Origin of the sequence: Streptomyces sp. NPDC052682, assembly GCF_040678435.1 — a bacterium.
Lineage (GTDB): Bacteria > Actinomycetota > Actinomycetes > Streptomycetales > Streptomycetaceae > Streptomyces.
Genome location: NZ_JBFATS010000013.1, coordinates 57,672 through 115,342 on the forward strand (window position 1 = coordinate 57,672; position 57,671 = coordinate 115,342).

44 protein-coding genes (2 of these 44 cut by a window edge) are annotated in these 57,671 nt (G+C 72.9%); 16 read left to right on the forward strand and 28 right to left on the reverse strand.

What is annotated here, in order from left to right; genetic code table 11:
• On the forward strand, positions 1-1,348 hold the 3' portion of the coding sequence (locus AB0K80_RS21460) for a PspC domain-containing protein (RefSeq protein WP_365671946.1). 140 nt of this gene lie to the left of the window's left edge; only the last 1,348 of its 1,488 coding nucleotides appear in the window; the start codon falls outside the window, past its left edge; the stop codon is at positions 1,346-1,348.
• On the forward strand, positions 1,335-1,559 hold the full coding sequence (locus AB0K80_RS21465; protein ID WP_365671949.1) for a hypothetical protein: 225 nt from the start codon (positions 1,335-1,337) through the stop codon (positions 1,557-1,559). The genes AB0K80_RS21460 and AB0K80_RS21465 overlap by 14 nt, the downstream gene beginning before the upstream one ends.
• Before the next feature lie 179 nt (positions 1,560-1,738).
• Here the strand turns inward: AB0K80_RS21465 and AB0K80_RS21470 are convergent, their stop codons facing one another.
• From AB0K80_RS21470 to AB0K80_RS21480, 3 genes are all read right to left on the reverse strand, one after another.
• Positions 1,739-2,269, reverse strand: a complete 531-nt coding sequence (locus tag AB0K80_RS21470) for a DoxX family protein (RefSeq protein WP_365671951.1) — start codon at positions 2,267-2,269, stop codon at positions 1,739-1,741.
• Positions 2,270-2,383: 114 nt separating this feature from the next.
• Positions 2,384-3,616: a hypothetical protein gene (locus tag AB0K80_RS21475; protein WP_365672227.1), complete on the reverse strand. Its 1,233-nt coding sequence runs from the start codon at positions 3,614-3,616 to the stop codon at positions 2,384-2,386.
• A gap of 381 nt (positions 3,617-3,997) precedes the next feature.
• A complete protein-coding gene (locus AB0K80_RS21480; protein ID WP_365671953.1) occupies positions 3,998-4,792 on the reverse strand; it encodes a class II aldolase/adducin family protein in 795 nt (264 codons plus the stop codon).
• 189 nt (positions 4,793-4,981) lie between these two features.
• Here AB0K80_RS21480 and AB0K80_RS21485 point away from each other — a divergent pair, with 189 nt between their 5' ends.
• On the forward strand, positions 4,982-5,605 hold the full coding sequence (locus tag AB0K80_RS21485) for a hypothetical protein (RefSeq protein ID WP_365671955.1): 624 nt from the start codon (positions 4,982-4,984) through the stop codon (positions 5,603-5,605).
• A 70-nt stretch (positions 5,606-5,675) separates the two neighbouring features.
• Positions 5,676-6,149 (forward strand): pyridoxamine 5'-phosphate oxidase family protein, encoded by a 474-nt coding sequence (locus AB0K80_RS21490; protein WP_365671957.1) that lies wholly within the window; start codon positions 5,676-5,678, stop codon positions 6,147-6,149.
• Positions 6,150-6,172: 23 nt separating this feature from the next.
• Here AB0K80_RS21490 and guaA read toward each other — a convergent pair whose 3' ends face one another.
• Positions 6,173-7,744 (reverse strand): glutamine-hydrolyzing GMP synthase, encoded by a 1,572-nt coding sequence (gene guaA, locus AB0K80_RS21495; RefSeq protein WP_365671959.1) that lies wholly within the window; start codon positions 7,742-7,744, stop codon positions 6,173-6,175.
• Positions 7,745-8,824: 1,080 nt separating this feature from the next.
• Here guaA and AB0K80_RS21500 point away from each other — a divergent pair.
• Positions 8,825-9,121 carry a chorismate mutase gene (locus tag AB0K80_RS21500; protein WP_365671961.1) on the forward strand — a complete coding sequence of 99 codons (297 nt, stop codon included), beginning with the start codon at positions 8,825-8,827 and terminating at the stop codon, positions 9,119-9,121.
• 573 nt (positions 9,122-9,694) lie between these two features.
• Entirely contained in the window at positions 9,695-10,768 is a 1,074-nt protein-coding gene (locus tag AB0K80_RS21505; RefSeq protein ID WP_365671964.1) for an LAETG motif-containing sortase-dependent surface protein, read from the forward strand.
• 107 nt (positions 10,769-10,875) lie between these two features.
• Here AB0K80_RS21505 and AB0K80_RS21510 read toward each other — a convergent pair whose 3' ends face one another.
• The 8 genes from AB0K80_RS21510 to AB0K80_RS21545 form a co-directional block, all read right to left on the reverse strand.
• Entirely contained in the window at positions 10,876-12,663 is a 1,788-nt protein-coding gene (locus AB0K80_RS21510; protein ID WP_365671966.1) for a GMC family oxidoreductase, read from the reverse strand.
• A 71-nt stretch (positions 12,664-12,734) separates the two neighbouring features.
• Positions 12,735-14,363 carry a succinic semialdehyde dehydrogenase gene (locus AB0K80_RS21515; protein WP_365671968.1) on the reverse strand — a complete coding sequence of 543 codons (1,629 nt, stop codon included), beginning with the start codon at positions 14,361-14,363 and terminating at the stop codon, positions 12,735-12,737.
• A 135-nt stretch (positions 14,364-14,498) separates the two neighbouring features.
• On the reverse strand, positions 14,499-16,295 hold the full coding sequence (locus AB0K80_RS21520; protein WP_365671970.1) for a serine/threonine-protein kinase: 1,797 nt from the start codon (positions 16,293-16,295) through the stop codon (positions 14,499-14,501).
• A 56-nt stretch (positions 16,296-16,351) separates the two neighbouring features.
• Positions 16,352-18,118 carry a serine/threonine-protein kinase gene (locus AB0K80_RS21525; RefSeq protein WP_365671973.1) on the reverse strand — a complete coding sequence of 589 codons (1,767 nt, stop codon included), beginning with the start codon at positions 18,116-18,118 and terminating at the stop codon, positions 16,352-16,354.
• 158 nt (positions 18,119-18,276) lie between these two features.
• Positions 18,277-20,220 carry a protein kinase gene (locus tag AB0K80_RS21530; protein WP_365671976.1) on the reverse strand — a complete coding sequence of 648 codons (1,944 nt, stop codon included), beginning with the start codon at positions 20,218-20,220 and terminating at the stop codon, positions 18,277-18,279.
• A 110-nt stretch (positions 20,221-20,330) separates the two neighbouring features.
• A complete protein-coding gene (locus AB0K80_RS21535; RefSeq protein WP_365671978.1) occupies positions 20,331-22,211 on the reverse strand; it encodes a protein kinase in 1,881 nt (626 codons plus the stop codon).
• A 146-nt stretch (positions 22,212-22,357) separates the two neighbouring features.
• Entirely contained in the window at positions 22,358-24,955 is a 2,598-nt protein-coding gene (locus AB0K80_RS21540; protein ID WP_365671980.1) for a protein kinase, read from the reverse strand.
• A gap of 153 nt (positions 24,956-25,108) precedes the next feature.
• The gene (locus AB0K80_RS21545) at positions 25,109-27,142 is read right to left on the reverse strand and encodes a serine/threonine-protein kinase (RefSeq protein WP_365671981.1); all 2,034 of its coding nucleotides are present in this window, start codon (positions 27,140-27,142) and stop codon (positions 25,109-25,111) included.
• A 172-nt stretch (positions 27,143-27,314) separates the two neighbouring features.
• On the opposite strand from AB0K80_RS21545, the gene AB0K80_RS21550 reads away from it, so the two are divergent.
• A complete protein-coding gene (locus AB0K80_RS21550) occupies positions 27,315-28,358 on the forward strand; it encodes a serine hydrolase domain-containing protein (RefSeq protein ID WP_365671983.1) in 1,044 nt (347 codons plus the stop codon).
• A 1,021-nt stretch (positions 28,359-29,379) separates the two neighbouring features.
• On the opposite strand, the gene AB0K80_RS21555 is transcribed toward AB0K80_RS21550, so the two are convergent.
• A complete protein-coding gene (locus tag AB0K80_RS21555; RefSeq protein WP_365671985.1) occupies positions 29,380-31,086 on the reverse strand; it encodes a glycerol-3-phosphate dehydrogenase/oxidase in 1,707 nt (568 codons plus the stop codon).
• Between the two features lie 285 nt (positions 31,087-31,371).
• Here AB0K80_RS21555 and AB0K80_RS21560 point away from each other — a divergent pair, with 285 nt between their 5' ends.
• Positions 31,372-32,580 carry a nucleotide sugar dehydrogenase gene (locus AB0K80_RS21560; RefSeq protein WP_365671987.1) on the forward strand — a complete coding sequence of 403 codons (1,209 nt, stop codon included), beginning with the start codon at positions 31,372-31,374 and terminating at the stop codon, positions 32,578-32,580.
• Positions 32,581-32,671: 91 nt separating this feature from the next.
• Here AB0K80_RS21560 and AB0K80_RS21565 read toward each other — a convergent pair whose 3' ends face one another.
• The 4 genes from AB0K80_RS21565 to AB0K80_RS21580 form a co-directional block, all read right to left on the reverse strand.
• Positions 32,672-33,796 carry a GuaB3 family IMP dehydrogenase-related protein gene (locus AB0K80_RS21565; RefSeq protein ID WP_365671989.1) on the reverse strand — a complete coding sequence of 375 codons (1,125 nt, stop codon included), beginning with the start codon at positions 33,794-33,796 and terminating at the stop codon, positions 32,672-32,674.
• A 147-nt stretch (positions 33,797-33,943) separates the two neighbouring features.
• Positions 33,944-35,449, reverse strand: coding sequence for an IMP dehydrogenase (gene guaB, locus AB0K80_RS21570; RefSeq protein WP_365671991.1), 1,506 nt, complete (start codon positions 35,447-35,449; stop codon positions 33,944-33,946).
• A gap of 149 nt (positions 35,450-35,598) precedes the next feature.
• Complete coding sequence (locus tag AB0K80_RS21575; RefSeq protein ID WP_365671993.1) at positions 35,599-36,186, reverse strand: sigma-70 family RNA polymerase sigma factor; 588 nt, start codon at positions 36,184-36,186, stop codon at positions 35,599-35,601.
• A gap of 658 nt (positions 36,187-36,844) precedes the next feature.
• A complete protein-coding gene (locus tag AB0K80_RS21580) occupies positions 36,845-37,456 on the reverse strand; it encodes a response regulator transcription factor (protein WP_003948568.1) in 612 nt (203 codons plus the stop codon).
• Between the two features lie 381 nt (positions 37,457-37,837).
• Between AB0K80_RS21580 and AB0K80_RS21585 the strand changes: the two genes are divergently transcribed.
• Positions 37,838-38,167: a WhiB family transcriptional regulator gene (locus AB0K80_RS21585; protein ID WP_365671995.1), complete on the forward strand. Its 330-nt coding sequence runs from the start codon at positions 37,838-37,840 to the stop codon at positions 38,165-38,167.
• Between the two features lie 82 nt (positions 38,168-38,249).
• On the opposite strand, the gene AB0K80_RS21590 is transcribed toward AB0K80_RS21585, so the two are convergent.
• Positions 38,250-39,146 (reverse strand): LysR family transcriptional regulator, encoded by an 897-nt coding sequence (locus AB0K80_RS21590; RefSeq protein WP_365671996.1) that lies wholly within the window; start codon positions 39,144-39,146, stop codon positions 38,250-38,252.
• 80 nt (positions 39,147-39,226) lie between these two features.
• Between AB0K80_RS21590 and AB0K80_RS21595 the strand changes: the two genes are divergently transcribed.
• The 4 genes from AB0K80_RS21595 (at position 39,227) to AB0K80_RS21610 (ending at position 43,413) form a co-directional block, all read left to right on the forward strand.
• Complete coding sequence (locus AB0K80_RS21595) at positions 39,227-39,895, forward strand: MOSC domain-containing protein (RefSeq protein WP_365671998.1); 669 nt, start codon at positions 39,227-39,229, stop codon at positions 39,893-39,895.
• Between the two features lie 255 nt (positions 39,896-40,150).
• Positions 40,151-41,761 (forward strand): multicopper oxidase domain-containing protein, encoded by a 1,611-nt coding sequence (locus AB0K80_RS21600; protein ID WP_365672001.1) that lies wholly within the window; start codon positions 40,151-40,153, stop codon positions 41,759-41,761.
• A gap of 76 nt (positions 41,762-41,837) precedes the next feature.
• Positions 41,838-42,611, forward strand: a complete 774-nt coding sequence (locus tag AB0K80_RS21605; RefSeq protein ID WP_365672003.1) for an SDR family oxidoreductase — start codon at positions 41,838-41,840, stop codon at positions 42,609-42,611.
• 109 nt (positions 42,612-42,720) lie between these two features.
• On the forward strand, positions 42,721-43,413 hold the full coding sequence (locus AB0K80_RS21610) for an ester cyclase (protein WP_365672004.1): 693 nt from the start codon (positions 42,721-42,723) through the stop codon (positions 43,411-43,413).
• Between the two features lie 165 nt (positions 43,414-43,578).
• On the opposite strand, the gene AB0K80_RS21615 is transcribed toward AB0K80_RS21610, so the two are convergent.
• Both AB0K80_RS21615 and AB0K80_RS21620 read right to left on the reverse strand, forming a co-directional pair.
• On the reverse strand, positions 43,579-44,361 hold the full coding sequence (locus AB0K80_RS21615) for a hypothetical protein (RefSeq protein ID WP_365672007.1): 783 nt from the start codon (positions 44,359-44,361) through the stop codon (positions 43,579-43,581).
• Between the two features lie 19 nt (positions 44,362-44,380).
• Positions 44,381-44,761, reverse strand: coding sequence for a hypothetical protein (locus AB0K80_RS21620; protein ID WP_365672008.1), 381 nt, complete (start codon positions 44,759-44,761; stop codon positions 44,381-44,383).
• 1,131 nt (positions 44,762-45,892) lie between these two features.
• On the opposite strand from AB0K80_RS21620, the gene AB0K80_RS21625 reads away from it, so the two are divergent.
• Positions 45,893-46,321, forward strand: a complete 429-nt coding sequence (locus AB0K80_RS21625; protein WP_365672010.1) for a hypothetical protein — start codon at positions 45,893-45,895, stop codon at positions 46,319-46,321.
• An 828-nt stretch (positions 46,322-47,149) separates the two neighbouring features.
• Here AB0K80_RS21625 and groL read toward each other — a convergent pair.
• The 4 genes from groL to AB0K80_RS21645 all read right to left on the reverse strand — a co-directional run bounded on the left by groL (position 47,150) and on the right by AB0K80_RS21645 (position 51,454).
• Positions 47,150-48,775, reverse strand: a complete 1,626-nt coding sequence (gene groL / locus AB0K80_RS21630; protein WP_365672012.1) for a chaperonin GroEL — start codon at positions 48,773-48,775, stop codon at positions 47,150-47,152.
• Between the two features lie 108 nt (positions 48,776-48,883).
• Positions 48,884-49,192, reverse strand: a complete 309-nt coding sequence (gene groES, locus AB0K80_RS21635) for a co-chaperone GroES (protein WP_029382138.1) — start codon at positions 49,190-49,192, stop codon at positions 48,884-48,886.
• A gap of 202 nt (positions 49,193-49,394) precedes the next feature.
• On the reverse strand, positions 49,395-50,066 hold the full coding sequence (locus tag AB0K80_RS21640) for a polysaccharide deacetylase family protein (RefSeq protein WP_365672229.1): 672 nt from the start codon (positions 50,064-50,066) through the stop codon (positions 49,395-49,397).
• Between the two features lie 443 nt (positions 50,067-50,509).
• On the reverse strand, positions 50,510-51,454 hold the full coding sequence (locus AB0K80_RS21645; protein WP_365672015.1) for a polysaccharide deacetylase family protein: 945 nt from the start codon (positions 51,452-51,454) through the stop codon (positions 50,510-50,512).
• Between the two features lie 147 nt (positions 51,455-51,601).
• On the opposite strand from AB0K80_RS21645, the gene AB0K80_RS21650 reads away from it, so the two are divergent.
• On the forward strand, positions 51,602-52,765 hold the full coding sequence (locus tag AB0K80_RS21650) for a class I SAM-dependent methyltransferase (protein ID WP_365672017.1): 1,164 nt from the start codon (positions 51,602-51,604) through the stop codon (positions 52,763-52,765).
• A gap of 16 nt (positions 52,766-52,781) precedes the next feature.
• Here AB0K80_RS21650 and AB0K80_RS21655 read toward each other — a convergent pair whose 3' ends face one another.
• The 4 genes from AB0K80_RS21655 to AB0K80_RS21670 all read right to left on the reverse strand — a co-directional run bounded on the left by AB0K80_RS21655 (position 52,782) and on the right by AB0K80_RS21670 (position 57,323).
• Positions 52,782-54,041: an RNA polymerase sigma factor gene (locus AB0K80_RS21655; RefSeq protein ID WP_365672019.1), complete on the reverse strand. Its 1,260-nt coding sequence runs from the start codon at positions 54,039-54,041 to the stop codon at positions 52,782-52,784.
• A gap of 49 nt (positions 54,042-54,090) precedes the next feature.
• Positions 54,091-54,447 (reverse strand): YciI family protein, encoded by a 357-nt coding sequence (locus AB0K80_RS21660; protein WP_365672022.1) that lies wholly within the window; start codon positions 54,445-54,447, stop codon positions 54,091-54,093.
• Between the two features lie 140 nt (positions 54,448-54,587).
• Positions 54,588-55,973, reverse strand: coding sequence for an FG-GAP-like repeat-containing protein (locus AB0K80_RS21665; RefSeq protein WP_365672231.1), 1,386 nt, complete (start codon positions 55,971-55,973; stop codon positions 54,588-54,590).
• 273 nt (positions 55,974-56,246) lie between these two features.
• Entirely contained in the window at positions 56,247-57,323 is a 1,077-nt protein-coding gene (locus AB0K80_RS21670; protein WP_365672024.1) for a LacI family DNA-binding transcriptional regulator, read from the reverse strand.
• Positions 57,324-57,486: 163 nt separating this feature from the next.
• Between AB0K80_RS21670 and AB0K80_RS21675 the strand changes: the two genes are divergently transcribed.
• A protein-coding gene (locus tag AB0K80_RS21675; protein WP_365672026.1) for a glycoside hydrolase family 3 N-terminal domain-containing protein crosses the window boundary here: on the forward strand, positions 57,487-57,671 show its start. 2,125 nt of this gene lie beyond the right edge of the window; only the first 185 of its 2,310 coding nucleotides appear in the window; its start codon is at positions 57,487-57,489; its stop codon lies beyond the right edge, outside the window.

A 57,671-nucleotide genomic window follows, 5' to 3' on the forward strand; every position in this document is an offset into this window, starting at 1 on the left:
CGGAGAAGAGGAGGCCCCGGGCAGGAAGGCCGGTGCGGGCGGAGGTTCGGTCGCGGCCGGTGAGGACGGTGCGCAGGCGCCTCCGCCCAGGTTCCGGCGGAACCGGCGGTACAAGATGCTGGCCGGGGTCTGTGCCGGACTCGGGCGGCAGTGCGACATGGACCCGGTGATCTTCCGGATCACCCTCGCGGTGCTCTCCGCGACCGGCGGCATCGGCCTGATCTTCTACGGCTTCGCCTGGCTGTTCGTCCCGCTCGACGACGAGGACGAGAACGAGGTGCGCAAGCTGCTGACCGGCCGGGTCGACGGCCAGGCGCTGGCGGCCGTGCTGTTCGCGCTGGTCGGCTGCGGGGCGTTCCTGACCATGCTGAGAAACGGCGGGGTGCTGACCTTCGCCGTGGTGCTGTCCCTGCTGCTCGCGGGTGCCGGGTACTGGTCGCGCCACCGCGGTACCCCCAGCCCCGACCCGCTGGCCGCGCAGGCCGTGGCCGACGCCCCGCCCGAGGCCCAGGCGCCGCCCGTCCCCGCCGCCTTCCCCTCCTGGTGGCGCGACCCCATCGTCAAGGACGGCACGCACATCGGCGGCACGGGCTACCTGTGGGGCCCGCAGAACGCCCACGAGCGGGATGTCGCGGCGGCCGTCGCCATCAGCCTCGGCACCTACGGCGACGCGCGGGAGGCGATACGCGCCGGGCAGTCCCGGCCGAAACCGCGCGGACCTCGCTGGATCGGCGGCTGGGTCTTCCTGCTCGCGCTGCTCGCCGGCGGCCTGGGCACCGGCACGACGTGGGAGCACCATCCGCTCGGCACCAGCCTCCAGACCGGCCTGGCCTGTGCCCTGGCCGTCCTGGGCCTCGGCATCGCGATCAGCGCGTTCCTGGGGCGTACGGGGGCGGGCTCGATCCTCCTGGCAGTCGTCACGGCGGGCCTCCTCGCCGGTGCGGCGGCGCTGCCTCAGGACATCACCACCCGCTGGACGCACACCACATGGCAGCCCACCGCGGTGGCGGAGATACGGCAGCACTACAACGTCGGCACCGGCGTCGGCACGCTGGATCTGTCCCGGCTCGACGTGGGGCGGGGGCAGACGGTGAGCACACGGGCCGACGTGGGAGTGGGGCGGCTCAAGGTGATCGTTCCGCAGGACGTGACCGTACGGCTGACCGTCGATGTCGGAGTGGGAGACATCCAGTTGCCGGGAGACCGGAAGAAGGACGTGGACGTGGCACCGGGCAAGCACAGGGAAGTGACGCTGTCACCGGCCAAGGGCGTCGAGAAGGCCGGCACGCTCGACCTGGAGCTCCAGGTGGGCGCGGGGCAGGCGGAGGTGAGCCGTGCTGCGTCATGAGTTCCAGCCCGGGAAACTGGTCGCCGGCCTCTTCCTGGCCCTCGCGGGCGTCGTCTACGCAGGTGACGCGGGCGGCGCCTGGCAGACGCCGTGGTTCGCGGTGATCCCCCTGGTGGTGGGCGGGCTGTGCCTGGCGGGGGCGGTGGCGTTCGTCACCGGACGCGTCCGCCGGCACCGGGGAGCGGGCCGTGCGGAAGCCGACTCTCGATAACCGACCACTCCACCCCGGCGCCCACCCGGCCCGACGCCCGCCCGCCGACCGGCAGCCACCCAACCCAGCCGCCCGACCACCGGCGTCCGCCGCCGCCTATGTCCGCGCCCGGCCCGCCCTACGACCAGCAGCCGTCCAACCCACCCGGCCACTCGGCCACGCCACCGCCAGCCGTTCGTCTACCGGTAGTCGCCCGACCGCTGTCGTCGTCGTTCGCGCAGGGTGGCGTCCAGGGAGAGCAGGGGGGCTCCCGCCAGGACGAGGGGGGTCCAGGCCATGAGGTAGGCGAGGTCGTTGCCGTAGTAGTACGGGTCGGAGGCCCAGCTGACCGTCAGCCAGAGGCTGAGGGAGATCAGCGCGCCGCCGAGCGCCGCCAGGCGGGTGAACAGGCCCAGCAGGGTGCCGATACCGACGGCCACTTCTCCGAGGGCGATGGCGGTGCCGAAGCCGACCGGGCTCTTCAGGGCGAGGTCGACGAGTGCGGGGATGGCGGAGGAGTCGCGGACGGCGCGCATCGTGTCGCCGATCGACCCGGCGCCGGCGTCCTTCAGGAAGGCGCCGTCGGTGAGTTTGTCCAGGCCGGCGTAGAGGAAGGTGACGCCGAGGAAGAGGCGCAGGGGCAGCAGGGCGTAGCGCGTGGCGCTGTCCCGCCAGTCCCGGCCGCCGTCGAACCGGGGGGTGCGCGTGTCCGTCCGCATACTGTGAGTCATCGCTGTCAGCCACCTCTCACCGCGCCGATGCCGACCCCCTCGACAGACCATACGTACGACGAACGGCCCCGGCTCAATCCCCGCGACGGCGTTTTTCCCGGTGGGGCGCGGCGGCTACTCCGTCACGTCGATCACGTACCGGTTCGTCTCCACCCCGGCCGCCGTCACCACCTGCACCTCCACCCGCCCCGGCTCGACCTCCGCCGGCACCGGCACCGTCAGGACCGTGTCCGTCGGGTTGCTGAAGCCGCCGGGTACCGGGACCAGGGGGACGTGGGCGTTCACCGTGCCGATGCGGACGACCATGCGGGAGAGCCGGTCGGCGCCCTGCGCCCCGGGCGGCACGAATCCGGCGCCGCGGATCTCGATGTCGTCGCCGGTGCGGATGGGGGCGTCCAGGTCACCGATCTCCCGGGCCCGTACGACCGACAGGATCACCGGACGGCCGCCCTCGGCGTACTTCCCGGCGAGGTAGGTCGCCGCCGACACCAGCACCACCACCGCCAGGCCCCAGGGCAGGTCCGGCAGTTGATCGGGCCGCCGGGCCAGCCGCACCGCCGCGAACAGCAGGGCGACCGCGCTGATCACCACGTACTGGATGTCGGCGAACGCGCCCCGCCCCGAGTCGTCGGTCAGCAGGTCGGCCGCCCGGGGCCGGTCCGCCCGGACCTTCTGCAGCCGCTGTCCCAGCACCCGCAGCCCGACCACCCGCCGCACCAGCACGGCGATCCCGCACACGACGGCGAGCACGGTCACGACGCCGGCGCCCCGGGCCAGTTCCAGCCCGGTGATGAGGGTGTCGCGCTGCCCGGGCCGGGAGGCCGCCGCGAGCTGCCCCGCCAGCACCAGCACCGCGTAGGCGACGAAGAGCACCCACCCGGCCGCCACCGCCCGGGACGTGGACAGCCGGTTGTCCTCGCCGATCACCGGCGCCAGCGCACCGCCGCGCGCCCGGTGGAACCAGGACGCCGCGGTGAGCACGGCGGCGAGCAGGACCGCCGCGAGCAGCCCGGCGGTGCGCGCGGCCGTCCAGCCGGCGCCGATCGCGGTGAGCGACTGCACGACCAGCAGCACGACGACCAGCGCCCACACCCCGCACGCGGTGCGGCGCCACAGGCCGGCCAGCCATGCCTTGCCCTCGGCCCGCCCGCGTTCGGCGACGAGGGCCGCGGACTGGGTCAACTCCTCGGAGACCCACTGCCGGGAGGCGGAGGCGGAGTGGGCCACCGCGGCCGGCAGCCCCTGCCCGGCCGCGAACTCCTCGCGCCTGCGCAGGAACGCGGCGACTGCCTGCCGGTGCCCCTCCCGCGCACCGTGCGGGCAGTTTCCGCAGGTGCAGCCCCCCAGATGCGTCCCGTCGTCCGCCCCGGGGTGCGCGCCACCGGGTGCCCCGCGCTGCCCGCTGCCGAAGCCACTCCCGTAGGTGCCCCGCCGGCCACCCGCGTGCGCGCTCCCGCTCGCCCCCGCGTCCGCACCGCCCTGTCTCGCCTCGTGCACCGCCACGCCCGACGCCCGCCCTTCCCCGCGACCGAACCACCGGCGTCCCTCCGGAGAACCGGGGCCGCCGCCGTACACCGACACCTACGACAACACCCGCACGACGACAGCGCATTGTGCCCTACATCACCCGGCCCCCGTGTCCCGGGTCTGGTCAGCGCGGGTGAAGCCCGGTGCGTCGTGTTGACCCGGCGGCGAGTGTTCCCGTACTGCACGCCAAGCGCGCACCCGTCAGTCCAGCAGGTCCGGCTCGCCGCGGCTGACCTCCTGCCACAGGGGCTGGTAGTTGATCCACGCCACCAGGTCCCCGCCGAGCTGTTCACGGGTCGCCACCGCCAGCCGGTGCTCGATCAGGACCGGCCGGCCCGCCGCCTTCGCGGTCAGCTGCACCTGGCAGGACCGTTCCATGGAGAGGAACCACCAGGCCGCCGCGTCCACCGAGTCGCCGACCGTGAGCAGCCCGTGGTTGCGCAGCACCAGCGCCTTGCGGGAGCCGAGCGCGGCCGCGATGCGCCGCCCCTCCTCGGCGTCGACGGCGACTGCGGTGTAGCCGTCGTACAGGGCGTGGTCCTCGTAGAAGGCGCAGCTCTCCTGGGTGATCGGCTCCAGGAGCTCGCCCAGGGCCGCGAGGGCGCGGCCGTGCACGGAGTGGCAGTGGGCGACGGCGACGACGTCCGGGCGGGCGGCGTGCACCTGGGCGTGCACGGTGAACGCGGCCTGGTTGACGTGGTAGCGGCCGTCGACCACCTGCCCGGCGGAGTTGGCGAGCACCAGGTCGCTCACGGTGACGTGCCGGAACGGCATCCCGAAGGGGTTGACCCAGAAGCAGTCGCCGAACTCGGGGTCGCGCGCGGTGATGTGTCCCGAGACACCGTCCTCGAAGCCGAGCCTGCCGAAGATCCGCAGTGCGCCCGCGAGCCGCTCCTTGCGGTACCGGCGCTCGTCCTCGACCGACTCGTGCATCGGGGGCATCGCGAACTGGAGCCGGTCGGTGGGCAGCGGCGGGGGCGGGGTGGGCCCGTGCATAGGTCCTCCAGCACTGGTTGCGGTACGGGGCGGGAAGGTACCGGTGGCCGGCTGCGGAGGACAGGTCCGTGCGGTGAAGAGGCCGGGCGGAGGAGCGTACAACCCTGTGGGTGATTGACGGGTCTGATGTGCGGAACCATCCGGAACCACAAGCCCCGCTTTACCGCACGACCCGCCAGGAGCGTCCTCATGAGCCTCGTCGACCGCCACCTCAAGCCCCTCATGCGGCAGATCGCGACCCAGGACGTGATCGAGGTGGTCCAGCCCGGCGACTGGGCCACCGCCGGCGCGCTGGCGTACGTCGCCGAGTGCTACGGCTTCCGCTACGCGGGCGCGCGCCTGGTCGGCCGGTACAAGATCCTGCACGTCCGGCTGGTCCGCGACACGAGCCCGGCGGCGCAGCAGCGCGCGGCGGCCAACCTGGCGGCGTTCCCGGACCCGGGCAAGGGCCGCCCGGTGCCGGGCATGTACCTGGGCTCGCTGACCCCGGTCCCGGAGACCGAGCAGGAGGTCGCCACGCTGGCGACGCTCATCCAGTACGACGCCACGCTCGCGGCGGCCAACCGCAAGCAGCTCCTGGCTATGGCCTGCGGCTTCCCGGTGCTCTTCGTGCTGCTGGCCGTGGTGACCGGCAAGTACGCCGTCGTCCTCCCGCTCGCCGTGCTGATGCCGCTCTTCCTGCTGGGCAGCCTGCGGATCAATGCGGCCCGGCGCGCGAAGCTCGCCGAGCGCCTGCGGGCGGCCGGCTGCACCCCGGTGCGGGACGCCGACGGCCGGGAGCGCTACGTACGCCCCGAGGCGCACGCCGTGTGAGCCCCGGTCGCAACCGTGTGACCCCGAATAGCCGACAGAAGATGTCGGGTTTCGGCGTCAGACTCGCCGTATGACTGTGAACTGGGCAGCCTTCGCCGCCGCCGAACCGGATCTGGCCAAGACGGTCGAGGAGCGCTTCCGCGCGTACCGCCACCACGTCCTCGCCACCCTCCGCAGGGACGGCTCACCCCGCACCAGCGGCCTGGAGGCCGACTTCCGCGGCGGCGAGCTGTGGCTGGGCATGATGGGCGGCTCCCTCAAGGCCCTCGACCTGCGCCGCGACCCGCGCTTCGCGCTCCAGGCGAACCCCGGGGAGGGCACCGGCATGGGCGGCGGCGACGTACGGATCAGCGGGCGGGCGTACGAGGTGGAGGAGGGCGCCACCAAGGCCGGATACGTGAAAGAGGTGGAACCGCCGCAGCCGTTCCACCTCTTCCGCACCGAGCTGACCGAGGTCGTCAGGACCTTCGTCGAGGACGACACGTATCTGGTCGTCCAGGTCTGGAAGCCCGGCGAGCCCCTGCGCACGGTCAAACGCAGGTAGGGATCAGACGGGGAGCACGGGGATCACTCCCACTCGATCGTCCCCGGCGGCTTCGAGGTCACGTCGAGGACGACCCGGTTGACGTCCTTGACCTCGTTGGTGATGCGGGTGGAGATCCGGGCGAGGACGTCGTACGGCAGGCGCGACCAGTCGGCCGTCATGGCGTCCTCGGAGGAGACCGGGCGCAGCACGATCGGGTGGCCGTAGGTACGGCCGTCGCCCTGGACTCCGACGGAGCGGACGTCGGCGAGCAGCACCACCGGGCACTGCCAGATGTCGCGGTCGAGGCCGGCCGCCGTCAGCTCCTCGCGGGCGATGGCGTCGGCCTCGCGGAGCAGGTCGAGCCGCTCCTTGGTGACCTCGCCGACAATCCGGATGCCCAGGCCCGGGCCCGGGAACGGCTGGCGCTGGACGATCTCCTCCGGCAGGCCGAGCTCCTGGCCGACCATGCGGACCTCGTCCTTGAACAGCTTGCGCAGCGGCTCGATGAGCTGGAACTCCAGGTCCTCGGGCAGGCCGCCGACGTTGTGGTGGGACTTGATGTTGGCGGTGCCGGTGCCGCCGCCGGACTCGACCACGTCCGGGTAGAGCGTGCCCTGGACGAGGAACTCCACCGCCGGGCCCTCGTCCGCGATGATCTCGGCCTGGGCCTGCTCGAAGACCCGGATGAACTCGCGGCCGATGATCTTCCGCTTCTCCTCGGGGTCGGTGACCCCGGCCAGCGCCTTGAGGAACCGCTCCTCGGCGTCGACGACCTTCAGCTGGACGCCGGTCGCCGCGACGAAGTCCTTCTCGACCTGCTCGGTCTCGCCCTTGCGCATCAGGCCGTGGTCGACGTACACGCAGGTCAGCTGGGAGCCGATGGCCCGCTGCACCAGGGCCGCGGCGACGGCGGAGTCCACGCCGCCGGACAGGCCGCAGATGGCGCGCTTGTCGCCGACCTGCTTGCGGATCGCCTCGACCTGCTCCTCGATGACGTTGCCCGTCGTCCAGGTCGGCTGCAGGCCCGCGCCCCGGTACAGGAAGTGCTCCAGCACCTGCTGCCCGTGCGTGGAGTGCATCACCTCGGGGTGGTACTGGACGCCGTACAGCTTCTTGTCGTCGTTCTCGAAGGCGGCCACCGGGACGACGTCCGTGGAGGCCGTCACCGTGAAGCCCTCGGGGGCGGCGGAGCAGGCGTCGCCGTGCGACATCCACACGATCTGCTCGGCCGGGGTGCCCTCGAAGAGGGTGGAGGACGACTTGGAGACGTGCAGGTCGGTACGGCCGTACTCGCGCGCTCCGGTGTTGTCGACGGTGCCGCCCAGGGTCTGGGCCATCAGCTGGAAGCCGTAGCACATGCCGAAGACGGGGACGCCGGCCTCGAACAGGGCGCGGTCGACGGTGGGTGCGCCCTCCTCGTACACCGACGAGGGGCCGCCGGAGAGGATGATCGCCGCCGGGTTCTTCGCGAGCATCTCCTCGACCGGCATGGTGCTCGGCACGATCTCGCTGTAGACCCGGGCCTCGCGGACGCGGCGGGCGATGAGCTGGGCGTACTGCGCGCCGAAGTCGACGACCAGGACGGTGTCGGTGGCGTGGGTCGCTGATGACACGGGGTGCCTTCCGGCGGTGGGGCGGGGGTCTTGTGGTGCCGATTCTACCGAGGCGACCACGGAGGAGGTCCCGCGCCCGTGCGCACGGCTACGTGTGACATGGTCCCGCCCTCGCGCACCCGGTGGCCGCGGTGCCCGCCGGGCCGTGCGCACCCGGTGCCCACGGCCCGGTCCCAAGCCCGCGTCCGCGATGCCCGCAGAGCGCTCCCGCGCTCGTGTGCGCGGTGGCCGTGACGTGGTCCCGCCCGCGCGCGGTGCGCGTGGCCGCTGCTCACGGACCCATCCCGTCCTAGCGCGTGGTGACCTGGCGCACTCCCGTCCGTGCGCACGCGGTGCCCACGGCCCGGTCCCGAGCCCGCGTCCGCGATGCCCGCAGTGCGCTCCCGCGCTCGTGTGCACGGTGGCCGTGACGTGGTCCCGCCCGCGCGCGCGGTGCTCGTGGCCGCTGCTCACGGACCCATCCCGTCCTAGCGCGTGGTGACCTGGCGCACTCCCGTCCGTGCGCACGCGGTGCCCCCGCGCCGGGCCCGGGCTGCGCGCTCCCAAGCCCGCGTCCACGATGCGCGCAGCGCGTTCCCGCGCTCGTATGCGCGGTGGCCGCCGTCATGTGGCTCCGGGCCCGCCCACGCGGTGCCAACGGTGCGGTCCCCGAACCCACGCACGCGGTGCCCGTGGGGCGCCCCCTGGCCCGTGCGCGCCCGAGCCCGCCTAATCGGGTGACCACAGTCCAGCCCCGCACCCCTGCGCGGGCCACGGTCCGGCCCCGAGCGCCCGCACGCGATGTCCACGGTGCGGTCCCGCACCGCCTGTGCGGTGGCCGCGATGGTGGCCCGCGTCCGTGCGGGCCGTCTCAGTATCCGAGCCGGCTTGGAGCTCGTCGGGCGCCCCGGCATACTGGCCCCATGCTCACGCACCAGACCTTCGTCTTTACCTATGGCATCCGGCCCGCCGGCTGCCATGGTCGTGCTGCTTGAGCATCTGACAAGCACTTCCCAGGCGCCCCGGGCCGACAAGGCCCGGGGCGCCTGGCGTTCTGCGGGTCCTGTCGTTCCGGGGCACCGTCCACCGAGGAGACCCGAGATGACCGCCACCACCGCGGAGACCACCGAGCAGACCGGCGCCCGCACCCCCGAGGCCGCCGACGTGATCACCGGTGCCCGGGAGCGCATCGACGCGCTCGACGACCGGATCATCGGACTGATCCAGGAACGGATGGCGGTCTCCGCCGTCATCCAGGACGCCCGGATCGCCTCCGGCGGCCGGCGCGTGAACCTCTCCCGCGAGATGGACATCCTCGGCCGCTACCGGGACGCGCTGGGCAAGCCGGGCACGTCGCTCGCCATGACGCTGCTGGAGCTGTGCCGGGGCCGTATCTGAGTTCGGGCACCTCTCACCCGTCCGGCGCGTGACCGCTCCCGGGTCAGGATCGTTGGTCCCGGTGTCCGTGCCAGCCAGGGGCGGGCCCGAAAGAACCACGCGTGGCTCGCTGGAGCGATGAGACGTACGGATCGTGCCGCACGTCGTGGGACCTCGCTCCAGGGAAGTGACCGGACGGCAGGGGACAGCAGCCCGGTCACCAAGAGAACGGCCGGCTCCGGGGACGCCCGGGGCCGGCCGGCGGAATCACACGGTGCGGGCAGCTGCGTTGCCCGCCAGAGGCCGAGGCCAGCGGCGCAGCCCCCCGGCGCCGCTTCCCAGGCACCGGCGCTGCCCTGACGTCGGTGCTGACGAGAGGAAGGGCCCCGCGGCTCCGCCCCGCGGGGCCCTTCGTCATGCCCGGAGCCGGACGCCACCCCGGGAGCCCGTAAGCGCGCGTGATCCAGGACACATAAGGATTCTGTGAATGCGGCACAACCGTTCACAGGTTTCACGGATCAAACACCGCGAACCAAGGGCCACTCCCGCGCCCCACACGCGGAGCCCTCCACACTTGGACTCCTTGAGGTTTTCATGAAGCTTCGCCACGTCATGGCCGCCGCAGCGGCGACGGCCGCTGTGGCTCCGCTGGCGCTGCTCTCGGCCCCGGCCGCGTTCGCCGAGGTCGACCCCTCCGCGACGCCGTCCGCCTCCGTGACGCAGTCAGCGGCGCAGGAGAGCTCCTCCCCGTCCGCACCGGAATCGGCGTCGCAGTCGGCGTCGGCCGGCGAGTCGGCCTCCGCGTCCGCCTCCGCCTCCGCCTCGGCTTCCGCATCCGCCTCCGCCTCGCAGAGCGCGAGCGCCGCTGCCGCCACCGCGTCGCCGACCGGTTCGTCATCCGCGTCGGCCACGCCGACCGGGCCGGCCGGAGCCGACGACAAGCCGTGGGACCCGTACACGGACTGCACGTCGTTCGACCTGGACGACAAGCTCACCGCCCGCATCACCGGGCTCCCGAACAAGATCGTCGCCGGGTCGGGCTGGCACCCCTTCTCCTTCGTGGTCGACAACGACTCCGACAAGGACCTGAAGGACGTCTGGATCAACGCGCTCGCCGAGTACTCGGAGAGCAAGGACCCCGACGCCTCGCTCTTCGCCGACCTCGCCGTGATCCAGGTGAAGGAGGACGGCGAGTGGACCAGCAAGTACCAGGACTCCTTCGAGGCGGACGGCGACAGCGTCAACTTCTCCGGCTCCTTCGTGGCGTTCCTCGACTCGCTGGAGGCGCACACCACGGCCACCCTCGACCTGCGGGTGAAGATCAAGGCCTCGGCTCCGGCCGGTACGGCGTTCACGCTGAGCCAGGCCGTGTACGCGGGCGAGGACTCCCAGTGCTACGGCAACGGTGACGTGTACGAGTTCACCGTGCTCGCCTCCGGCAGCAAGCCGGGCGACGTGGGTGAGGCCAAGCCGAACGGCGACAAGCCGCAGGGCCTCGGCGACGGCACCAAGCCGCAGGGCGGCGTGAAGGAGATCGACGGCAACCTCGCCGAGACCGGCTCCAGTTCCGCGCTTCCGGTGATCGGCCTCGTCGGCGGGATCGCCGTCGTCGCCGGTGCCGGTGCGGTGTTCGTGGTGCGCCGGCGCAAGGGCGGGGCGGACGCGTAAGGCCTAGCGCGCCACCAGACCAAGAGAGGGACCTGAGCTCGGAGGGGGGCACAGGTCCCTTTCTTATGGGCCGCTCTCACGGGCCGCTCCCACGGGCCGCCGGGCGGTCACTGCTTGGGCGGCACCGCCGGGATCCCCAGGAACGGCAGCCGCAGCGCGCCGAACGCCTCCGCCGGGACCGCCGGGGACTTCGGCTCCACCGGCTGCAGGCGTACGTACGCCGCGCCCTGCACCGGACGCGGGTCGGGCTCGCCCTTGTTGGGCCAGTACGCCATCGCCCGCTCGGCCTGGGCGGTGATCGTCAGGGACGGGTTGACGCCCAGGTTGGCGGAGACGGCGGCGCCGTCGACGACCGAGATGCCGGGGTGGCCGTACAGGCGGTGGTACGGGTCGATGACGCCGGTCTCGCGGGAGGCGCCGATGGGGCAGCCGCCGAGGAAGTGAGCCGTGAGCGGAGTGCCCATCAGCTCGCCGATGTTGGAGCCGGCGAAGCCGTTGATCTCGGCGGCCAGCGCGGAGGCGCCCTCCGTCGCGGCCTTGATCTGCTTGGGGTTGGGGGCGCCGTGCCCCTGGCGGGCCGTGAGCAGACCGCGGCCGACGCCCTTCGGCTTGAGGTACGTCGTCAGCGAGTTGTCCAGCGACTGCATCACCAGGCCGATGATGGTCCGCTCCGACCAGCGGCGGTTGGACAGCGACCGCGCCACCAGCCAGGGGTGCCTCACCGCGTGGGCGAGGAAGCCGAGCACGCGCGCCGTGCCCGTGCCGCTCCTGGCGTACGGCACCTGGAGGATCGACAGGCTGCCCATCGCGTTGGAGCCGCGGCCGTAGCGGACCGGCTCGATGTGGGTGTACTCGTCCGGGTGGATGGAGGACGTGATGGCGACCCCGCGTGTGAAGTCGGCCTTCGGCGCGCCGGTGGCCTTGCGGTAGCGGCGGTCGTCGGTCTGGGCGCCGACCAGCGCCTCGGAGTTGGTGCGGGTGAGTTCGCCGAGCCGGTCGGACAGGTGCGGGAGCTGCCCGTTGGCCTTCATGCGGTGCAGCAGGGTCTGCGTGCCGTACGTGCCGGCGGCCAGCACGACCCGGCGGGCCCGGTAGGTGCGGCCCTTCCCTCTGCGGCGGTCGTCGGTCGGCAGGGTGGCGATCGCGTAGCCGCCCCGGGAGTCCTCCGTGACCGAGACGACCGTCGTCATGGGGTGGACGACCGCGCCGGCCTTCTCCGCGAGGTACAGGTAGTTCTCGTTGAGGGTGTTCTTCGCGCCGTGCCGGCAGCCCGTCATGCACTCGCCGCACTCGGCGCAGGCCCGCCGCGCCGGTCCCGCCCCGCCGAAGTAGGGGTCCGGAACCTCCTGGCCCGGCTTGGCCTTCACCGACCCGTCGGCGTCCTTGCCGTCGCCGAAGAACACCCCGACCGGTGCCAGGTGGAAGGTGTCCCCGCAGCCCATCCGCTCCGCCGCCGCCTTAAGGTGCACGTCGGACGGGGTCATGGTCGGGTTGAGCCGGACGCCGAGCATGCGCCGGGCCTGGTCGTAGTACGGCGCCAGCTCCTGCTGCCAGTCGGTGATGTCCCGCCACTGCGGGTCCTCGAAGAACGGCTTCGGCGGAACGTACAGGGTGTTGGCGTAGTTGAGGGAGCCGCCGCCGACGCCCGCGCCCGCCAGGACCATGACGTTGCCCAGCAGGTGGATGCGCTGGATGCCGTACATGCCGAGTTTCGGGGCCCACAGGTAGTTCTTCAGGTCCCAGGAGTTCTTCGGGAGGGTGTCGCGGGTGAAGCGGCGGCCGGCTTCCAGGACGCCTACCGTGTACCCCTTCTCGGTCAGGCGCAGGGCGGCCACCGAGCCGCCGAAGCCGGAGCCGACCACGACGACGTCGTAGTCGTAGGCGTCCTGTGGCACGTGTTCTCCTCGTCGGTGTCCGTGCGGGCCGAGTTCCTCTACCGGCTCGTCTGCTGCTCGTCCGCTGCCGGCTACTTGAGCCTGAGGGCCTTCATCAGGCGCAGGCTGCGGGTCATGAACCGGGCGTACTGCTCGTCGTCCATGCCCAGGGAGGGGGCCATCGGCAGCAGCCGCTGGTGGGCGACGGTCTGGGCCTCGGTGTACTTGAGGATGCCCTCGGAGCCGTGCCGGCGGCCGAGTCCGGAGTCCTTCATGCCGCCCATCGGCGACTGGACGCTGCCGTACGCGGGGGCGTAGCCCTCGTTGATGTTCACGGTGCCGGTGCGCAGCCGGGCGGCGACCTCGTGACCGCGGCGGGCGTTGCGGGTCCAGACGGACGCGTTGAGGCCGTACGGCGTGGCGTTGGCGCGCTCGACCGCCTCGTCCTCGCTCTTGACGCGGTAGACGGACACGACCGGGCCGAAGGTCTCCTCCGTGCACACGGACATGTCCGCGTCGACGCCGTTGAGGATGGTGGGCTCGAAGAAGTAGGGGCCGACGTCCGGGCGCGCGACGCCGCCCGCGATGACCTTCGCGCCCTTGGCCACGGCCTCCTCCACGTGCCGCGTCACGGTCTCCAGCTGGCGTTCGCCGACCAGGGAGCCCATGTCGGCGCCGTACGCCAGGGCCGTACCGAGCCGCAGGGCCCTGGTGCGGGCGGCGAAGCGCTCCAGGAAGGCGTCCGCGACCGACTCGTGGACGAAGAGCCGCTCGATGGAGATGCACAGCTGGCCGGCGGAGGAGAAGCACGCCCGTACGGCGCCCGCGGCGGCCTTCTCGAGGTCGGCGTCCTCCAGCACCAGCATGGGGTTCTTGCCGCCGAGTTCGAGGGAGACGCCGACCAGGCGGGCGGCGGCGCCCTGGGCGACCTCGCGGCCGGTGCGGGTGGAGCCGGTGAAGGAGACGTAGTCGGCGTGCCTGACGACCTCCGGGCCGACGACCGGTCCGTCCCCGAGGACGACCTGGAAGACACCGTCGGGCAGCCCTGCCTCGACGAGCAGGTCCCGCGCCCACAGGGCGGTCAGGCAGGTCTCGGTGTCCGGCTTCATGACCACGGCGTTGCCCGCGACGAAGGCGGGCAGCGCGTCGCCGACGGACAGCTCCAGCGGGTAGTTCCAGGGGGCGATCTGGCCGACGACCCCGCGCGGGTGGCGCAGTTCGGTGGCCTTGGTGAGGACCGGTACGGCCCCGGTGTGGTGCTTGGGCCTGAGGTAGGCGGCGGCCTTGCGGCCGTAGTGGCGGGCCGCGACCGCGACGGCCTGGACCTCCTCGTGGGCGTGCAGGCGGGCCTTGCCGGTCTCCAGCTGGATCAGGTCCAGCACCTCGGCCTGGCGTTCCAGCAGCAGGTCGTGGAAGCGGAGCAGGACCGCGGCGCGCTGCCGTACGGGGGTCCGGGCCCACACCTGCTGGGCGACGCGGGCGGCCTCGAAGGCGCGGGCCACGTCCTCGGGCGTCGACTCGGGGAGGTCGGCCAGCTTCTCGCCGGTGAACGGCGTGTGGTTGGCCGTCCGGCCCGAACCGACGACGCCCTTGGTGAGCTGGGCGACCAGCTCGGGGGTGACCACGTCGGCGGCGGTACGGGCGCCCGCCGGTGCGGGGGCGATGGGGTTCGTGCCGGTCTGTGCCGTGCCGGGCTTCTCAGGGGCCTGCGCGTCCGTCATGAGCGGCAGGGTATGCGGCGGCGGAGGCTTTGGGTACCCGTCGGTAACGGGCTTCACCGACCACACACACGGCGCCAGCGTCCACTGGCAACGAACGCCCTGATCAGGGCGTCGGGCCCCGATCCCCGGGAATTTTCAGCGTGTTCCGATCCGCAGCCGGTCACGGGCTCCCTGGAACACCGCCGTCCCCTTCTTCTCCTCCGGGGTGCCCTTGGGCATGTCGACCCGCAGCTGGTACATGCGGCTGTCGTCGGTGCGGATCATCAGCTCCATGACCCGGGCGGGGGCCCGCCGCAGGTCGTACGTCGTGTCGGCGAGGACCGCCTCGTACCCCTGGACGCTGGTGCGGGTGTACCGGGTGCGCGCGTCGCCCTGGTGTCCGTCCCTGATCCGGTGCGCCTGCTCGGCCTGGGCCAGCGGGGAGCGCGGCGCCCGGTCCCACTGGGTGAGGCGGACGTGGATGGCGTCCTTCGCGTAGATCACCACGCGGGGCTGGTGGCGCGCGCTGCCCTGCCGGGCGGTCTCCTGGTAGCCGTCGGGGACGGAGAGGACGGCGTCCATGTCCTTCTCGCGGTGGGCGGTCCAGGAGGACGGGGAGGGGGCGGAGGCCGGGGCGGAGGCCGCGGCGGGGGCACGGCGGGGCTCGGGGGTGCCCGTGGCGCCGCCGGGGGCCTGGCTGTGAGTGGCGGTCTGTTCGGTACGGCCGGAACGGCTGCCGGGCTCCAGGAGGAAGGAGCTGGTGGTGAGCCATACCCCGCCGGTGAGCAGCACGCCGAGCAGGGCCATGGAGGCGGGGTGGCGCAGGATGCGGTGGGGGGAGGCGGGTTCGGGGGTCGGGGGTACGGCGGGTTCGGGTGGCGAGGCGGGCGCCGGCGCGGTGGGGGGTGCCGGCGCCGGCGCGGTGGGGAGTGCCGGTGGCTGCGCCTGTGCCGGTGGTGCCAGGGTGGTGTCGGGTCCCTGGGTGCCTGGTTCCCGTGCGGTGTCCGGCTGCCGTGTGGTGCCGGATCCGGCCGCGTGCGGTCGTGGCGCGCTGTGCTCGGCGGGCCCGGGGACGGGCCTGCCCTCCGCGACCGCGTCCAGGACCGCGTCGGCCTCCTCCGCGCCCGGCCGCCGCTCGGGGTCCTTCGCCAGCAGCCGTACGAGGAGCGGCCCGAGGGGGCCGGCCTGCCGCGGCTCGGGCGGGTCGGCGGCGAGGATCGCGTCGAGGGTGGCCTCGGGTGTCGTACGGCGGAACGGGGAGAAGCCTTCGACGGCGGCGTACAGCACCACACCGAGCGACCACAGGTCGGAGGCGGGGCCGGCGATGCGCCCCGACATCCGCTCGGGGGCGACGAACTCCAGCTCGCCGGTGAACTCGCCGTCGGCGCCGGGGGATTCCTCGCCCGGGACGTGGGCGGTGCCGAAGTCGGTGAGGACGACCCGGCCGTCCGGCCCGAGCAGGACGTTGGCGGGTTTGACGTCGCGGTGGACGATGCCGACGGCATGCGCGGCGCGCAGGGCGCCGAGGACGGCGCGGCCGATCCGGGCCGTCTCGCGCACCGGCAGCGGGCCGCGCCGAAGCGTCTCGCGCAGGGACTCGCCGCGCACCAACTCCATGACCGCCCAGGGGAGTTCGTCCAGCACGTCTTCCGGTCCGACCACCCCGCCGGGGCCCTCGGGCTCGACGACGACGTCGTGGATGGCTACGGCGGACGGGTGGTCGACCCGGGCGGCGGCGCGGGCCTCGCGGCGGAACCGGTGGGCGGCCCGGCGGTGGCTCTCGTCGCCCGGGTCGCCGGGCAGTCTCGGCTGTTTGACAGCGACTTCACGGTCCGCGCGTTCGTCGAGGGCCCGCCACACCGTGCCTGTCCCGCCGGAGCCGATGCGCTCGATCAGCCGGTACCGCCCACCGACCAGCCGGCCGTCGCGCTGGTGTTCACCGCCCTCACTCATGCGTCATGAGTACCCTGCGGTGCCCGGCCTTGTCGACGCGGGCCGGGGGGCGTTCCTCACAGTGTGTCGAGGTCCAGGTTGGCGATCGCCGTCCGCGCCACCTCACGTCCGCGTTCCGTGAAGTCGCCCTTGCCCGGGTAGCTGACGGTGAGTTTGTACATGTCGCCGCCGGAGGTGCGGTAGTAGAGGATTCTCAGCTCGCGGGGCCGGGGGTTCTGGCGGTCGGTGGTGGTGTAGACGATGGTGGTCTGGGCGGCCTTCCTGCCCTGGTAGGTGGTGGTGTCGGGCTGCGTCTTCGGGTTCGCGGGCATGCCGAGCTGGTAGTTGCCGTTCTGCTTGAAGGCGCTGTCGTCCTCGTACATCTCGGCGGCGGCGGAGCCCGCGATGCCGTTGCCGGTGTTCTCGGCCTTCTTCTCGAGCGTCAGGCCGATCCAGATGCTGCCGCTCCAGTCGGTGTAGGTGACCCAGTGCCCCTTGTCCGTCGTGCGGTCGGGCAGGGCCCGCTGGTACTCCTGCGGGACGGCGAGCGTGGCGGCGACGTCCTTGACGTGGTGCGTCGTCCAGCCGTCCGGCAACGGCCCGGCGAACGGTTCGGCGATCACCAGGTACGCCGTCACCGCCGCCGCGACGACGGCCGCGCCGAGGCTGAGCCAGGCCTTGCGGCCGAACCGGACGGCGCGGTTGCCGGTGCCGTCGCCGGTACGGCCGTCGGTGCCGTCGCCGGTACGGTCGCCGGTGGCGTCGCCGGTACGGTCGCCGGTGGCGTCGGCCGTCATGGCCTGGGTGGGCTGCGGGGCCGGCGGGTTCGCGGCCGCCTCGAGGAGGGCGCGTACCCGGGCGGCGTCCGGGCGGCGCGCCGGATCCTTCTGGAGCAGGCCGTGGATGACCTCGGCGAGCGGGCCCGGAGCGGAGGCGGGCGGCGCGGGCGTGGCGTTGAGGACGGACTGGAGCGTGGCGGGGGTGTTGCTGCGGCGGAACGGCGAGACGCCCTCCGTCGCCGCGTACAGCACCACGCCCAGGGACCACAGGTCGCTGGGCGGGCCTGGGCGCTGGCCCAGCACCCGTTCCGGCGCGATGTACTCGGGCGATCCGACGAAGCCGCCGGTGTCGGTCAGGTTGGTCTCGCCCTCGATCTGGGCGATGCCGAAGTCGGTGAGGACCACCCGGTCGTACCGGCCGAGCAGCACGTTGTCGGGTTTGACGTCCCGGTGCAGGATGCCCGCGGCGTGCGCGGCCTCCAGCGCGCCGAGCACCTCAAGGCCGACGCGGGCGGCCTCGCGCGCGCTCAGTGTGCCCTCCTGGAGGGCGTCGCCGAGGGAGCGTCCCCACACCAGCTCCATCACGATCCACGGCTGACCGTCTACGACCGCCACGTCGTGAACGCTGACCACCGCCGGATGGTCGAGCCGGGCCGCGGCGCGCGCCTCACGGCGCATCCGTTCGAAGGCGTTGGCCCGTTCCCGTTCCGGGAGGTGGTCCGGGACGCGGGGCTCCTTGACGGCGACCTCACGGTCCACCATCTCGTCCTTGGCCCGCCACACCGTGCCCATGCCGCCGTGTCCCAGCTTGGCGATCAGCCGGTAGCGGCCCGCGATCAGCCGGCCGGCGCCGGGGTCCTGCGGCGGTGCGGGAGCGGGGGCAGGTGCGGGGGCGGGGGCCGGAGCGGGGTGCGCGGCCTGGGTGGGCGCCGCGTAGGGGTTCTGCGGATGCGGCACGTGTATGGGCGGACCCGGTGAATTCTGTGGGTGCGGTGGATTCGGTGGCCGCAGAACGAAACTCGTCGGCTCGTCGGATCTGGGTGGGACTCCCCCGTTACTGCTCATGGGTTCATCCATATCGCGCCAAGCGCTTGTGCATCCACTGCCCGGGGTCCGTGGTCACGAAGCCGTGACGTGGGCCGGCTGACGCGCCGCGAGGCGCCGCGGCCCGGGTCCTTGGCGGGGTGACGGCCCGAGCGTGCGGCGGAGCGGCGCGCCGCCGGCTAGGGAGTCGCCGCGGACGAGGTGGCGGACGGGACGGCTGAGGGGGTGCGGGTGACGGTCACGGTCGGGGCGGGGGCGGTGGCTGTCCTGCCGGGGGTTCTCGTCCCGCTGTTCGGCGGCGTCCCCGGGGCCGAACTCGTAGGCGTACGACCCCCGTCACCGTCCCGGTCCACGAGCAGCGCGGCGGCCGACACGCCCGCCCCCGCCATGGCGGCGACCAGTACGGCCGCCAGGAACACGCCGCGAACGGAGGGACGGGTGGGGTGCTGGTCGGCGGCGTACTGCCCGGGCGTCCTGCCCGGCTCCGACGGTGGCCGGCCGGCAGCCCTGCCGAATCCCCTCGGCGGCTCCCCCGCAGCCGTCCCGGGCCCCCTCGCCCACCGCCTGCCACCGGAGCCCTGCCGTGCCGCAGGCCATCCGCCGGCGTCCTGCGGCATCGGAGGCCGTACGCCCGTGCCGTCCGGGACGGGTCCCATGTCGTCCGGGTCCGGGTGGGGAGGCCAGCCCTCCGCATCCTGCGGGTGGGGAGGCCAGTCTTGGGCGCCGTGGGGATGGTCACCCCAGTCCCCCGAGCTCTGCGGGTCGGGCCCCCAGCCCTCGGCGCCCTGCGGGTGGGCTCCCCAGTCCCCCGAGCTCTGCGGGTGGTCACCCCAGTCCCCGGAGCTCTGCGGGTGGGGAGGCCGGCCCCCGGCGTCCGTCGGACTGGGGGGCCCGCTGTGGGTGTCCTGCGGCCACGAGGGCCGCTGGTCGTCGGGGTGCTGTCCCCTGTGGGACCGCCCGTCCCCCGCGTCCCGCCCGCCGGGAGACCGGTCACTGCCGTCCTGCCCGGTGAAAGGACCGTCACCGCTGTCCCGCCCTATGGAAGGCCGATCGCCGCCCTCCCGGCTGCCGCCCTCCCGGCTGACGGCCTCCCGGCTGCCGCCCCCGTCCCGCCGCACGGACGGCTGGCCGGCGTCGGCACCGGGGGGCGGCGCGGACCGCCCGGGGCCGTCCCACCGCAGTGACGGCCGCCAGGCCGCCGCGTCCCGCAGGATCGACACGCCCCGGCGGTGCGCACCCCGTTCCGTCGGTGAGGAGCCGGTCGGCGCCACCGGCGGGGTACGGCCGGTGTCCCGGAAGGCCCGCAGCATCCGCTCCGCCGCGTCCGCGTCCAGCCGACGGTCCGGGTCGCGTTCCAGCAGTCCGCGCACGACGGGCAGCAGCGGCTCGGCCTGCGCGGGGGGCCGGATCTCGTCGACCACCACCGCGTGCAGAACGCCGCTCAAGGAGTCCCGGTGGAACGGCGTCTCCCCACTGAGGGCCGCGCACAGCAGCGCGCCCAGCGACCACAGGTCGGACGCGGGACCGGTCCGCGCGCCGGACATCCGCTCGGGCGCGGTGTACTCGGGCGAGCCGACGAAGGAGCCGCTCTCGGTCAGCGTCGTCGCGCCCGACACCTGGGCGATGCCGAAGTCGGTGAGGACGACCCGGTCGCTGCCGGCCTCGAGCAGGACGTTGGCGGGCTTGAGGTCGCGGTGCAGCACACCGGCGGCGTGCGCGGCCCGCAGCGCGCCGAGCAGCGCCAGCCCGATGCGGGCGGCCTCGTCGGCACCGACCGGCCCACGCGTGGCGATACGGTCCGCGAGCGTGCCCCCATCGATCAACTCCATGACGATGTAAGGGCGTTCACCCTCCGCCTCGTCCACGACGACGTCATGGACGACGACGATGTGCGGGTGACGCAGCTGGGCGACCGCCCGGGCCTCGCGCAACGTACGGTCCCGCTGCCGCCACGCCTCCTCCGCCGAGAGCGTCTCGTCGACGGGGAGTTCCTTGACCGCCACCTGCCGGCCGAGCAACTGGTCGGTCGCCCGCCACACCACGCCCATGCCGCCGCGCCCGAGTCTCGCCTCCAGCCGGTAACGGCCCGCGATGACGCGGACGTTGTCCCCCTGGGTCGCCATGCGGCCATGATGCCGCACCGGACGGACCGGCTCCGGGCGGCCGGTGGACGGCTGGCCGAAACCGGCGGCCCGCCGTCCGGGTCACGGCGTGTCGCGCGGGAGCCTGCCGGTCAGAGCCTCTGCCCGTCCGGTGTCTTCTCCAGCCAGCCCTGGAGGACCGAGGTGAACTGCTTGCGGGCGGTCGCCCAGTCCTTCGCGGGCGACGACAGGTAGAGGGCGTACTCGACACCGCTCCGCGCGATGTACGTCTCCTCGACGGCGCGGCGCGGACCGGGGAACTCCGTGTCCTTCTTCTGCGCGGTCCAGGTGTACTCCCAGCGGGCGCCGTGGCAGTCACGGTAGATGTTCCGCTTGAGGGTGACCCGCTGGTAGTCGACCAACCTGGTCAGCTGCTGCTCCAGGTCCAGCTGGTGGTTGTACGGGTCGGCGAAGTCGGGCGAGGTGTCGACGGCGATCCGGACGAAGTGCCGCCCGCCGTCGGGCGAGTAGTCGATCTGGCGGAGGGCGCCCTCGTCCTCGTAGACCGTCCGCTTCCAGCCCCGGGGCAGGTAGAGGCTGAAACCGTCGGGGTCGTCGTACCGGACCCAGCCGGCCGGGATGGCCCCCTCCGCGCTCTGCTTCCCGGGTGTGGGGCTCGGCACGGTGGTGGCGCGGTCGTCCTGCCGCCGCCCCTCGTCCCACTTCTGGAACAGCGCCGCGGTGCCCCCTCCCACGAGCGCGGCGAGCACGACGACGAGAGCCAGCGTACGCAGCCGCCGGCGCCTGGGCGGGGCGGTGGGGCCCATGTGCTCGGTGTGCTGCCTGGGCAGGGTGTGCTGGGCGGACCGGGCGTGTCCGGCGGTGGCCTGGCCGGCCGGCGGCAGCGGGCCGGCCGCCTGCAGCGGGCCGGTGGCCCGGGAGCCCGTCCCCGCCGAGCCGGTGACCCCGGCCCCGGCCGACGCCCCTCCGGTCGTCACAGAGCCCGTGCCCCCGAGGCGGGCCGCCCGGGTCCCGGTCACCGGTGCCCCTGACACGGTCCGTCCGGACATCGACGTACCAGACATCGACGTACCGGACATCGGCGTACCGGCGGCGGTCGTACCGGACGCCGGCGCCCCAGTCGCGGCCGTACCGGAGAAGCCCGACGGGTGGGTCCCGCCCGGCCCCGTCGGCGCGTACGCCTGTGCCGCGCTCGGGCGGCGTCCCTCCGCCGCCTCGGCGAGCATCCGCTCGGCCTCCGCCGCGCTCGGCCGCCCGGCCGGTTCCTTGCGCAGCAGCGCGGTGATGACGGGCCCGAGCGGACCGGCGTACCGCGGCTCGGCCGCCTCCTCCTCGACCACCGCCTGCATGGTGGTCAGCGGCGTGGTGCGGCGGAACGGGGACCTGCCCTCCACCGCCGTGTACAGGGTCGCGCCGAGCGCCCACAGGTCGGAGGCGGGCCCCGGGTCGTGGCCGCGGACCCGCTCGGGGGCCAGGTAGTCGACCGAGCCGACGACCTCCCCCGTGCGCGTGATGGTCGTGTCGCCCTCGATCTGGGCGATGCCGAAGTCGGTGAGCAGCACCCGGCCGTCGCGGCCGAGGAGGACGTTGCCGGGTTTGACGTCACGGTGTAGCACACCGGCGGTGTGCGCGGCGCGCAGGGCGCGCAGCACCCACAGGCCGATACGCGCCGCCTCCTGGGGCTCGACGCGCCCCTGCTCCTTGACGGCGTCGGCGAGCGAGCGGCCTTCGACCAGCTCCATCACGATCCACGGGCGGCCGTCGTGGTCGAGCACGTCGTGCACGGTGACGACGGCGGAGTGGTTGATCCGCGCCGCCGCGCGCGCCTCCGCCCGGGTGCGCGCCAGCAGGACGGCCTGCTCACTGTCCGACACGTAGAGCGCGGCGGTCAGCTCCTTGATCGCGACGGACCGGTGCAGCACCTCGTCATGCGCACGCCACACACGGCCCATGCCGCCGCTGCCGATCGGATCGCCGAGCCGGTAGCGGCCCGCGACGAGCAGGCCCTGCATCTGATTCACGTTGCCCCGCAATGGTCTTGACAGGGTCAGAGTAAGGACCCGCCCCCGCACAGGGAACAAGCGGGGTGCCAAGGAGACCGCACTGTGACGGTTGTCGCGGTTCGGTACGGAAGGGAACCAGGAGGAACGACCGGAAGTCAGCCCGTGAACCGGTAGGTGGCCGCCGCCTGTTCGTACAGCCGCGTCACCTCGTCCCGTTCGGCCTCGGGGCCGCGCACCTGGACCACGTGGTAGCGCCCGCCGATGAGGATCGCGAGGTTGCGCACGTACAGTTCGCCGTTGTCGCCGGTCCAGGTGAACTGCCCCTCGGCCATGCTCCGCCCGCCCACCTGGATCGTCTTCAGTCCGGTGGAGGTGGCCCAGCTGGAGTCGCGGTACGGCTGCAACTCGCGCTCCTTCTCCCGCTGGTAGGTCATGGGGTCGCTGCCGTACTCGGCCGCACTGTCCCGGCCGGGTACGACGATGAGCTCGAAGGCGCCCTTGCCGTACACGACCTGGCCGCTGCCGTTCTTGGGCGTACGGTCCCAGCCCCGGGCGACGGCGACCTGGAACCCTTCGGCGTCCTTGCGCAGGGTGAAACCGTCGGCGACGCCGGGCCCGGTGGTCTGCGTCTCGGTGGAACCGGCCGACTCCTTGCGGCTCTCCTTGCCGCCGTCCGGCTCGGCGGAACTGCTGTCGGTGCGGGGTTCGCTGCGGGAGTCCGGGTCGGGCGCGGGGCTCACCTCACCGGCGGCGCCGGTCCGGTCCTGGTCGCCCGCCCCGCCGGTGTCGCTGCCGGCCTTCGGCATGAAGAGCATGGCGTACGCGATCGCCGCGGCCAGCGCGAGCAGCACCAGCAGGAGCAGGTTGCGGCCGAGGCGCCCCGGCGGCTTCGTCTCCTGCCGGGCCCGCTTGTGCCGCCCGTGGTGCGCGGGCAGCCCGGCGCGCCGCCTGCGCACCAGCTCGCCCCGGCGCCGTACCACGGGCAGCCGGCCGGCGTCGACGGGCGGCGCCGGGACGACGTGCAGCCCGGCGTCCGGCTCGGGAGCCGAGCGCACCAGCGACCGCAGCCAGCCGCGCAGCTCCTCGAAGTCGATGCGCTCGGTCGGGTCCTGACGCAGCAGCGACTCCACCACCGGCCGCAGCGGCCCGCACTCCTCGGCGAAGGCCGGCGGCTCGGCGCACACCATCTGCACCAGCTCCGCCGTCGACTCCTCCGGGTACGGCGCATGCCCCTGTACCGCGCGGAAGAGCAGCGCGCCCAGCGCCCACAGGTCGGTGGCGGGGCCGATCGGCGCGGCCAGCTGCCAGTTCTCGTGCACCGGCCCGGCCTGCTCCGGCGCCCACCGTTCGGTCACGGGCCCGACCACGGCCATCCGCGCCTGCCGGGCCCGCTCGGCGGCCAGGGCGGTGGCGGGCCCGCGCCGGCCGGCGGCGGGGGCGACCGGGTCGTCCCAGCGGGCGGGGGGTGCGCCCTCGGGGTCCGGGCCCGCGGGGGTCCCGGACGGCAGCGCCGTACGGCCCGGTCCGCGGGGGGCGGTGCCGTGCCAGGCCGTACCGCCCGCTCCGTAGGGGTCGGCGATCTGCCCGGGAGCGGCGGCATCCGGCGCGGTGCCCTGCCCCGGGAGGTACGGCGGCTGTGCCGCGCCGTCGCCGTGCGGTCCGGGACGGCGGTCGGGGGCGGTGCGGGCACCCGGCAGGGCCGTGAGCCCGTTCTGCGTCTCGTGCACGCGGGCGGCGGCCCGGGCGCCCGCCCGATACGCGGCGATGGCGCCGGCGCGCGCCGCGCGGACGTCCCCGCCGGCGTCCATGGCCCGGCGGGCCGGCTCGGCCGCGGACCCGTGGGCCGTGTCCGCCCCGGCACCCGGCAGCGCGCCGGCCGCCCGGGCCTCGATCGCGGCCCGCCGCGCGGCCTCCGGATCGGCGAACCCGCCCGGCCCGTGCGCACCGTAGGGGCCGGCCGCGCTGGAGCCGCCGGGGCCCAAGGAACCGCCGGCACCGCCGAAGGTGCCCGAGCCGCCGAGGGTGCCCGGGCCGCCGCCGGGACCGGCACGACCGGCGCTCCCGGCCACGGCGACTCCGGGGGGCGCACCGCCCCCTGGGGCACCCGCCGGTCCCTCCTCCTCCGCCACCGGGACCGGGTCGTACCCGCACAGCGCCTCCTCCGCCGCCCCGACCGCCAGACCGGTCAGCATCACCCGGCCGTCGTCGCAGACGAGCACCGTACGGGCGGTGATGTTGCGGTGCACCCAGCCGTGGGCGTGCAGCACCCGCAGCGCCATGAGCACGTCGGAGGCCACCTCGGCCGCCCGGTACGGCGTGAGCGGCTTCTCGGCGAGCAGCGCCGCCAGCGGCCGCGCGGCCACCAGCTCACTGACGATCCACAGCGAACCGCCCTCGGCGAACACGTCGAAGACCTGGTCCAGCCGCGGGTGGTCGGGGATCCGGGCCGCGGCCTGCGCGGCTTCCACGGCACGCCGCACGACCGGGTCGGTGGGCCGCCGGGTGGCCGGGCGCGCCGCCGTACGTCCGCCACCGCGCCGTGCACCGCCGTCCCGGGCCGTGAAACCGTCGGGCAGCCCCTCCGCGTCGAGTACCTCCGCCTCGACGACCTCCGGCAACGGCACCTGCCTGACGAGGACTTCCTGCCCGCTGTAGGTGTCGAAGGCCCGGGTCTCGGTGAGTTCGTACTCGTCGGACGGCGGCAGCGGCAGGCGGTAGCGGTCGGCGAGCACCCGGCCCGCATAGTCGTCCACGTTGCCTCCCCCGGCAGCCCGCTCGGTCAATTCCGTTCGCCCTGCGTCCCGTTCCGGCTGCGTACGGTCCGCAAGCTTTCACGATACGTGCCGGAGGCAACCCGCAGAGCGGGGACGCGACATCTCACTCCCCAAACCCGGGACGGCTCATGCTCAGGACTTCGGTTCGAAGGTCTCCGTCAGGGTCCGCCAGGTCTCCTTGCGCGGCTCGCTGTCCCAGTCGGCCGCCCGCGCCGTGTACATCAGCGCGTACCCGAGACGGTCGTCGACGACGAACCCGCGGTCGATGGTCCGGTACCTGGTCCCGCCGTCGACGTAGGTGAACTCCCAGTCGGCCGTCTTCCAGCCCCGGTAGTCCACCGCCGCTATGCGGATCTTCCGGTACTGCGAGCGGACCATGAAGCGCTCCTGCGCCTTCCAGTCCGCCACCGGGTCGTCCTTCGGGGTGGAGGTCCAGGCGACGAGCAGCTTCTGCCCGTCGGGCCCGGTGAAACGATCCCCCGCCGCGTCCGTCGACCGGTACTTCCACCCCTCGGGCAGCCCGATCGCGTACCCCTGGCTCCCCTTGTACGTCGACGCCACCGCGGTGTCCTTCTCGCCGGACCCCTGCGACCCCGCGCCACCGGTGCCGCCGTCCGCGGTCGGCGAACTGCCCGGCGTGGTGCGGGACTCGGCGGACCGGGACGCCGCGCCGTCCGGCCGGGTACGGGCGTCGTCGTCCTTCTTGGTGTCACCGCTGGCCGAAGCGCTGGCGACCGGCTTGCCGCCGCCGCGGGCACCGTTCGTGTCCTCGCCGCCACCGCCGAACGCGATGGCGAGCACGGTCCCGATCACGGCCAGCGCCACGGCCACCGCGATGATGACCAGCGTCCGCCGTGGCACGACGTCGGTGATCGGCGCCCGGGGAACCGGCCGCGGCGGCAGGTCGGGCAGGTCCGGCGGCGGCATGACGGGCCACCCCGAACTCCGGCCGCCCGGCGCCGTCGTCCCCTGCGCACCGGTCCCTGCGGCACCGCCCTGGGCTGACGACGTTGTCGGCGACGCGGGCCTGGTCGCCCGGGTCTCGGCCGCCTCACCGCCCTCTGCCGAAGCGGCCGTGCCGCTCCCGGACCTGCCACGGGCGGTGGCCGCCGAACCGGTCGTCCCCGCCCCGACGGCGGCCTTGCGCACCGAGCGCAGCGCCCCGCGCAACCGGTCGGCCGCCTCCTCGCCGCGCTTGCTCCCGGCGCCCGCCGCACCGCCGCCGTCCCGCCGGTCGGGCTGCGACACCACGGGCACGACCCTGGTCGCGTCCATCGGCTCCGGCTCGTCGGCCTTCGGGTCGGGGCCGTGGATGACGGCGTTGAGCATCGCCCGCGCACCGGCGTCGTCGAGCCGCTTGGCCGGATCCTTCTGCAGCAGCCCGTAGATGACGTCCTTGAGCGGACCCGCGTTCTTCGGTTCCTCGAGCGGCTCGGTCATCACGGCCGTCAGGGTCGCGATGGCGGAGCCCTTGTCGTACGGCGGAACGCCCTCCACCGCCGCGTACAGCAGCCCGCCGAGCGACCACAGGTCGGCCGCCGGCCCCGGCTTGTGCCCGCGTGCCCGCTCCGGGGAGATGTAGGAGGGCGCGCCGACCAGCATGCCGGTCGAGGTGATGGACGGGTCGCCCTCGACCTGGGCGATCCCGAAGTCGGTGAGCACGACCCGGCCGTCCTCGGCGATCAGCACGTTCGACGGCTTCACGTCCCGGTGCAGGATGCCCTCACGGTGCGCGGACCGCAGCACGTCGAGGATCGCCAGGCCCACCTCCGCCGCGCGCCGGGGCTTCAGCACGCCGTCCTCCCGGATGACCTCGGCGAGCGACTTGCCCTCGACGAGTTCCATCACGATCCAGGGCCGGTCGTCCTCCTGGACCACGTCGAACACCGTGACGGCGCTGTTGTTGCGGATCCGCGCGATCGCCTTGGCCTCGCGCAGCGTCCGCGTGATCAGCCGCCGCTTCTCCTCCTCGTCGATGTTCGACGGGAACCGCAGCTCCTTGACGGCGACCGTCCGGCCCAGGGTCTCGTCCTCGGCACGCCACACCGTGCCCATGCCGCCCCGGCCGAGCACGTCCCCCAGCCGGTACCGCCCCGCGAGGAGGCGCTCGCGGTTGTCCTGCCGAGTGTCCTGACGAGATGTCCCCGCCCGCTCCGCCTCCGACATGCGTCCCCTCATACAACCCGCCCTGACAGAGCCTCCATTGTCTCTCACCCGACAAGTGCCCGATGCCCCGGGTGCCCCTGGCCGGGCCCTTGACGCCCACGCAGCGGGGGACCGGGTGGAATGACCCGTTCCGCTGCCGTGCATGATGGCCCCCCACACGGGAGGAGCCAGGATGCCGCGACTTCGGACACTGCTGGTCCCTCTCGTGTGCCTGGTGCTGCTCGCGCTGGCACCGACCGCCTCCTCGGCACCGCCGGAACGGCCCCCGGACACGGTCCTCCCGCTGCTGGTCACCCGGGGGCACGCGCCGGCCGCGGCCCTGCTGGCCCGGGAGGGAAGCACGACCCACTATGCCCAGGCGGGGGCGGGAATCTCCCGGTGGGACCATTTCCGCGCCGGCAGCATCACGAAGACGTTCCTCGCGACGGTCGTGCTGCAACTGGCGGCCGAGCACCGGCTGTCGCTGTCCGACACGGTGGAGCAGCACCTGCCGGGCCTGGTGCGGGGGCAGGGCAACGACGGCCGCGCGCTGACCCTGCGCGCCCTGCTCACCCACACCAGCGGCCTGTACGACTTCACCGCGGACACCGACGGCACCGTCCCCGTGACGGCTCTTCAGGCCGTACGCCTCGCACTCACCCACCCTCCGGCCGACCGCGGCCGCTTCTCCTACTCGAACACCAACTACGTCCTGCTCGGCCTGATCATCCGTCAGGTCACCGGCCACTCCTACGCGACCGAGGCCGAGCGCCGCATCATCGCTCCGCTGCGCCTGACCGGTACCTCCTTTCCTGGCTCCCGCACCTCGCTGCCCCTCCCGCACGGCCACGCCTACACCGCCGGCGGAAGAGACGTCACCGACCTCGACCCGCGGGTGGCCGGTGCCGCGGGCGAGTTGGTGACCACCCTCGCCGACCTGGACCGCTTCTACGCGGCCCTGCTGGGCGGTGCGCTGCTGCCCCCGCGCTGGCTGCGCGAGATGCTCGACACCCGTGCCACGCACGGCGCGTACGGCATGGGCGTGTTTCCCGAGAAGCTGCCGTGCGGCACCGTCGTATGGGGGCACAACGGGCACATCTCCGGCAGCTACGTGCGCACCGCAGCCACCGTGGACGGCCGGCGTGTCCTCACCTTCCGGGTCAACACGGACGAGATCGCAGACCCCGGTCTGGAACCCGCGGTGCTCGCCGCCGAGTTCTGCCCTCGCATCTCGTAAAACGGACGGGCGCCGAACGGATATCCCGACTCGCCACACCCGTTCGAGTGAATCGGGGTGGCTGCGGTGGGGAGGGGTGGCAGGGGCCATCCGGTGAGGCGTGGTGATGCCTCCCAGGCGGGGTGGCGGGCGCCCGCCCGGCGGGGTGGGGCGGGCCGCCCGGTGCGGGTGTCGCCCGGCGGGGGTGTGCCGCCCGGCGGAGCCCACCAGGCACAGGGCCGGAATTCCACCCGGCAGGGTGCGTGGCCACGCGACGGGTGTGTGGCCACCGGCTGGGTGTGTGACCCACTGGGTGTGGCCACCCGACGGGTGTGTGGCCACCCGCCGGGTCGTGACCCACTCGTCGGCGCGGGGGCCCCGGAGCGTGCGTGCCCCCGACGCGGTGGCGGAACTGCACGCGGCAGAGTGCGTGGCCGCCCGGCGCGGAGAGTGTGGCCACCCTGGCGGATGCATGGCGCCCGGTGGGGGCGTCCCCACCCCGGCCTGCCCCGCCCGGACGTGTGCGGGACCCACCGACGCGGGTGCCGGACACCCCACCCGCCACGGTGAGCGGCCACCCCGGCAGATGCATGGCGCCCGGTGGATGCGTTCCCACCCGGCCTCCCCCGCCCGGACATGTGCGGGACCCACCGACCCGGGTACCGGACACCCACCCGCCACGGTGACAAGCCCCCGCCCGGCAGGGTGCGTGGACGCCCGACCGGGGGTGTGCCGCCCGGCGGGAGCCTGCGGCCAGGCGCGCACGGCGGACCCCGGCAGGCGTGGCCCCCGGCTGGGGGGACCTGGCCGCCCAGCGTGGTGGGCCGTCCCCCGGCGGATGCGTGCCCCGCCCTGAGACGTGCGGGACCCACCTGGCGTGGCGGGACCCACCTCGCGTGGCGGGACCCACTTGGCGTGGCGGGACCCACCTGGCATGGCGGGACCTCACCCCGGCAGCATCTGATCCCCGGGCCCCCAGAGGGGTGACGGACCCCACCCCCCAGCGCCCAAAAGCTCCCCTGCCCAGGCGCCCCCGGCCGCCCTACAGCGGCACAATGTCCGGCGCCCCCAGCCGTGCCGCGTCGGCCGTCAGGTCGTCCGGCTGGCGCTGGGACTCGCGCTCGGCCTCCACCCGCTTCTCGTAGTGCTCGACCTCACGCTCGATCTGGTCCTTGTCCCAGCCGAGCACGGGCGCCATCAGTTCCGCGGCCTCGCGGGCGCAGCGCGTCCCCCGGTCGAAGGTCTCGATGGATATGCGGGTGCGCCGGGTCAGCACGTCGTCCAGGTGGCGCGCACCCTCGTGCGAAGCCGCGTAGACGACCTCGGCGCGCAGGTAGTCGTCGGCGCCCTGGAGGGGCCTGCCGAGGGAGGCGTCCGAGGCGACGAGCTCCAGCAGTTCCTCGGCCATCGACCCGTACCGGTTGAGCAGGTGTTCCACGCGCACCACGTGCAGCCCGGTCCGGGCGGCGATCCGTGCCCGGGCGTTCCACAGGGCACGGTAGCCCTCGGCGCCGAGCAGCGGGATCTCCTCGGTGACGCAGTCGGCGACGCGCATGTCGAGGCCGTGCACCGCCTCGTCCACCGCGTCCTTGGCCATCACCCGGTACGTGGTGTACTTGCCGCCCGCCACGACGACCAGCCCGGGCACGGGATGCGCCACGGTGTGCTCGCGCGACAGCTTGCTGGTGGCGTCCGACTCGCCGGCCAGCAGCGGCCTGAGCCCCGCGTACACGCCCTCGACGTCGTCCCTGCTCAGCGGTACCGCGAGCACCGAGTTCACGTGGTCCAGCAGGTAGTCGATGTCCGCGCTGGACGCGGCCGGGTGCGCCTTGTCGAGGTCCCAGTCGGTGTCGGTGGTGCCGATGATCCAGTGCCGGCCCCAGGGGATGACGAACAGCACGGACTTCTCGGTGCGCAGGATGAGCCCGGTGGTGGAGTGGATGCGGTCCTTGGGCACGACCAGGTGGATGCCCTTGGAGGCCCGGACGTGGAACTGGCCGCGCTCCCCCACCATGGCCTGCGTGTCGTCCGTCCACACGCCGGTGGCGTTGACGACCTGCTTGGCGCGGACCTCGTACTCGCCGCCGCCCTCGACGTCCTGCACCCGGGCGCCGACGACCCGCTCCCCCTCGCGCAGGAAGCCGGTCACCCGCGCGCGGTTGGCGGCCTTCGCGCCGTACGCCACCGCCGTGCGCACGAGGGTCGCCACGAAGCGGGCGTCGTCCATCTGCGCGTCGTAGTACTGCAACGCCCCGACCAGGGCGTCCTTCTTCAGACAGGGCGCGACCCGCAGCGCGTGACGCCGCGTCAGATGGCGGTGCAACGGCAGGCCCCGGCCGTGCCCCTTGGCCATCGACATGGCGTCGTACAGGGCCACGCCCGACCCGGCGTACAGCCGCTCCCAGCCCTTGTGCTGCAACGGGTACAGGAAGGGCACGGGCTTCACCAGGTGGGGGGCGAGCCGCTCCAGCAGCAGGCCGCGTTCCTTCAGCGCTTCCCGCACGAGTGCGAAGTCGAGCATCTCAAGGTAGCGCAGGCCGCCGTGGATCAGCTTGCTGGACCGGCTGGAGGTGCCCGACGCCCAGTCGCGCGCCTCGACCAGGCCCGTGGACAGGCCTCGGGTCGCGGCGTCCAGGGCGGTGCCCGCGCCGACCACGCCGCCGCCCACGACCAGGACGTCGAGCTCGCGCTCGGCCATGCCCGCGAGTGCCTCGGCGCGCTGCGCCGGCGCCAGTGTCGCTGTCCTCACTGCTGCCTCCCGCTCATCGGTCGCGTCGGCCGCACCCGTCGGGCGAAGCCCGATTCGTACCCCCCATGCCCAAAATTCTGACCGGCTTGCCCGGCTTCGGCCACCACGCGCCCCCAGCCTGTGGACAACGCTCACGGAAACACGCGCGGAAACCCACACGACGCGGGCGGCCAATCCCGCATATCGGTCATATTTACTCCTAGTCTGACATTGCGTTTCGCTCGTCCTGTCCACAGGGCTTGCGCACCTGTCCCACTTCGGATATCGGGAAGGACGGCCCTCGCCATGCCCGCAGATCTCGCCGTCATCGGACTCGGCCCGTACGGCCTGCCCCTGGCGCAGGCCGCCGTCGCCGCCGGCATCCCCACGCTCGGCTACCGGACGGGCCCGGAACCCGGCTCCCTCAGCCCCGCCGAGCTGCGCCGGATGCTCTCGGGGGGCTTCCGGCAGGCCACCAACCCCGCCGAGCTCGGCCGGGTACGCACCGCCGTCATCTGCGCCCCGACTCCGCGCGGCGCGGACGGCGGGCTCGACCTCGGCCGGGTGGAGACCGCCGCGCGCACCCTGGCCGGCCGGCTCCGCCCGCACACCACGGTGATCCTGGAGTCGCCCGTGCCGCCGGGCACCACGGAGGATTTCCTCCGCCCGCTGCTCGAAGAGGGCTCGGGCCTGCGCGCCGGCCGCGACTTCCACCTGGCCTACTCCCCCAGCCGCGTCGATCCCGGCAACCGCGTCTTCACCCCCGCCAACACGCCCAAGGTGATCGGCGGGCTCACCCCGGCCTGCACGGAGTCGGCCGCCGCGTTCTACGGCCGGCTCACCGACAAGGTCGTCCGCGCGCGTGGCCCGCGCGAGGCGGAGACGGTGCAGCTGCTGGAGACCAACTACCGGCATGTGAACATCGCCCTGGTCAACGAGATGGCCGCGCTCTGCCACGACCTGGGCATCGACCTGTGGGACGTGATCCGCTGCGCGGAGACCAAGCCGTTCGGCTTCCAGGCCTTCCGCCCCGGCCCCGGCGTCGGCGGCCACGCCGTCCCCCAGGAGCTGACCGCCCCCACCGGCCGCACCCTGCGCCTGGTGGAACTGGCCCAGCAGGTCAACAGCCGCATGCCCGGGTACGTCGTCCAGCGGGCCGCCACGCTCCTGAACGAGCACGGCAAGTCGGCACGCGGCGCACGCGTCCTGCTGCTCGGCGTCACCTACAAGCCCGACCTCGCCGACCAGCAGGCCGGCCCCGCCCAGGAGATCGCGACCCGGCTCATGGAGCTCGGCGCCTCCGTCAGCTACCACGACCCGCACGTCCCGTCCTGGAACGTCCTGGGCCGCCCGGTCCCCCGCGCCGACTCCTTCTACGAGGCAGCCGCCGACGCCGACCTGACGATCCTGCTCCAGCAGCACCGCACCTACGACCTCCAGGGGCTGTCGGTGAAGGCCCAGCTGCTGCTGGACACGCGCGGGGCCACGCCCACCGGGGCGGCCCATCGGCTGTGAGCGGCTCCACCGCGGCCCCACAAGCCCCCGGACGCCGAAGGGGAAGGGCCGGTCACCCACCCGGGTGACCGGCCCTTCCCCGCGCTGCTGCCTACCGCCGGTGCTGCGAGTCCGCCACCGTGACCTCGACCCGCTGGAACTCCTTCAGCTCGCTGTAGCCGGTGGTGGCCATGGCGCGGCGCAGGGCGCCGAAGAAGTTCATCGAGCCGTCGGGCGTGTGGGAGGGGCCCGTGAGGATCTCCTCGATGGTGCCGACCGTGCCGAGGTCGACCTTCTTGCCGCGCGGCAGTTCCTCGTTGACGGCCTCCATGCCCCAGTGGTGGCCCTTGCCGGGACCGTCGGTCGCGCGCGCCAGCGGGGAGCCCATCATGACCGCGTCGGCGCCGCAGGCGATCGCCTTGGGCAGGTCGCCGGACCAGCCGACCCCGCCGTCCGCGATCACGTGCACGTACCGGCCGCCGGACTCGTCCATGTAGTCGCGGCGGGCGGCGGCCACGTCGGCGACCGCCGTCGCCATGGGCACCTGGATGCCGAGCACGTTGCGCGTGGTGTGGGCGGCGCCGCCGCCGAAGCCGACCAGGACGCCGGCCGCGCCGGTGCGCATCAGGTGCAGGGCGGCGGTGTAGGTGGCGCAGCCGCCGACGATCACCGGGACGTCGAGCTCGTAGATGAACTGCTTCAGGTTCAGCGGCTCGTGCGAGTGCGAGACGTGCTCCGCGGAGACCGTCGTACCGCGGATGACGAAGATGTCGACGCCGGCGTCCACGACGGCCTTGGAGAACTGGGCCGTGCGCTGCGGGGAGAGCGCGGCGGCGGTGACCACGCCCGAGTCGCGCACCTCCTTGATGCGCGCGCCGATCAGCTCCTCCTTGATGGGGGCGGCGTAGATCTCCTGGAGGCGGCGGGTGGCGGACTCGGCCGGCAGCTCCGCGATCTCGTCGAGCAGCGGCTGCGGGTCCTCGTACCGCGTCCACAGGCCCTCGAGGTTCAGCACGCCCAGGCCGCCGAGCTCGCCGATGCGGATGGCGGTGGCCGGGGAGACGACCGAGTCCATGGGGGCGGCCAGGAAGGGCAGCTCGAAGCGGTAGGCGTCGATCTGCCAGGCGATCGAGACCTCCTTCGGGTCCCGGGTACGGCGGCTGGGGACGACGGCGATGTCGTCGAAGGCGTACGCCCGGCGGCCGCGCTTGCCGCGCCCGATCTCGATCTCAGTCACGATGTGTGGCCTTTCCCTGATGCGTTTCAGCGTCTTCCAGTATCGCCGACGGGTACGACAGCGGGCCTGCAGAGGTACGGCGAGGGCGGCCCCGGAAGCTCCGGGGCCGCCCTCACACGCCGGGGACACGCGCCACGCGCGCGTGGCTCACCGGTTGGCGCTGTAGTTCGGCGCCTCGACCGTCATCTGGATGTCGTGCGGGTGGCTCTCCTTCAGGCCCGCGGAGGTGATCCGCACGAAGCGGCCCTTGGACTCCATCTCGGCGATGGTGGCCGCGCCCACGTAGCCCATGGTCTGGCGCAGACCGCCGACGAGCTGGTGCAGCACGTTGGAGAGCGGGCCGCGGTAGGGCACCTGACCCTCGACGCCCTCGGGCACGAGCTTCTCGTCGGAGGTGACGTCCGCCTGGAAGTAGCGGTCCTTGGAGTACGACCTGCCCTGGCCGCGGGACTGCATGGCGCCGAGGGAGCCCATGCCCCGGTAGGACTTGAACTGCTTGCCGTTGATGAACAGCAGCTCGCCCGGCGACTCCTCACAGCCGGCCAGGAGACTGCCCAGCATCACCGTGTCGGCGCCGGCGGCGAGGGCCTTGCCGATGTCACCGGAGTACTGCAGGCCGCCGTCGCCGATCACCGGGATGCCGACCGGGCGGGCCGCGAGGGCCGCCTCGTAGATGGCCGTGACCTGCGGGACGCCGATGCCGGCGACCACGCGCGTGGTGCAGATGGAGCCGGGGCCCACGCCGACCTTGATGCCGTCGACACCGGCGTCGATCAGCGCCTGGGCGCCGTCGCGGGTGGCGACGTTGCCGCCGATCACGTCGACGTTCACGCTCGACTTGATCTTCGCCATCCAGTTGAGGGCGTTGCTGTTGTGGCCGTGCGAGGTGTCGACGACCAGGAAGTCCACACCGGCCTCGGCCAGCGCCTGGGCCCGCTCCAGCGCCTCGGGGCTGGCGCCCACGGCGGCACCGACGAGGAGGCGGCCCTTGGCGTCCTTGGCGGCGTTGGGGTACTGCTCGGCCTTGACGAAGTCCTTGACGGTGATCAGGCCCTGCAGGACGCCCTCGTCGTCGACGAGCGGCAGCTTCTCGATCTTGTGCCGGCGCAGCAGCTCCATGGCGTCGGGGCCGGAGATGCCGACCTTGCCGGTGACCAGCGGCATCGGCGTCATGACCTCGCGCACCTGGCGGGAGCGGTCGGTCTCGAAGGCCATGTCCCGGTTGGTGACGATGCCGAGCAGCTTGCGGTTGCCGTCCGTGACGGGCACGCCGCTGATGCGGAACTTGGCGCACAGCGCGTCGGCCTCGGCGAGCGTGGCATCCGGGTGGATGGTGATCGGGTTGGCCACCATGCCGGACTCGGAGCGCTTCACCAGGTCGACCTGGTTGACCTGGTCCTCGATGGACAGGTTGCGGTGCAGCACGCCGACGCCGCCCTGGCGGGCCATCGCGATGGCCATCCGGGACTCGGTGACCTTGTCCATCGCCGCCGAGAGCAGCGGGATGTTGACACGGACATTGCGGGACACGCGGGACGAGGTGTCGACCGCGTTGGGGAGCACCTCCGATGCGCCCGGCAGCAGCAGCACGTCGTCGTAGGTCAGCCCGAGTGTCGCGAATTTCTCGGGCACTCCGTCGACGTTCGCAGTCATGACACCTTCCCCAAATGGCCTTGATCGGTGCGGATGTCCATGCTAACGGGAAGCGCGGCTGTCTCATTCCACGGTTCCGGTCGGCACCGGGCTTCGTATGTTCGTACGGAAACGGCCCGTCACCTGTTCAATGAAGGGCCCGTGCAGGGTTATTGCTCGGCCAGCGCCCGCAGCCGGCTCAGTGCCCTGTGCTGCGCCACCCGGACGGCCCCGGGTGACATTCCCAACATACGGCCGGTCTCCTCGGCCGTGAGCCCCACCGCGATCCGCAGCAGCAGCAGCTCCCGCTGGCTCTCGGGGAGGTTGGCGAGCAGCTTCTTGGCCCATTCGGCGTCGCTGCTGAGCAGGGCGCGCTCCTCGGGGCCGAGGGAGTCGTCCGGGCGCTCGGGCATCTCGTCGGAGGGGACGGCCGTGGACCCCGGGTGGCGCATCGCGGCGCGTTGCAGGTCGGCGACCTTGTGGGCGGCGATGGCGAACACGAACGCCTCGAAGGGGCGCCCGGTGTCCTTGTAGCGGGGCAGCGCGAGGAGCACCGCCACGCAGACCTCCTGGGCGAGGTCCTCGACGAAGTGCCGGGCGTCGCCCGGGAGGCGGGACAGCCGGGTGCGGCAGTAGCGCAGCGCCAGCGGATGGACGTGGGCGAGCAGATCATGCGTGGCCTGCTCGTCCCCGTCGACGGCTCGGTGGACGAGCTCACCGATCGCCCCGGGAGCAGTGGCCGCCTCGTCGTCACGCATCGGTCCATGGTGCCTTGCGGCCGTGCGGTCCGCGGCACCGCGTCCGTTGTTGTGCCCCGAAGCGTTATGAGCAGGTGCGCCGGAACTCATCCCCTGCGCCCTCCCCTTCCGCTCGACCGACTCGTCCCCGAGAGACTCCACACCTCAAGGATGCGGCATCCGCGGCGAAACGAGCAGCGGGCACCGGACGGGCTGCTGTACGACTGTTCACGACCGCGCCGCGGGGCGGGCACCGACGCTTCAGGACTGCGCCCCGTGACGTGCGCCAACGGTTCAGCCCCACGCCCTCGGGGCACGACTCACTCTTGTGGCGGGCACCGGCCGGCTGAGGACGATGCCCTGGACGAGACGCCGACCGCTCACGAACCGCGCCCCGCGAGGGACACCGGCCGCCACGGGCCACGCCCCTCGACGGGCATCGACCATCGACGCCCCGCACCCGGGGACGAGCCCCGGCCGCTCACGCCCCGCACGCAGGACGAGCAGGGCCGTTCCGGGCCGAGACCCCGCCCACGTGACGGGCACCGGCCGCTCACGACCACACGCCCCGCGAACCGGGTCGCGGGCGTGACCGCCGCGGACGGTCCGCAGCCCACGGACTGCCCGCAGCTCAGGTCAGCGCGGCACGCTGCGTCAGCGCAGCACCGGGGCGGGAGCGCTACCGCACCAGCCCCCACCGGAACCCGAGCGCCACGGCGTGGGCCCGGTCCGACGCGCCCAGCTTCTTGAACAGCCGCCGGGCGTGCGTCTTGACGGTGTCCTCGGAGAGGAACAGCTCACGGCCGATCTCCGCGTTGGAGCGGCCGTGGCTCATTCCCTCGAGGACCTGGATCTCCCGCGCGGTGAGCGTGGGCGCCGCGCCCATCTCCGCCGAGCGCAGCCGGCGCGGGGCGAGCCGCCAGGTCGGGTCGGCGAGCGCCTGGGTCACCGTCGCGCGCAGTTCCGCGCGGGAGGCGTCCTTGTGCAGGTAGCCCCGGGCGCCGGCGGCCACCGCGAGGGCCACGCCGTCCAGGTCCTCGGCGACCGTGAGCATGATGATGCGCGCGCCGGGGTCGGCGGACAGCAGCCGCCGGACGGTCTCGACGCCGCCCAGACCGGGCATGCGTACGTCCATCAGAATCAGGTCCGAGCGGTCGGCGCCCCAGCGGCGGAGGACTTCCTCGCCGTTGGCAGCCGTCGTCACGCGCTCTACGCCGGGCACGGTCGCGACCGCGCGGCGGAGCGCCTCTCGGGCAAGCGGGGAGTCGTCGCAGACGAGGACGGAAGTCATGGCCGCCCTCCGCAGCTGATGCGCGTCACCTTGAGCCTCCAGGCTGGTACGAAATCGTCACCTGTGCGGTCGACCGTCTCGGACGCCCGCCCGAGCGTCTGTTCCTTCAACCGCCTCGGCACTCTCAACGACGGTCACTCGAAAGAGTTACGGGGCTGTCTGTCATCTTCGGCACTCTACGTGAGGGGCCGGACACGGTGCAGATATGCGCGACAGACTCTCAACGTTTCATCACAAGCTATGCCCCATTCAGACCCTTTTCTTCCCCTTCGCTGGTGTCTGCGGCTAGATTCGCAATGAGTCATATTTTCATCTCCTTAGATCGTAGTTGTACGGTCGTGGACACCGGATCCGCCCAGAACGGCTACAAGGGGTCACGCAATGGCAGATTTCTCCCGCCTTCCCGGACCGAACGCGGACCTGTGGGACTGGCAGCTGCTGGCTGCCTGTCGCGGGGTGGACAGCTCGCTCTTCTTCCACCCGGAGGGCGAGCGCGGTGCGGCTCGGAGTGCTCGTGAGAACTCGGCCAAGGAGGTCTGCATGAGGTGCCCGGTACGCGCCGAGTGCGCGGCCCATGCGCTGGCGGTGCGGGAGCCGTACGGCGTATGGGGCGGACTGACCGAGGACGAGCGCGAAGAGCTCATGGGGCGGGCGCGCAACCGGCTGGTGTCGGCGTCGACCACCAGCGGGCACGCCACCTCGAACAGTTGAACAAAAGAGTTGAAGGAACGTTTCTGCAAGCCTTCGCACCAGGGGCACGCGCACGCGTGCCCCTGTTTTGTCTGCGGGGCCGCTAGCGGGCCGCAGCCCGCGCCAGCTGGTCCAGCGTCGCCGCCACGGCCGGCACCTGGGCGAGATCCGGCAGCGTGAGCGCGACGATCTCCCGTCGCACCGCCGGCTCCAGCGTCACCGTGCGCACACCGCGGGGCCGCACGGCCTCGACGGCCAGCTGGGGCAGCACCGCGACACCGAGCCCGGCGCCGACCAGGCCGACCACCGCCGGGTAGTCGTCGGTCGCGAAGTCGATGCGCGGGGTGAACCCGGCCGTCTCGCACACCTCGACCAGCTGCCCACGGCAGCGCGGGCAGCCCGCGATCCACGGTTCCCGGGCGAGCTCGCCGATGGCGACGGACTCCGCGTCCGCGAGCCGGTGGCGCTCGGGCACGAGCGCGACCAGCCGGTCGGTCAGCAGGGGCCGTACGACGAGGTCGTCCCACTCCTCCGCGCCGGCCGCCGTCTCGTACCGGAAGGCGAGGGCCACGTCGCAGTCGCCGTCCCGCAGCAACCCGACGGAGCGGGGCGGTTCGGCCTCCTCCAGGAAGACACGGGTGCCGGGGTGCGCGTCGCGCAGGGCGGCCAGGGCCGTGGGGACGAGCGTGGAGCTGCCGCTGGGGAAGGAGACGAGCCGTACCCGGCCGGCCCGCAGCCCCGCGATGGCCGCGACCTCCTCCTCGGCCGCGGTGAGTCCGGCGAGGATCCCGGCGGCGTGCCGCACCAGGGCCTCGCCGGCCTGGGTCAGGCGCATCTCGCGTCCGGTGCGGATCAGCAGGGGCGTGCCGACGGACGCCTCCAGGGCCTTCATCTGCTGGCTGACGGCGGGCTGGGTGCAGCCGAGCTCGCGTGCCGCCGCCGAGAAGGAGCCGGTGGCGGCCACGGCGCGCAGGACACGGAGATGGCGGGCTTCGAGCACACCTGGAGGATAAGGGACTCTTTGACCGCACCGCGAATAATGCGTCGACGCTTTGGGCTGTCGTCTTCTACGGTGCGCCCATGAAGCTTCTCTCGGTGAACCTGGGCCAGGCGAAGACCGTGTCGTACACGGACCACCCGGAGGGTCTGACCGGCATCGACAAGCAGCCGGTGGCCGGACCGGTGCGGGTGGCCGCGCCCGGACCCAAGGGCGTCGCAGGGAGCGGGCTGGCGGGCGACGCGGTGTGCCACCGGCGGCATCACGGCGGCGACGACCAGGCGGTGTACGCGATGGCCCGGGAGGACCTCGACGAGTGGGAGAACACCCTGGGGCGGCCGCTGGCCAACGGGTCCTTCGGTGAGAACGTCACCACCCAGGGCCTGGACGTGTCCGGCGCGCTGATCGGCGAGCGCTGGCGCATCGGGTCCACGGTGGTGCTGGAGGTGACCTGCGGGCGGATTCCCTGCCGTACCTTCCAGGAGCACCTGGGAGAGAAGGGGTGGGTGAAGCGGTTCACGGAGCGGGGTGCGCCGGGCGCGTATCTGCGGGTGATCGAGCCGGGTGAGATCCGTGCGGGCGACCCGGTCGAGATCGTGCACCGGCCGGACCACGACGTGACCGTCGCCCTCCAGTTCCGGGCGGTGACGACCGACCGTACGCTGCTGCCCCGGCTGCTCGCGGCGGGCCGGGCACTGCATCCGGAGTCGCTCCAGGCGGCGCGGCAGTACGTGGAGAAGTACGGCCGCTGAGTGCGCGGGGCCGGGGCAGTAGCCGGCGCTACGACGCAGCCGCTGAGCGCGGTCGGGCGGCGAATGCTGTCAGGCGTCCCCCTCCCGCAAATGCGGAACTGACGAACCGTCATCCCCCTAGGCGCAGATACGTTTCTCGGTCGGCCCCGCACGGCTCCTAGGGGGAAACCCCAGACAGCGGGCAAGGGTTGGCTCGGGGGCGGGTCGGGGCCGGCCCCCGATGTCCTGCGCGCGCCGATCGACGACGCTCATGGCATGACTCGCCTCATGTCTCGCAGCGGCCCGCAGGACGGGCCCGCCGGCCCGGCCCCGGGTGGCCGTCGCGCCGGCCGACGCCGAGCGTTCCGCATCAGGCGCCTGCTCGTCGTACTCGGGTCGGTGGTCACCGCCGTCGCCGTGGCCGTCGGCGCCCTCTTCGCCTGGCTGTGGACCGATGCCCCGGTCAGTACAGTCGGCAAGCACCGGTTCGACACCCCCCTCGCGATACCGCCGCTGGCCGAGTCAGCCGTGGACAAGGACGGCACGCGGGTGTTCGACCTGCGCATGCAGGCGGGCCAGACGGAGTTCCGGAGCGGGGTGAAGACCCCGACATGGGGGTTCAACGGTTCCTACCTGGGCCCGACGCTGCGCGCACGGCGCGGCGAGCGGGTCCGCGTACGGATCACGAACACGCTCGACGAGGCGTCCTCCGTGCACTGGCACGGCATGCATCTGCCGGCCCGGATGGACGGTGGCCCGCACCAGCCGATCGCACCGGGCGCCACCTGGAGCCCGCACTGGCGGGTGGACCAGCCGGCCGCGACGCTCTGGTATCACCCGCATCCGCACGGCAGCACCGAGCAGCACGTCAGGCGTGGTCTGGCGGGCTTGTTCCTGCTCGACGACGAGCACTCGGCACGCCTTCCGCTGCCCCGGCGGTACGGAGTCGACGACCTGCCGGTCATCGTCCAGGACGTCCGCTTCGACGGTGCCCGGCTCGACGACGACCGCAGGCTCCTGCAGAACGTGGGGTTCCTCGGGGACGAGACCATGGTCAACGGCACCCTGCGCCCGTACCGTACGGTCCGCGACGAGCTGATACGCCTGCGGCTGCTCAACGCGTCCACGGCACGCACCTACGCCTTCGGGTTCCCGGACGGGCGGACCCTGTCCCTGACCGCGACGGACGGGGGCCTGCTGGAGCGGCCGGTGTCGCTGGACCGGGTGCAGCTGTCGCCGGGCGAGCGGGCCGAGATCGTCGTCCGGATGCGGGCGGGCGAGCGGGTGATGCTGCGCAGCTTCCCGCAGAAGAACTACGGGGATTCCTGGCAGCGCCGGTTCGGCGGCGGTGACGACTCCTTCGACGTCCTGGAACTGCGCGCGGCGCAGCGGCTGCGCTCCTCGCCCGCACTCCCGGCCGTCCTCGCACGGTCGGCGCTGCCCGTGGAGAAGGAGGCGGTGCGCGGGCGGTTCTTCGACCTGAAGCGGTCGGGAATCAACGGACGGAAGATGGACATGGGGCGTGTCGACGAGACGGTCACGCGCGGAACGACGGAGGTGTGGACGGTCCGCAACAGCAACGGCATGCCGCACAACTTCCATGTGCACGACGTGCAGTTCCGGGTGCTGGAGGTGAACGGATCGCCTCCGCCGCCCGCGCTGGGCGGCCCGAAGGACACGGTGTTCGTGCCGCACGGAACGACGATGCGGCTGGCGCTGCGGTTCTCCGGACCGGCGGACCCGGACACCCCGTACATGTACCACTGCCACCTGCTGTACCACGAAGACGAGGGGATGATGGGCCAGTTCGTGGTGGTGGACAAGGGGCAGCGGGCGGGTGTGCCGCCGGCGCACACCGGTCATGAGCCGGCGGAGGAGGGGCGCTGAGCCGCCGCAGGTGGACATGTCGTGTGGGGCCCCGCGCTGAGCGGACGCGCCCGGTCCGGGTAACTACCCTTGGGCCATGACAACGGCTCTGATTACGGGATCGACGGCAGGCATCGGGGCCGCGTTCGCGCGGCGACTGGCGGCCGACGGGCACAACCTGGTGCTGGTCGCCCGCGACACCCAGCGGCTTCGGGAGCAGGCGACCGAGCTGCACGACCGGCACGGCATCGAGGCGGAGGTGCTGACGGCCGACCTGGCCGAGGACAAGGGCATCGAGGCCGTCGCCGCCCGGCTGGGCGACCGCAAGAACCCCGTCGACCTGCTGGTCAACAACGCCGGTTTCGGCAACAAGGGCCGTTATCTCGAGGTGCCCATGGCCGACGAGCTGCGGATGCTCAAGGTGCACTGCGAGGCGGTGCTGCGGCTGACGTCGGCGGCGACGGAGGCGATGCGGGAGCGGGGCCGTGGCGGTGTCGTCAACGTCGCCTCGGTGGCGGCCTTCGTACCGCGCGGGACCTACGGCGCGTCCAAGGCGTGGGTCGTGCAGTTCACGCAGGGCGCGGCGCGGGACCTGGCCGGCAGCGGCGTCCGGCTGATGGCGCTGTGCCCGGGGTTCGTCCGTACGGAGTTCCACCAGCGGGCCGGCATGGGCACGGACAACATTCCGAACTGGATGTGGCTGGACGCGGACAAGCTGGTCGCGGCCGCGCTGCACGACCTGGCGCGGGGCAAGACGGTGTCGATCCCGGATCCGCGCTACAAGGCGCTCATGGGGGCGGCGAAGCTGGTGCCCCGGGGCATGCTCGGCGGACTGACATCGAAGACGGGGCGGAAGTACGGGCCGCAGTAGCGCGGCGGACTTCCCGGCGGGCCGGGCGGGGGGCCGGACGACGGGCGGTGGGGCGTGCCGATGGCGACAATGGTGCTGTTCGACCGGACCAGGGCCGGGAGGTGGCGCCATGACCTTCGTACAGCTCATCGACTGCAGGACCAGCCGGCTCGACGAGATGAACCGGCTGATGGACCGGTGGGTCGAGCAGACCAAGGGGAAGCGGACGGCGACACACGAGATCGTCGGCAGGGACCGGTCCGACAGCTCGCACATCGTCGAGATCGTGGAGTTCCCGTCGTACGAGGAGGCCATGCGCAACTCCGGGCTGCCGGAGACCGACGAGATCTTCCGCGAGATGGTGGCGCTGTGTGACGACGAGCCGACGTTCACCGACCTGGACGTCGTGCGGGACGAGCAGCTCAACACGCTGGCCGCGCGGGCGTTCTTCGCGGCCATGGGCCGGGTGGAGCCGGACCGGCTGCGCGAACACGTCACGGACGACTACGTCGACAACGACCCCTCCTACCCGCGGCCGGTGCAGGGCTTGAAGGGGTTCGGCGAGCAGTACGCGAGCTGGCGGGACGCCTTCGACTTCTCGTTCCGGATCGACGACCAGATCGCCCAGGGCGACCGGGTGTGCACGCGGTGGACGTGGACCGGGCGGCACCAGGGCGACTTCCTGGGCATCCCGGCGACCGGCCAGGACGTGTCCATGACCGGCATGACCTGGCAGCGGTTCCGGGCGGGGAAGATCTGCGAGGGCTGGTGGATGTACGACCGGGCCGGGCTGATGGAGCAGCTGGGGGTACTCGGCCAGTGACGCCCGCGAAGGGAAGGTCCTGGTCCTTGACGGAGCGCCCGCAGGACCAGGACCGTCTCGCAAGCGGCTGCGGCTGAGGGAGGCGGGTTCGGCCACCGGGTGGCGGGCCGACGGCCACCGTCGCCCCGCGGTCCAGGTCCGGGTGTGCGGCCGCAGCCGTACGGGTCACTCGCTCCGGGTGATGCGCGCTTCGCCCGAAACCGTCACGCTGTTCTGCGGCAGTGCCGCGATGACGCCCTTGTGCCTGTCCGACTCCTTCTTGAGTTCGGCGTACTCGTCATAGCGGAGCAGCTGCACGAAGCCGTAGCGGATGGACGCCGGTTTCGCGTGCCGCAGATCCACGTCTATGTGCTCGGACGCGTTCCTCGCGGCTATCTCTCCCTTGAGGTAGAAGCCCGTCTTCGGGGCATTCCCAGAGTCCATGATGTTGTCGATGCGCACCATGTAGTACAGCCGCTCTCCGGCTTTCGTCTCACAATTCACTCGCGCCGACAGTTCCCCCCGGTCCCTTACTTCCAGATCCGGCGGGGTCAATTGCACTCCGTCCTCGCCCGCCGCACGGCAGTCGGGCAGCGTGGCCCCTGCACCATCGCCCGACAGGGGCGCCGGGGCAGGCGTTCCGAAGGGAGGCGCCGAGGTCCGCGACGGACCGTCGGGCGCGAGGTCCGAGGAAGCGGTGTGCTCACCGGTAATCGCAGTGGGGCGCGGTTCGGCTCCGGTGGACGACGGGGAGGGCGGGGCCGCGTCATCTCGGTGATCCGCGCCGTTGCTTCCCCTCGGCCAAAGGACGACGACGCCCAGCAGGAAGATCAGGGCGAGAAGCACGACATTCGTGAGAGGGGAAGCGAACAGGAACTGGTTGTGGTCGCCCTTGCTGCTGACGGCTGTGCGTCCGCCCGCGACCCCTCCCTCCCCCGCGCGCGCCCGAGTACTGCGGTTCTCCCCCACGGAACCACCACCCATTCGCTCACGTCACCTCGTCCTCGTCGCCCTTGATCACGATCGTGTCCCTGCCGGCAGCCACGCTTCCGCGACGGGCGCAGACCGCGCCACCCGCGGACGTGACGCCGCGCCTGAACCTGACCTTGTTCCTTGCTCCGGAGACAACGGCCGCGTGCCGTCCGGCCGCCACGCTGGTGCCGTCTGCTGTGACAGTCCGTGCCTGCGCCGGGACGATCTGCCACACCGACACCACAAGGGCTGCGACGGAGGCCACCGCCCCCACGACGCTCGCCACCTGGTCCGCCTCACTCAGGTTTCCGCCGACAGCGCGAGCGGTCAGGAACACGACGGCCGCAAGGGCTGCCGCCGCGACAACGAGAAGAAGAACCTTCTTACAGACGGTCATGCCCCTATTTGTACATCACGCGAACTCCATCCGGAACATGGGGATTTCAACACCTAGAAAAGGAATTGTCGCTTCCGGATGGCGGGTGAGATGCCGTAACTTTCCTGACGGGCCAGCCGCCGACGGACTGCGGCAGCGCGCGCCGAGGCGGACGCGTCCGCTCCGCAGCCATCGGGCGCTCCGGCGCCCCCTCACGGTGTAGCCGGGGCAGGCACTGGACGACATCTGGACGGTGGTCCGGATACTGGGCACCGGTGCCACGGCTCCAGGCGCCGCCTGGTTCGCCGTACCGTCGCCGAGGACGCGGACTGGTGCCTTCGTGTCTTCGAAGTCGCCCTGGACCGGGAGAAGGGGGCTCGCCTGCACGCGGCGGCAAAGGCGCTGAAGGAGGTCGGCGGCAGGATCGTGAGCTGCTCGCCGAGCCGCGTGAGCTGGTGGGTCACATGCCGGCAGACGGCTCATGGCAGCTGATGCTGTTCGACTTCTCCCTGGTGGGCACCCCTGACCAGCATGTTTTCACACAGGCACGGCGGGTACCTCGATGTGTATCTCTGGAGGCGGGCCGCTCCCGGCACGACGCACGAGATGGCCTCCATGGAGAGGCCGGTGCAGGAGACGGCCAGGGCGATCCGCGCATGGTCGCCGACGCGACGCTGCGCACGTCGGCCGAGCTGATCCCGCAGGCCCTGAGCGAGGGCCTGCAGCGGTTCTTCGAACGGGCTTTGCACCGGGACGTCGAGCAGCGTTACGACAGTCTGCGGCAGTTGCAGGAGGCGTGGCAGGAGGTCTTCCGCGCGGCCGACGCGTCCCGTCCGGCGACCACTCGAGCAACGGTCACATCAGTGCGGACGACCTGGAGGTGGCGTTCTGGTCGCCGAAAGCCTGAAGCAGCACGCGGTCCCGCCGCCGTCGCCCGTGGACGCAGGCGCTGGGACAGGGTCAACTTGCCGTCCCACAAGGAAGTTGACGCGGGACAGCTGACTCGTCACCGCTTGCCGCTCGCAGCCACCGAGCGAGGACCCAGCTCCCGACCTGCATGCTCGACCGATTGGGTTTATACATGACATACAAGGTCAAAGGGGCACGACTATGAGAAGACTGGGTGTTGCAGCCGCCTGCACTGTGGTGACCGTGACAGGCGGACTGGTCCTCGGCGGCTGTGCCGGCGAGGACGACAGCTCCGCTCCAGCTCCGAGCAAGGCCACTACGCCGGCGGAGCAGCAGGCGAAAGAGCAGGGCGAGAAACCCCAGGGCGGGCGGACCGAGGTAGGGGGCGGCGAGCGTGACGATCTCGTCAGCTTCCAGATTGACGACCGCTCCCAGGCGGGGTTCGCGGACGTGTGGGTCACCTGGACTATAAAGAACCAGAGTTCGGAGAAGTCCGACTACTCCTGGGAGTGGGAAGCCATCGGCCCGGACGGCAAGCGCCTGTACAACTCGACCGAGTTCGTGACCGACGTTCAGCCCGGCCAGACGGCGACGGGCGAGTCCCCCACCACGCTCAAAACGGCTGACGTCAAGATCAACGTCACGGATTTCGACAGGACCAAGTCCTACTGAGGTCGTCCCGGGCCGGGGACTCCGCGCAGATCCGGCCCCGCAGCGGACGAAGGCTTGTACACGAGGGCTCACTGGGGGCGGCTGCCAGTTCCCGTGGAGCGAGAGCTGGCACGAGGGAGCGGGTGGGCCGTAGGAGCCCGGTGCGTGAACGGTGAAGAAGCGGTCCGGCGGTGACAGCTACGGCTGAGGCGGCGGGTTCTGGGCTGGACCGCGTGTGCTGAAGGACCTGCAGGGGCAGCCCGCCTGCTGCAGGACGATCGTCGCCAGAGGGCCGGGAGCGAGCCGTAGTTGCGAGTGGCAGCCGCCTGCACGGCGGCCTGGCGAAGGGCCGCGTGAGCGTCGTGGTGCTCTGCTGGAATTCACGACACGGCAGGGACCTGCGTGCGCCCCGTGCGGGGCCCAGCTTCCCGCAGCCGGCCCGCTGCGATCCGGAGCGGCAGCACGCGCCTTTGCGTGACCGGCTACCGGTGATGCGGACAGCGGGGGCTGTCGGCGCGCGGGCACCGGGAGCTGCAGTGCAGGGTCGCGTCCCGCGTCGTGGTGCAGGAGGGATCCTGTGCGTCACCCCGCTCACGGCCCTCCTCAGCCTGATCCTGCCCGAGGTGGACGCCGCTGCTGGGCGTGGCCTGACGTTCGCCGAGGCCCTGCCTGGACGGCTGGGGCGGGCCGGCTTCGCCATGAGACTGGCGGACGAGGACGGCGCGCGGGCAGCGCTTGCGGCGCCTGTCCGCTTCTTGTTGCGGTACGCCGACTGAGGGGGAAGGCGGCGACGCCGAGGCCCGGCATCCGTGTGGATGCCGGGCCTCGGTTCGCTGGTGCGTGCCTGCGTCAGTGGGCGTGGCCGTGGCCGTGGCCCGCGGCGGCCGGCTCCTCTTCTTCCTTCTTCTCGACGACCAGGGTCTCGGTCGTCAGCAGGAGGGAGGCGATGGAGGCGGCGTTCTCCAGGGCGGAGCGGGTGACCTTGACCGGGTCGATGACGCCGGCCTTGATCAGGTCGCCGTACTCGCCGGTGGCGGCGTTGTAGCCGTTGCCCTTCTCCAGCTCCTTGACCTTGGAGACGATGACGTAGCCCTCCAGGCCGGCGTTCTCGGCGATCCAGCGCAGCGGCTCGACGGCGGCCTTGCGGACCACGGAGACACCGGTGGCCTCGTCGCCGGTCTTGCCGAGGTTGTCCTCGAGGACCTTCACGGCGTGGACGAGCGCGGAGCCACCACCGGAGACGATGCCCTCCTCGACCGCGGCGCGGGTCGCGGAGATGGCGTCCTCCAGGCGGTGCTTCTTCTCCTTCAGCTCCACCTCGGTGGCGGCGCCGACCTTGATCACGCACACGCCGCCGGCCAGCTTCGCGAGGCGCTCCTGGAGCTTCTCGCGGTCCCAGTCGGAGTCGGTGGTCTCGATCTCGGCCTTGATCTGGGCGACGCGGCCCTCCACGTCCTCCTTCTTGCCGGCACCGTCGACGATCGTGGTGTCGTCCTTGGTGACGGTCACGCGGCGGGCGGTGCCGAGCACGTCCAGGCCGACCTGGTCGAGCTTGAGGCCGACCTCCTCGGAGATGACGGTGGCGCCGGTGAGGACGGCCATGTCCTGCAGCATCGCCTTGCGGCGGTCGCCGAAGCCGGGGGCCTTGACGGCGACGGCGTTGAAGGTGCCGCGGATCTTGTTCACCACGAGGGTGGACAGGGCCTCGCCCTCGACGTCCTCGGCGATGATCAGCAGCGGCTTGGAGGAGTTGGCCTGGATGATCTTCTCCAGCAGCGGCAGGAGGTCCGCGATGGCGGAGATCTTGCCCTGGTGGATCAGGATGTACGGGTCCTCCAGGACGGCCTCCATGCGCTCCTGGTCCGTCACGAAGTACGGCGACAGGTAGCCCTTGTCGAAGGCCATGCCCTCGGTGAAGTCCAGCTCCAGACCGAAGGTGTTGGACTCCTCGACGGTGATGACACCGTCCTTGCCGACCTTGTCCATCGCCTCGGCGATGAGCTCGCCGACCTGCTGGTCCTGGGCGGACAGCGCGGCGACGGCGGCGATGTCGGACTTCTCGTCGATCGGGCGGGCCGAGGCGAGCAGGTCGTCGGAGACGGCCTTGACCGCGGCGTCGATGCCCTTCTTCAGGGCGGCCGGGGAGGCACCGGCGGCGACGTTCTTCAGACCCTCGCGGACCAGGGCCTGGGCCAGCACGGTCGCGGTGGTCGTACCGTCACCCGCGATGTCGTTGGTCTTGGTCGCCACCTCCTTGACCAGCTGCGCGCCGAGGTTCTCGTACGGGTCCTCGACCTCGACCTCGCGGGCGATCGTGACACCGTCGTTGGTGATGGTCGGGGCGCCGAACTTCTTGTCGATGACGACGTTGCGGCCCTTGGGGCCGATCGTCACCTTCACCGTGTCGGCAAGCTTGTTGACGCCGCGCTCGAGGGCGCGACGGGCGTCCTCGTCGAACTTCAGGATCTTCGCCATGGGAGCGTGAGCCCTCTCGGGAATCTGGGTGAAAGAACTGCGCCCCGGCGCCCGGCTTCTTATCGGTCGCGGGGGCCAGGGGCGCAGTCACAGAGCAAAAGAGGTGACTTACTTCTCGACGATCGCGAGGACGTCGCGGGCCGAGAGAACGAGGTACTCCTCGTTGTTGTACTTCACCTCGGTGCCGCCGTACTTGCTGTAGAGCACGACGTCGCCGACCTTCACGTCGAGCTCGACGCGCTTGCCGTCCTCGATGCGGCCCGGGCCCACGGCCAGGACGACGCCCTCCTGGGGCTTCTCCTTGGCGGTGTCCGGAATGACCAGGCCAGAGGCCGTGGTCTGCTCGGCGTCCAGCGGCTGGACCACGATGCGGTCCTCGAGCGGCTTGATGGCAACCTTGGAGCTGGCGGTCGTCACGATCCGACCTCCCCCTTCGGAGATCTCACGGGGTTAACTGTCTGAGGTGGCGACCAGGTCGATCCGTCGTCGCGGGTGCCGGACCTGCCCGTCGCTTTGTTGGCACTCTCCTGTGCCGAGTGCCAGAGCCGAGACTATGACCGCGATTAGCACTCGGTCAAGCGGAGTGCCAATTGCCGGCGGGCGCGTCGGCCGGCCGCTGTCAGATGTGGTCCTCCAGGCGGCCCACCCGCAGCCCCTGCCCCTGGATCTCCCGCAGCAGCCGCCGCGTCCGGTCCGGCAGGGGCAGGCCGGTCGCCCCGGTGTCCGGGTCCACGGCCACGATGTCGCCGGGCCGCAGGCGGGGTTCGCCGCGGGTGTAGGCGAGGGTGCCGTCCGGCCGGACGGCGGCACGCCACAGGACGACGGCCGAGATGCCGCAGTCGGCGGCGGCGCGCAGGGTGGTGGTGTCGTACGTGCCGTGGGGCGGGCGCAGCAGGCGGGGGCGCAGGCCGAAGCGGGCGTGGAGTTTGTCCTGCTGGCCGCAGATCTCGGCGCGCTGCCCGGCGTAGGGCAGGCCGCGCAGGGTGGAGTGGTCGAGGGTGTGGTTCTGGATGCTCGCACCGACCGCGCGCAGGCGCGCGAGCCGGCCGTACGCCGGTCCGGCGACACGGTCCGTGAGGAACAGCGTGACGGGGAGCCGGCGGGAGCGGAGCAGCTCCACCAGGCCCGGGTCGCGCTCGGCGTCGTCGTCGTAGGTGAGGAAGACGACCCGGTCGCGGGTGGGGACGTGGTCCACGACAGGCGCGAGACCGGGGGCGGCCGACGGGAGAGCGGGGGCGGCCGGCCGCCGCGCCGGGGCGGCGGACGGGAGCGCCGGGGCGGCGGACCGCAGACCAGAGGCGTCGGGCGCCAGGCCCGACCCGCCGGGCGCGGCGGACCGCAGACCGGAGGCGGCGGACCGGAGCCCCGGGGCGGCGGGTGCCGGACCGGAAGCGGCGGGCCCCAGACCAGAACCACGGGGCCCCAGACCGGAACCGCCGGGCCCCAGGCCCGACCCGCCGGGCACGGCGGACCGCAGACCGGAGGCGGCGGACGGCAGACCGGAAGCGGTCGGCGCCGGACCGGAAGCGCCAGGCACCAGCCCTGGGGCGGCGGACGCCAGACCGGAACCGCCGGGCCCCAGACCGGAACCGCCGGGCGCCAGGCCAGACGCGGTGGGCGCCTGTGTGTGGGTGCGGTCGTCCGTTGCCCGGTCGTCCGAGCGGGTCGCGCCGGCGCAGCCGCTGAGCAGGGCGGTGACGGCCAGGGCCGCGGCCGTCCAGCGGCCGGGCCGCCTCACAGGTAGTCCTCCAGGCGCCCGACCGCGTAGCCCGCGGCCGTGACCCTGTCCAGGAAGCGGCGGACCATGTCGGGCATGGAGCCCTTCCAGTGGGCCGGGCCGCGGAAGTGGGTGAGGACGATGTCGCCGGGGCGCAGCTCGCGGTCCCCCTCGCGGTACTCCCAGCGGTCGGCGAAGACCTCCTCGTTCCACAGGGGCACGTACCGGATGCCGCAGGCCTTGGCCGCGTGCAGGGTCGCCCTGTCGTAGCTGCCGTAGGGCGGGCGGAAGAGGACGGGCCGCCTGCCGTAGCGCTCGGCGAGGACGTCCTGCATACCGCAGATCTCGCGTTTCTGGCGGGCGTAGGACAGGGCGGGCAGGTAGGGGTGGTGCAGGGTGTGGTTGTTCAGGGTGACGCCCGTCGCCTGCATCCTGCGGAAGTAGCCGTAGTCCTCCTTGATCAGGTAGTCGCTGAGGAAGGCGGTGTACGGGATGCCCAGCTCGCGCGTCATCCGCAGGAACGCGGGGTCCTTCTCGGCGCCGTCGTCGACGGTGAGGAAGACGACCTTCTTGCTGGTGGGGACCGTGGTGAAGACCGGCGGGAGGCGCAGTGCGCGGTGGTCTTCGACCTCGAAGCCCTCGCGGGTGGTGATCCGGGGCTTCCTGGCGGGCGGCGCCGGGGGTGTCAGCGGCACCTTCTCCAGGCCCCAGCGCCGGGCGGCGGCGGCCCGGACGGCGTACGAGGCGCGCAGCTTCGTGGCGTAGTGGTCGAGCGCGCGGGCCGGGGGTGCGTCGAGGGGCTGCTGGCCGGCGGCCGGCCGCGTCCCGGTGCCGCCGGTCTGGGCGCAGCCCGAGGCGATGGCGGCGAGAGCGAGCACGGTCAGGCCGAGCCGCGCGGAACCCCACGCCCCCAGGGCGACCCCCTTGGCCCAGCTTTTGTCATTTTGTACGACTACTCGCATGCTGCCGGATCTTCGCAGGGGCGCGTCGCGAACCCGGGCCGACACCGCGAGAGGCGGCCGGGCTTCCACCGGCCGGCCCACATCCCGCGCCGAACGGGGTGCGCATGCCCTGGCCGGCCCGTGACGACCGTGGCCGACAATGGTCCGGTGAACGACCTCGCCCCGCTCCTCACCCCCGAAGGCCGTGCCCTCCTCGACGAGGTGCGCGGTACCGATCCGGCGCAGGAGCTCGCCGTCGCCACCCGGCTGCGCCGCGCCCACCCCGCCGAGCTGGTGTCGGCGGCGCTGGGGCAGGCGCGGCTGCGGCAGCGGGCGGTGGCCAAGTTCGGGGCGCAGGACGCCGGGCGGATGTTCTTCACGCCGAACGGGGTCGAGCAGTCGACCCGGGCGAGCGTGGCGGCGTACCGGGCCCGGCGGATGCGGGAGCTGGGCGTGACCTCGGTCGCCGACCTGTGCTGCGGGATCGGCGGGGACGCCATCGCGCTGGCCCGGGCCGGGATCCGGGTGCTGGCCGTGGACCGGGACCACCTGGCGGTCGCGGCGGCCCGCGCGAACGCCGAGGCCCTCGGGCTCGCCGAGCTGATCGAGGTGCGCGAGGCCGACGTCACCGAGGTGGACACATCCGGCTACGACGCCGTCTTCGCCGACCCGGCCCGGCGCGGCGGACGGGGCCGCATCTTCGACCCGGAGGCGTACTCACCGCCCCTGTCCTGGGCGATCCAGGCCGCCCGTACGGCACCCCGGGCCGCCGCCCTGAAGATCGCGCCGGGCGTTCCGCACGAGGCGATCCCCTCCGACGCCGAGGCCGAGTGGATCTCCGACGGCGGGGACGTGAAGGAGGCGGTGCTGTGGTTCGGCACCGAACCGGGCGCGGTGCGGGCCACGCTCCTGCCGGGACCGCGCACCCTGCGCGGCGGCGACCTGCCCGACCCGGCCGTACGCCCCGTCGGGCGGTACCTGTACGAGCCCGACGGCGCCGTCATCCGCGCCCACCTGGTCGCGGAGGTCGCCGGCCAGGTGGGCGGCGGGCTGCTCGACGCGACCATCGCGTACGTCACCGCGGACGAGCTCCGGCCGACCCCGTACGCCACCGCCTACGCGATCACCGACCACCTCCCCTTCAACGTCAAGAAGCTCAAGGCCCTGCTGCGGGAGCGGGAGATCGGCACGCTGACGGTGAAGAAGCGGGGCTCGGCGGTCGAGCCGGAGGAACTGCGCCGCAAGGTCCGGCCGCAGGGGCCCCACGCCGCGACGGTGTTCCTCACGCGGGTCGCGGGGGCACCGGCCATGCTCATCGGGCACCCCGCCTAGGCGCCGTCCCGCGCGCTCACGGCAGTCCCGCCGCCCGGCGCAGCAGCAGCTCCCGCTCCCGGGCGTTGGCGGTCAGCGACGCGGCCCGTTCGAACTCGGCCCTGGCCTCCGCCGTACGGCCCAGCCGGGCCAGCAGGTCGCCGCGGACGCTGGGCAGCAGGTGGTAGCCGCGCAGGGCGGGTTCCGCGGCGACGGCGTCGACGAGGGCCAGCGCCTGTCCGGGTCCCTCGGCCATCGAGACGGCCACCGCGCGGTTCAGCTCGACCACGGGGGACGGGGAGCGGGCCGCGAGCAGGCCGTACAGGGTGGCGATCCGTCCCCAATCGGTCTCCTCGTAGCGGTACGCGTGCGCGTGGCAGGCGGCGATGGCGGCCTGGAGCGCGTAGGGGCCCGGGGCGCCCTGGGACGTGGCGTCGGCGCGGGCAAGGGCGGCGACGCCCCGGGCGATGAGCATGCGGTTCCAGCGGGCGCGGTTCTGGTCCTTCAGCAGCACCGGCTCCCCGGACGGGCCGGTGCGGGCAGCCGTACGGGACGCCTGGAACTCCAGCAGGGCGGTCAGGCCGTGGACCTCCGGCTCCTTCGGCATCAGGGCGGACAGCACGCGGGCCAGGCGCAGGGCGTCCTCGCACAGCGCGGGGCGCAGCCAGTCGTCGCCGGCCGTGGCGGCGTACCCCTCGTTGAAGATCAGGTAGATGACGTCGAGGACGGAGCCGAGGCGGGCCTCGCGGTCGGGGCCGTAGGGCACCTCGAAGGCGACGTTCTTCGCCGCGAGGGTGCGCTTCGCGCGGACTATGCGTTGCGCCACGGTCGGCTCCGGCACCAGGAAGGCGCGGGCGATCTCGGCGGTGGTCAGCCCGCCGAGCAGGCGCAGGGTGAGGGCGATGCGCGCCTCGCGGGACAGCACCGGGTGGCAGGCGGTGAAGACCAGGCGCAGCAGGTCGTCGTCGATGCCGTCCGGGTCGGCGGGCTCCTGAGGCGGTGCCGCCTGCGGCAGGTCACGGCCGATCTCCGCGAGTTTGCGGGCGTAGGTCTCCCGGCGGCGGATCAGGTCGACGGCGCGGTGCCGGGCGGTGGTCATGAGCCAGGCGCCCGGGTTGTCGGGCACCCCGTCGCGCGGCCACTGTTCGAGCGCGGCGACAAGGGCGTCCTGCGCGAGTTCCTCGGCGATCCCGACGTCCCGGACGATGCGGGCGACGCCGGCGATGATCCGCGGGGACTCCAGCCGGAAGACGGTGTCGATCGTGGCCCGCGGGTCGGTGGTGGGCTGTGGTGTCACAACCCACCATCAGACACCCGTGCGGCCGTGCGGCCAAGGAAGCGGGGCGTCAGCCCTCGACGATCTCGCGGACCTCGCAGGTCACCGTCCAGTGCGGCTCGTGGATCTTCAGGAACCGCCTGGTCCACTCGATCGCCTCGGCCTTGTCCTTGGCCTGCATGAGGGCGTAGCCACCGATGACCTCCTTGGACTCGGTGAAGGGCCCGTCGGTGACGGACAGCTGTCCGCCCTCGTAGTGCACCCGGGTGCCCTGGGCGGACGGGGTGAGCCCGGCCGTGTCGAGCAGGACCCCGGCCTTGGTCATCTCCTCGATCAGCTCGCCCATCCGCTGCATCAGCTCGGGGCTGGGCCCCTCGGCGGGGGCGGCGGACTCGTCGACGCGGACCAGGGACAGGTAGCGCGGCATGGTGACTCCTCAGGGTTCGGCGGCCGGTTCCTCTCCGGCCTCTCACCCTTACGTCGAACAGCGCCCGGCCGGATCGACACGCGTCCCGGATTTTCTCGAAGATTTTTTCCGGGACGCGATCCGTGCAGGTCAGCGAGGGCTTACTCGACCGCGCTGCCGAACCCCGCCTTGGCGTACGGCGCCCCGAGCGCCCGCGGGCCGAACACCAGGGCCGCGTCCGCGACGATGCCCTTCGGGCGGCCGCGCAGCTCCCAGACCGCGCCGTCGCCGTGGTTCTCGCCCGGCGCGGCGGCCGCCAGGTCGGCGTGGCCGTTGCCGTTGACGTCCAGCAGCCGGACGTCCTGGCCGAACCCGTCGGCGAGTTCGGCCGCGCCGGGGATGCCGGGGCTGTTCTGCGTCAGCTCCTGGGCGCCGGTTCCGGTCAGGCCGGTGCGGCTGCCGCGCAGGACGTAGACGGCCCCGGCGCCGTCGTCGTACCCGATCTCCACACCGGGTGCGCCGACGGCCACGTCGTCGATGCCGTCGCCGGTGATGTCCCCGACCGCGAGCGAGTCGCCGAACGCCTCGACGGGCTCCAGCGTGCCCGGGACGCCGGGAGTGTCCTTGCTGTACGACGTCCAGCGGCTCTGTCCGGTCACGCCGGACGCCGAGCCGGGGGCGACCTGGATCACCGAGTCGTCGGTGTCGCCGACCAGGACGTCGTCGTGACCGTCGCCGTCGACGTCGCCCAGGGCCACGCCGCCGTCGCCCTCGGGGACGGGGTCCGGGCCGGGGCGCAGGCCGGTGCCGGTCGCCGCGTAGAACTTGGTGCAGTACACGCCGTCCCCGCAGTAGACGCTGAGCAGCAGCTCGTCGCGGCCGTCGCCGTCGACGTCGCCGACGGCGCCGTCCCGGACGTCGTAGTACTTCAGGTGCGCGGGGTCCAGGGCGCTGCTGCGGGCGGGTGTGCCGGAGCGGGTGACCGGGCCGGTCCACACGGTGGCGGTGGTGCCGAGGGGGTCGTCGCCCGGGGCCCGCTCGGTGCGGAACAGGGCGAGGTCGAGCCGCCCGTCGCCGGTGAAGTCACCGGTCACGGTGCGGGAGGCGGGGATCGACGTGCCGCCGGACAGTCCCCTCGGGCCGCCCCACACGACGACCGCGTCGGAGGAGCGCCGCGCGGTGCCGATGACGAGCTCGGCCCGGCCGTCGCCGTTCAGGTCGCCCTTGGACAGCTGCGCCCCGAAGCCCTGGCCGGCGCCCGGGCTGCCCGGGATGCCGCCGGTGGCCCGGCTGATGACGGTGCGTCGGGCGGTGTCCAGTCCGTGCGGTCCGCCGTACAGGACCGCGACGTAGCCGGCCCGGCGCTGTCCGCCGACGGTGGCGGCCGGGGCGGCGACGGCGAGGTCCTGGTAGCCGTCACCGTCGAAGTCGTCGCGGACGGGGCCCCGGGGAGCGGCCTCGGCCGGGTCCGTCAGCGCGGCCGGCCCGGCGCCCAGCGCCAGCAGGCCCGCCACGAGCGGCACGGCCCAACGCGAGTACGAACGCATGGCGAACACAGGGCGACCCCCTCGTTGCGGTGACACGGTCACCTCACAAGACACCGCACCGTGCACAAGGGTTGTAGGCCCACGGCCCGTCGGGCCCGCCCACCGGGTCCACCGCGCCGCCCCTCACCGGTCACGGGCAGGAACGTACGTCCGAATTATGACGAGCAGAGGCCCGCGGCCGGTTTTCTTGGGAAATTCTCAGACTTCCCGGTCGAGCCCCGCCCGAGCCCTTGCGAAAGTTTCGAACAGCCCGCCGACCGGCTTCGGCGCCGGTCAGCGTGCGCCCGGCTCGGCCGTACTGCTGCGCACCACCAGGCTGGTCGCCAGCTCCACCCGGGTCGACGCCGGGCCGTCCGGCGCGCGCGCCAGGTCGAGGACCAGTTTGGCCGCCGCCTCCGCCATCTCGGTCAGCGGCTGCCGCACGGTCGTCAGCGGCGGCCCCACCCAGCGGGCCACCGGCAGGTCGTCGAAGCCGACCACGCTCACGTCCTCGGGGATGCGCAGCCCGAGCTCGCGAGCGGCCTCGTAGAGACCGAGCGCCTGCAGGTCGTTGCCGGCGAAGACCGCGGTGGGCCGGTCGTCGCGGCGCAGCAGGGCCAGGCCCTGCCGGTAGCCGGCCTCGTGGTGGAAGTCGCCGGTCATGATCAGGCCGGGGTCGACGGGCAGTCCGGCCGTCTCCAGGGCGGCGCGGTACCCGTCGACGCGGGCGCGGCTGCACATCATGCGGGACGGCCCGCTGATCGCGCCGATCCTCCGGTGCCCCAGCTCGACCAGGTGCCGGGTGGCGGCGAGTCCGCCCTGCCAGTTGGTGGCGCCGATGGAGGGCACGTCGGCACCCGGGTCGCCGGCCGGGTCCATCACCACGAACGGGATGGACCTGCTGGTCAGCAGCGCCCGCTGGGACTCGTCGAGGCCGGACAGCACGAGGATCACGCCGTGCGGGCGGCGGGCGGCGACCTGGTCGGCCCAGGTGCGGCCGGGGGTCAGCCGCCCCGCGCTCTCGGAGAGCACGACGCTCAGCCCTGCGTCGCGGGCCACGTTCTCCACGCCCCGGATGACCTCCATCGCCCACGCGCTCTCCAGCTCGTGGAAGACCAGGTCGATCAGGGGCGAGCGGGTCGCCTCGGCCCGGCGGCGCCGGTAGCCGTGGGCGCGCAGCAGTGCCTCGACGCGGGTCCGGGTGGCCGGGGCGACGTCGGCACGGCCGTTGAGGACCTTCGAAACAGTCGGCGCGGACACACCGGCCTCGCGGGCGATCTCGGCCAGCGTCGCGGTCTGCGTGGACCGGCCCTGGCTCCGCCCCTGCGTCCGGGTTTGGGTCCGGCTCTCGACCGGCTCCGGGGATGTCATGGCGGCGATCGTATCCCTGCGGGACCCCTTGACGAAGTCCTCGGGCAGCCATAGGTTCCCGGAACATTCGGTATGTACATCGAAACATTCGATCGACCAGCACGCGACCAGCACGCGACAGATCGTTCGTGAGAGGGCCGTCCGTCCACCCGACAGGAGCTTCATGACCACCGCGCCCTGGCGTGACCCCGCCCTGCCCGCAGCCGACCGCGTCGACGACCTGCTCTCCCGGATGACCCTGGAGGAGAAGACCGCCCAGTTGTACGGCGTGTGGGTGGGTGCCGACACGGACGGCGGCGGGGTCGCCCCGCACCAGCACGACATGACCGTCGACTACGACTGGGAGGA

Bases quoted from the DNA above. Each gene is read 5' to 3' on its own strand.
- AB0K80_RS21670 (WP_365672024.1), bottom strand. From the start codon at position 57,323: ATGACATCCCCGGAGCCGGTCGAGAGCCGGACCCAAACCCGGACGCAG.
- AB0K80_RS21605 (WP_365672003.1), top strand. From the start codon at position 41,838: ATGACAACGGCTCTGATTACGGGATCGACGGCAGGCATCGGGGCCGCG.
- groL (WP_365672012.1), bottom strand. From the start codon at position 48,775: ATGGCGAAGATCCTGAAGTTCGACGAGGACGCCCGTCGCGCCCTCGAG.
- AB0K80_RS21560 (WP_365671987.1), top strand. From the start codon at position 31,372: ATGCCCGCAGATCTCGCCGTCATCGGACTCGGCCCGTACGGCCTGCCC.
- AB0K80_RS21600 (WP_365672001.1), top strand. From the start codon at position 40,151: ATGACTCGCCTCATGTCTCGCAGCGGCCCGCAGGACGGGCCCGCCGGC.
- AB0K80_RS21530 (WP_365671976.1), bottom strand. From the start codon at position 20,220: ATGGCGACCCAGGGGGACAACGTCCGCGTCATCGCGGGCCGTTACCGG.
- AB0K80_RS21595 (WP_365671998.1), top strand. From the start codon at position 39,227: ATGAAGCTTCTCTCGGTGAACCTGGGCCAGGCGAAGACCGTGTCGTAC.
- AB0K80_RS21505 (WP_365671964.1), top strand. From the start codon at position 9,695: ATGAAGCTTCGCCACGTCATGGCCGCCGCAGCGGCGACGGCCGCTGTG.
- AB0K80_RS21490 (WP_365671957.1), top strand. From the start codon at position 5,676: ATGACTGTGAACTGGGCAGCCTTCGCCGCCGCCGAACCGGATCTGGCC.
- AB0K80_RS21515 (WP_365671968.1), bottom strand. From the start codon at position 14,363: ATGACGGACGCGCAGGCCCCTGAGAAGCCCGGCACGGCACAGACCGGC.
- AB0K80_RS21645 (WP_365672015.1), bottom strand. From the start codon at position 51,454: ATGCGAGTAGTCGTACAAAATGACAAAAGCTGGGCCAAGGGGGTCGCC.
- AB0K80_RS21610 (WP_365672004.1), top strand. From the start codon at position 42,721: ATGACCTTCGTACAGCTCATCGACTGCAGGACCAGCCGGCTCGACGAG.
- AB0K80_RS21665 (WP_365672231.1), bottom strand. From the start codon at position 55,973: ATGCGTTCGTACTCGCGTTGGGCCGTGCCGCTCGTGGCGGGCCTGCTG.
- AB0K80_RS21525 (WP_365671973.1), bottom strand. From the start codon at position 18,118: ATGAGCAGTAACGGGGGAGTCCCACCCAGATCCGACGAGCCGACGAGT.
- AB0K80_RS21535 (WP_365671978.1), bottom strand. From the start codon at position 22,211: ATGCAGGGCCTGCTCGTCGCGGGCCGCTACCGGCTCGGCGATCCGATC.
- AB0K80_RS21620 (WP_365672008.1), bottom strand. From the start codon at position 44,761: ATGACCGTCTGTAAGAAGGTTCTTCTTCTCGTTGTCGCGGCGGCAGCC.
- AB0K80_RS21660 (WP_365672022.1), bottom strand. From the start codon at position 54,447: ATGCCGCGCTACCTGTCCCTGGTCCGCGTCGACGAGTCCGCCGCCCCC.
- AB0K80_RS21480 (WP_365671953.1), bottom strand. From the start codon at position 4,792: ATGCACGGGCCCACCCCGCCCCCGCCGCTGCCCACCGACCGGCTCCAG.
- AB0K80_RS21545 (WP_365671981.1), bottom strand. From the start codon at position 27,142: ATGTCGGAGGCGGAGCGGGCGGGGACATCTCGTCAGGACACTCGGCAG.
- AB0K80_RS21470 (WP_365671951.1), bottom strand. From the start codon at position 2,269: ATGACTCACAGTATGCGGACGGACACGCGCACCCCCCGGTTCGACGGC.
- AB0K80_RS21550 (WP_365671983.1), top strand. From the start codon at position 27,315: ATGCCGCGACTTCGGACACTGCTGGTCCCTCTCGTGTGCCTGGTGCTG.
- AB0K80_RS21500 (WP_365671961.1), top strand. From the start codon at position 8,825: ATGACCGCCACCACCGCGGAGACCACCGAGCAGACCGGCGCCCGCACC.
- AB0K80_RS21585 (WP_365671995.1), top strand. From the start codon at position 37,838: ATGGCAGATTTCTCCCGCCTTCCCGGACCGAACGCGGACCTGTGGGAC.
- AB0K80_RS21580 (WP_003948568.1), bottom strand. From the start codon at position 37,456: ATGACTTCCGTCCTCGTCTGCGACGACTCCCCGCTTGCCCGAGAGGCG.
- AB0K80_RS21575 (WP_365671993.1), bottom strand. From the start codon at position 36,186: ATGCGTGACGACGAGGCGGCCACTGCTCCCGGGGCGATCGGTGAGCTC.
- guaB (WP_365671991.1), bottom strand. From the start codon at position 35,449: ATGACTGCGAACGTCGACGGAGTGCCCGAGAAATTCGCGACACTCGGG.
- AB0K80_RS21485 (WP_365671955.1), top strand. From the start codon at position 4,982: ATGAGCCTCGTCGACCGCCACCTCAAGCCCCTCATGCGGCAGATCGCG.
- AB0K80_RS21520 (WP_365671970.1), bottom strand. From the start codon at position 16,295: ATGAGTGAGGGCGGTGAACACCAGCGCGACGGCCGGCTGGTCGGTGGG.